This window comes from Amycolatopsis sp. lyj-346, from assembly GCF_046548975.1.
Taxonomy (GTDB): Bacteria; Actinomycetota; Actinomycetes; order Mycobacteriales; family Pseudonocardiaceae; genus Amycolatopsis.
This window is the reverse complement of record NZ_JAJPWT010000021.1, coordinates 55,235-111,567: the sequence shown is the minus strand read 5'-3', so window position 1 is coordinate 111,567 and position 56,333 is coordinate 55,235. Positions and strand designations below refer to the sequence as shown.

The following is a 56,333-nucleotide window of genomic DNA, read 5'->3' as shown; positions in this document are numbered from 1 at the left end:
GATCGCGCGCAAATCATCGTGGGCGGTGTCGAGCCACGACTTGAGCGCTCGCGCCAAGTCCCGCCGGATGTCGCCGGCCTCATCGAGCGCGTCCAATATCACCAGCGCGTGTCCAGCACGGATTCTTGCCAGGGCTTCGCTTCTGACCAGGTCTGCTGCTGCAGCGTCTAGTGTGGGCACATCCATTGCCTCGACCAGGACTTGGTCGCCGATCTCCACCTCCCGCTCATTCTTGAACCGATCCACCAATTTTCCCAACCGCACCATGACCGGCATCGGTGCGGCGGCTTGGTCCGCCGTGGCTGCGGCAAGATGAACCAACGCGGTCGTCTTGCCGATTCCCGGGCCGCCCAGCAGGACGATCCGTGGCACCCGCCGAACCAGGACGGTCAGCGGGACCACCTGGTAGGCGCCCGCCGACGGGTACCTGCTGTCGACGAATCCAGGACAACGAACACGGAGGTTCTCCAACAGCCGGGGTACCGGTAGTGGCCGAATGTCAAGCGGCAGTCCTGGAATTGCCAGCTCACGGGCCCGGTCACGCATCGCCGCGCGGTACTTGACGAGCGCTGACCGGGTCGAAATCGAGATCGACCTGGCCGGCACCAGACCCGCCTTGATGAGAAGGGTGCGGGCTTGGTCGACATCGAGTCCAGATCTCGCCTGCGCCAGTCTCGAGATCTCTTCCCGCAGCAGGGAGAACGCTGCGCTGCCCTTGTCGTAGCCTCCGAGTATTGAACTGAGCATCGTGCACGCGGCCGTGACGGCTGGTGAAGTGCTGCTCGCACAATCGGCATGCCAGATCACGGCACGCCGCAGAAGTTCGTCGGGTGTCCCTGTCTTGCCGGCTTCTGGTTTCAGGGCGAGGATGTCGGTTCTCAATCCGTCGACGGCTGCCTGCTCGTTCGAACTAAGAGACTGCGCATAGGGGTCACGCAATCGCGTCAAGGCATCACTCAGGCGGTCGACAACAGTCGATGAGTACGCGGTGCACAGGACGAGCGCGTCGTCTTGCGTGTCATCGTCGGCCACCGCGTTGACCCACTGCTTGAGGGTGTCGAGCAAGACCCGTCTTATGTTGCGGTCGGCCTTGGCTTGGACGTAGCTGTTGCGCCCCGTCTCGCTGACGATCAGGAGGTCATCGACCGAGTGATCGACCTCCATGTGGACACGAAAGGGGATTGCGTCACCATCGGCGGCGCCTGCGTGAGGGAACAGTTCCGGCAACGGAGTCCGGCACAGACCGTGGACGAGCGCGATCGCAGCCGCTCCTGCGCGGTGCCGGCCGCCTGTCTCGGCAGCCGCGCCACCGATCGGTCCTCGTTGGTTAGCCAATGGTCCCCCAGCGGCCAGTCGGCGTCGATGCAACACGTTCACTCTATGGGACCTGGCGACTGCCGTTGCATCGACCTAAGTAATCACGTTCTCACTCTGTGAGTACAAGCTGTGGTCTGATGCCGAGCTGGGGTCGCCGACCTCGATACAGGCCCTAACGCGGCGCGACTGTGCTGAGCCGGGCCTACTTCGATGGCAGCGTCGACCTGCCTGCCGACGCCGACCTTGTCATCGACAGCACCTAGTGGAGATGAGAGCACCCGCCGGGTCTACGAGGTCCGTGGCCGACCTCGCTACGCGTGTCGGCCGGAGAGCGCTGCATGCCCTGCGGCTATGTCGTTGGCGAGTTGGTGACTGTCGATCCGCGCGGGTAGGTCGGCAGCAACTCGCACGCAAGTCGGTGTGTGGGTCGGTCGGCTTGTCGCACGGTATCGGGTTCCGCCTCGTTCGTGCTGTCTCGGACCTCTCGGGTTCTCCGGTGCTGGATCGTGTCGCGCGGGTCGTCGTGTTGTCCAGGGCTGGAGAGTTCCTCGTGACGCGCGCATCGTTGATGCGTTGGTGTGCTCTGTGGACGGAGGAATCATGGCGAAGCGATCCGGTGGGCGGGTGTTCAAGCGGTGTGGTTGCGTCAATCCAGACGATGGTCGCCGGTGGGGGTTACATTGTCCGCGGCTGGTAGAGCGTGGTCACGGACGGTGGTATTTCGTGGTCGAGCTGGCGGCCGGCCGGGACGGTGGTCGTCGGCGGGTGCAGCGCGGCGGATTTGCGTCGCGTGCTGCGGCGGAACGGGCGCGGGGGTTCTGGCTGGGTGACGATGTGGATCCCGGGCGGGCCCTGGTGACGGTGGGTCAGTGGCTGGATGTGTGGTTGGCGACGAGGAACGCCCTCCGGCCGTCGACACGTCAGCTGTATGAGCAGCTGATCCGTGACTATCTGCAGCCGCGGTTGGGTGGGCTCGCGGTGTCGGAGCTGTCGATCGGGAAGGTGCAGGCGGCGTTCACGGCCCTGTTGCGAGCGAACGCGATGCGGTCGCGGCCGTTGTCGCCGACGACGGTGCAGCGGATTCGTGAGGTGCTGCGGGCCGCGCTCAATGGTGCGATCCGGCGTGGATTGATCACGCACAATCCGGCGCGGTGGGTGGAATTGCCCTCGGCGCGTCGGCCTCGGGCGGTGGTGTGGACCGAGGCCCGGGTCGAGCTGTGGCGCCGGACCGGGGAACGTCCTGCTGTCGCGGTGTGGACGGCCGAGCAGACCGCGACGTTCCTCGAGCAGGTCCGCGATCACCAGCTGTACCCGCTCTATCACGTGGCAGCGCTGCTTGGGTTGCGCCGCGGGGAGGCGGTCGGTCTGCGCTGGTGCGATGTCGACCTGGCGAACCGTACGCTGTCGGTGGTGCGGCAGCTGGTCGAACGTGATGGCCGCGGTGTGTGCCTACCGAAGACCGACGCCAGCTGCCGGACCGTCGCGTTGGATCGGGGGACGACTGCCCTGCTGCGCCGGCTCGCCCGCGAGGACCCGGCCGGTGATTGGGTGTTCTCCCATGACGGTGGCCGGTCGTGGAGCCCGAGCTACGTCTCCCGCACCTTCCGGGCCCTGGTGGACGAGGCCGGTTTGCCGTCGATCCGGTTCCACGACCTGCGACACGGCGCGGCGACCCTGTCGCTCGCGGCGGGCAACGAGCTGCGGGTAGTGCAGGCCCTGCTCGGGCATTCCAGCATCGTGCTGACTGCGGACACCTACACCAGTGTCCTGCCCTGCCTGGCGCAGCAGGCGGCGGACGCGACGGCGGCGCTGGTCCGGCGCGCGGGGTACCAGCGCGGAGCTAAGATCCACAAGGTGGCGGTGCCCCGGCAGCGGAGCGGGTCATCGCGGGCACGGCTGGTGACGCCAAGTCACTGAACCGGGGCGACACGTCGGCTGCACCCGGGCTGCACATACGAGCAAAGCCCACCAACGGCGACCCTGAAATTCAGGGAAATCTGTTGGTGGGCTTTGCTTTCCGACTGTGCGCCATCAGGGACTCGAACCCCGAACCCGCTGGTTAAGAGCCAGCTGCTCTGCCAATTGAGCTAATGGCGCTGGTGTCTGCCGGAGGCTTCCCTCGGCGACGTGGAAAAGATTAGCACCCCGCTCGGAGGGTCGTCTCAGGGGGGTCCCCCCAACCCGGTTCCGGCATTGTCGCCCCGGTGTCCCGGCTGGTCGGGCACACTGGAGCCGGACATCGACGGCGAAACAGGCGGGTGGGCATGCGGGGTATGAGGGTGCGGCTGTTGGTGGCCGCCGGGGTGATCGGGCTCTCCTTGGCCGGGTGCAGCAGTAGCCCTTCGGGTGAATCTCCGCGGGAGACCGCTTCCGCGAGCAGCAGTGCGCCGAAGCCTGCGCCGAAGGCCGCCGTGCTCAGCCTGACGCCCGGCAAGGATGCCAAGGACGTCGCGCCTGGGGAGCCGGTGAGTGTCGCCGTCGTGGACGGGAAGGTCGGGGAGGTCAAGCTCGCCGGTGCCGATGGGAAGGTCGTTGCCGGCAAGCCGCGGGCCGACGGCTCCGGGTGGGACTCCGCCGAGCCGCTCGGCTACAACAAGACCTACAAGCTGACCGCGACCGCCACCGGCACCGACGGCAAGCCGGTCACGGCGGAGTCGACCTTCAGCACCGTCAAGCCCGCCCGGCAGCTCGGCGTCTCCGTCAACCTCGGCGAGGGCGAGACCGTCGGGGTCGGGCTGCCGCTGATCTTCACCTTCACCGGCAACGTCACGGACAAGGCCGCGGCCGAGAAGGCGCTGAAGGTCACCGCGGAGCCGGCCACCGAGGGCGCCTTCCGCTGGTTCGGCGACAAGCAGGTCACCTGGCGGCCGAAGGACTACTGGAAGAGCGGCACCAAGATCAAGGTCGACGCCGCCGTCTACGGCAAGCCGCTCGGCAACGGCAGCTACGGCCGGGAGGACAAGAGCGCCAGTGCCACCGTCGGCGACAAGCTGGTCGCCGTCGCCGACGGCGGGACCCACCAGATGACGGTGACGATCAACGACAAGGAGGTCAAGACCATGCCGACCTCCATGGGCAAGCCCGGCCACAACACGCCGCAGGGCACCTACACCGTCATGAGCGAGCACACCGGCTACACGATGAACTCCGCCACCTACGGCGTGCCCGAAGACGCGCCTGGCGGCTACAGCACCTTCGTCCAGTACGCGGTCCGCCTGTCCTACAGCGGCATCTTCTACCACTCGGCGCCGTGGTCGGTGCGGCAGCAGGGCCACAGCAACGTCAGTCACGGCTGCTTGAACCTGTCCACCGAGAACACGAAGTGGCTGATGGACACGTCCAAGAAGGGTGACGTCGTCACGGTGCAGAACAGCGGCGGCCCGAAGCTCGAGCCGACCGACGGCTGGAGCGTCTGGCAGCTGTCCTGGGACGAGTGGCGGGCGGCGGCGAACTAGCCCGAGCCGCGAACCAGCTCCCGCGCCTCGGCCTCGGTCGACACCGCGGGCCCGGAGCCCCACAGCGGCTTGTTCGCCGTCTCGCGGCTGAAGTACACCGCGACGGCGCCGATCGCGCCCGCCGCCATCAGGTACCAGGCCGGCCAGAAGTCGTGGCCGGTGGACGAGACCAGGAACTGCATCACCAGCGGGGTCGTGCCGCCGAAGAGCGACACCGAGATGTTGAACGCGATGGACAGGGCGCCGTACCGGATCGCCGTCGGGAACAGCGCGGGCAGCGCCGCGGGCATCGACACCTCGAAGCAGAGCAGCAGCAGGCCGAGCCCCATCAGCCCGAGGAAGGTGAGGACGAGCCCGCCGTCGTGCACCAGCAGCATCAGCGGCCAGGACAGCACGAGGAACCCGATGCAGCCGGCCAGCATCACCGGCTTGCGGCCGACGTGGTCGGTGATCCGCCCGCCGACCATGATGATGAGCATCATCACGACCATGACGACGATGATCAGCAGCAGCCCGTGGGTGGCGTCGAGGTGCAGCTGCTCGGACAGGTACGTCGGCATGTACGACAGCAGCATGTAGTCGGTGACGTTGAAGACGAGCACCAGTCCGACGCACACGAGCAGCGCGGGCCAGTACTCGGTGAACATCTTCCAGAACGGCTCGCCGGTCCGCCCGCGCTTCTCGGCCTCCTCGGCGTGCTTCTGGAACGCCGGCGTTTCCTCCAGCTTCAGCCGCATGTAGAGCCCGATGATCCCCAGCGGTCCGGCGACCAGGAACGGAACGCGCCACCCCCAGTCGAGCAAGGTCTCGTGCGGCACCCAGGCCTTCATCCCGGTGACGACGGACGCGCCCAGCACGTACCCCGACAGTGTCCCGAATTCGAGCCAGGACCCCATGAACCCGCGCCGTTTGTCGGGGGAGTACTCGGCGATGAAGGTGGTGGCGCCGCCGTACTCGCCCCCGGTGGAGAACCCCTGTACCATCCGCGCGAGCACGAGCAGGATGGGCGACCAGACCCCGATGGTGGCGTAGGACGGGATCAGTCCGATGCAGAGCGTCCCGATGGCCATCATGATCATGGTGACGGCGAGCACCTTCTGCCGCCCGATCCGGTCCCCGAGCGGCCCGAACACCAGCCCGCCGAGCGGCCGCATCAGGAAGGCGGCGGTGAAGGCCCCGAAGGTCCCGATCAGCCGGACCCCGGGTGACACGCTGGCCGGGAAGAACACCTCGGCAATGGTGTCGGCGATGTAGGCATACACCCCGAAGTCGAACCACTCCATGGCATTGCCGAGCGCGGCGGCTCCCACTGCCCGCTTGAGCAGCGACTGGTCGACGACGGTGATGTCCTCGTACCGCAGCTTCTTCTTCCGACCCCTGACCTTCGCACTTGAACGTTCCACCCAACCACGGTGCAGCGAGGCCCACCACCATGCACGCTGAGCCATCCAGTCGTGACCCATCCAACGAACGGCCTAACCCCCAAGCCGCACCCACCCCCCCGCCCCGCCCGCACCCGGCAACGCAAAGCAAGCACACGGATGGGGGTCCGGGGGCTGGCCCCCGGCGGGGGCGTGGGGGTTCGACCCCCACAAAAAGGCGAAACCCCGACAAGGGGAAGGGCCGCAAGGCCCTGACCATGCCGGGGTGATGGGGTGAGCGACGGGTTTCGAACCCGCGACCTCCTGGACCACAACCAGGTGCTCTACCAGCTGAGCTACGCCCACCATCGCCGAGGGGATCCGCTGGGGATCACCTCGATGGCAGTAATCGTAGCGGGTGTCCTCGCGGGGTTTGCAGGGGGTTACCTCTGGTGCTGTTCCTGCACTTCAGCGGCGGCGGCCTTGGCTTCTTCGCTGGTGGGGCCGGGCTGGGGGACGAAGGCGACGCGCCGGTAGTAGTCGAGTTCGCCGATGGATTCGCGGATGTCGGCGAGCGCGCGGTGGGCGAGGCCTTTCTCGGGCTTGGCGTAGTAGATGCGCGGGTACCAGCGGCGGACGAGCTCTTTGACGGAGGAGACGTCGACCATGCGGTAGTGCAGGTGGGCGTCGAGCGCGGGCATGTCCCGGGCGATGAAGCCGCGGTCGGTGGCGATCGAGTTGCCGGCGAGGGGAGCGGTGCCGGACTCGGGGACGTGCTCGCGGATGTAGTCGAGGACGCGGCGTTCGGCTTCTTCGAGGGTCACCGTGGAGCGGCGGACTTCTTCGGTGAGGCCGGAGTGGGCGTGCATCTCGCGGACGACTTCGGGCATCCCGGCGAGTTTTTCCTCGTCGGCGTGGATGACGATGTCGATTCCTTCGCCGAGCACGTTCAGTTCTGCGTCGGTGACGAGGGCGGCGATTTCGATCAACGCTTCCTTGCCGAGGTCGAGCCCCGTCATTTCGCAGTCGATCCAGACTAGGCGGTCGGTCACCTGGTGACCCTAACCCGACACGGGGATGCGAAGGGCGTTACCAGCGCGTACGGCGCGTTACGCGCGCCGAGCCGGGGTGAGGTGTGGCGCAGGACACAGATCGGGGCGGGCAGTGGCCGGGCAGGGGTCGCCAGCACGCGCTAGGTGCCTTTACCTCGGACGACCAAAAACCTGACGCATGCTGTCAGGTATGGCTGGGAGGCTGGTGTCCACATCGAGGAAGGGAACACCATGACCAGCACCGCCACCGCGTCGTTCACCGTCGACAAGTGGGAGCCCCAGGCGACCGACGAGTTCGCCGGTAACGAGCTCGCCCGGGTGGCGATCGCCAAGACGTTCACCGGGGCGGTCGAGGGGACCAGCAAGGTCGAGCTCCTGACGGCGAACAACGCGACTTCGCGCGCGTACGTCGGTTTTGAGCGGCTCGAGGTCGCGGTCGACGGCCGGAAGGGCAGCTTCGTCCTGCACCACACCGCCGACGAGGAGTCCGGCATGACGGTGACGATCCTCCCCGGTTCCGGGGCGGGCGAGCTGACCGGTATCACCGGGAAAGCGGACATCGAGATCGACGGCGAAGACCACCGCTTGACCTTGACCTACAGTCTCTGACCAGCACGAAGGCCGTTTCGAGAGCCCCCGATTGACTCTCGAAACGGCCTTCGCGTGTTCTCCCGCTCCCCGCAGCGGGGGGATGGACCGCCCCGACCACGGCCCGTCCGCGTCCTAGTTGTTCACGATCTGGTCGACGATCTTCTTGGCGTCGTCGATCGGGATGGCGAAGCCGATCCCGACGCTGCCTGCGGAGCCGTTGGCCGAGGCCGAGGGGCTGTACAGCGCCGAGTTGATGCCGATCACGTTGCCTTGGGCGTCGACCAGCGCGCCGCCGGAGTTGCCCTGGTTGATCGCGGCGTCGGTCTGGATCGCGGTGTAGCTGGGCGAGTCGCTGCTCTCGTTCGACGTGCGGCTGAACGGCGAGCGCTGCTGCTGCTCGCCCTGCCCGATGTCGGACAGGTTCCGGTTCAGCGCGCTGACGATGCCGGTGGTGACGGTGTTCTGCAGGCCGCCCGGCGAGCCGATCGCGACCACTTCCTGGCCGACGACGAGCTTGCTCGAGTCACCCAAGGACGCCGCCGTCAAGCCACTGGCGTTCTGGGCCTGGACCACCGCGATGTCGGCCTTGGTGTCGGCGCCGACCACGTCGGCCTGGTACTTCTTGCCGTCGGACGTGGTGATGACGACGTTCTGGGCGCCGTCGACGACGTGCGCGTTGGTCAGGATCCGCCCGTCCGAGGTGAGGATGACGCCGGAGCCGATGGCCTCGCCCTGATCGGTCGTGACGTTGATCTGGACGACGCTCGGCGTCACCTTCGCCGCTACAGCGCTGACGTCGCCGGAGGTCGCGTTCGAGACCGTCTGCCCGTTCGCCGCCGGCGTGCTGACCGACGTCGTCGCGCCGTCCGCCGAGGTCGTCGTGAGCCCGACGATCGCGGCGCCGCCGACGCCGCCGACCAGCGCGGCGCCGAGTGCGGTCGCGCTGACGATCATCGCGACGCGGCTGCCCTTGCGCGGCTTGGCCTTCAGCGCCGTGGGGGCCTGGGCACCCGGCGGCGGGGTGAAGAGCGGATTCGGCGCGGCCTGCTGCTGGTAGGCGTACTGCTCGTACGGCCCGTACTGCGGGGTGGTGTGCTGGTGCGGCTGGTGCCCACCGGGTGAGGCGGGGCCGGGCCGACTCTCGTTCTCGGTCATGGCACCAGATTCGCGCCCGTGCTTGTGAGCAGCCTGTGGAAACACCTCAGGCTTTGCTGAGAAGAATCAGCTGAGAAGACTCAGCCGATCCTCAGCTGTCAGGCGAAGAACGACGGGACGTCGAGGGCACCTCCCGCCGCTTCGAACTCGTCGTGCACGGCCTTGCGCAGCTCGGCGTCGCCGAGGTAGTCGGCGGCGGTCAGGGCCAGGCCCAGCGCGCCGTCGCGGACACCCGCGTCACCCGTCTCCGAACCCGCCGCGGCCGCGAATTCCTTGGTGTGCAACGCAACCGTCTCCCCTGAAACGGCGAGCATGGGGTGCAGCGCGGGAAAGCGATACGACAGGTTGCCGAGGTCGGTGGAGCCCGTCAGCGACTCCGGCACGATGCCCGGCGGGAGCGGCTTGCGGCCGGTGATCACCTGATTGGCCGACCACCGCCCGGCGAGCGCGGTGTTGAACCGGATCGGCAGGTAGGCCGCCTGGGCGTCCCAGATCAGCTCGACGCCGCAGCCGGTCATCGCCGCGGCGCCCTCGGCGATCGACGTCATGCGGGTGGCGAGGTCGCGCAGGGTCTCCGGGGTCCGGGAACGGAGGTAGAACAGCAGCGCGGCGCGGGCCGGGATGACGTTGGGCCGGGCGCCGCCGTCGGTGAACACGCCGTGGACGCGGTCGCTCTGCGGGAGCTGCTGGCGTAGCGCCGAGACGCCTTGGTACGCGGCGACGGCGGCGTCGAGCGCGTTGCGGCCCATGAACGGCTGGGCGCTCGCGTGTGCGCCGACGCCGTGGAAGACCATCTCCAGCTGACGCCGCCCGAGGAAGGGGTGCAACGCGATGTCGTGGCTGAACGGGTGCAGCATGATCACCGCGTCGACGTCGTCGAACACACCGGCCCGGGCGAGGATTTCCTTGCCGCCCCCGCCTTCCTCGGCGGGCGTGCCGATCAGGCTGACGCGGCCGCCGAGCCGCTCGGCGACGGTGGCGGCGCCGAGGAAGCCGCCCGCGGCGGTGGTGCAGATGATGTTGTGGCCGCACGCGTGCCCGAGCCCGGGCAGTGCGTCGTACTCGGCGAGGACGGCGATGTGCGGGCCCGCTCGCTGCGGTGTGCTGACGCGCAGTGCGGTGTCGAGCCCGCCGACGCCGACGGTGGCTTCGTGACCGTGGCGTTGCAGGAGATCGGCCAGTGCGCGGACCGACCGGTGCTCGGCGAACCCCTCTTCGGGGTGGGCGTGCAGATCTTGGCTCAACGCCACCAGATCGGGTGAGCTGCGCTCGACCGCGGCGGTCACCTCGGCCCGCGTCGCCTCGTCCGCGCCGGTGTGCGGCGAGGGCAGCGGTTCGGCGGCCGCGACGGCGTCGGCGGTGGCCTCGACCAGGGAACGCAGGTAGCTGTCGTCGGGCGGGACGGGTTCGGTGTGCGTCATGGGGGCGATGCTAACTCCCACCCCCGACAATCCGCGGTGCTCAGCCGAGCCGGCCCGCGACGATCTGCGTGACGCCGGCGTACCGTTCGGTGATCTCCGTGAAGCCGCGGGCGCGCAGGCTTGCCGCGATTTCGCCGCGGTCGAACATCTTCTGCCCGCTCACGATCCCGCCCGCCGACTCGATCAGACGCGCGGGTTGCCGGCCACGACGGGCGCTCGTCAGCAGCACAACCCGGCCGCCGGGTTTCAGCACGCGCGCGAAGGAGTCCAGCGCGGTTTCGGGCTCGGCGAACATGTGAAGCGCGGCGAAGCAGCAGACCGCGTCCACTGTGGACGACTTCAGCGGGAGGTGCACGGCGTCGGCGCGCAGGTAGGCGACGGAGTCCGGGCCACCCTCGGCGACGGCTTTGGCCAGCATGGTGCGGGCGCCGTCGAGCCCGATCGCCAGCCCGTCCGGGCCGACGGCCGCGCCGAACGCGCGGGTGAACCGGCCGGTTCCGCAGGCGACGTCGAGCACCGTGTGACCCGGTTCGGGCCGGAGGAGCTTCGTGGCGAGCCGGACTTCGCCCGCCATGCTCGGCCCGAGCGGGCCTTTGAGCGCGCGGCCGAGGGCGGGGCGCCAGTACCGCTCGTAGACCTGCGGGAGCAGAGCCGTGCGCATCAGGCGCTGCGTGAGCCCGGTCGGCGGGCCGGCCTGGTCCGCGGCACCCAGCAGGTCGAGGTAGCCGTTTTCGGTCTCGCCCGGCGTTCCGAGCAGGGACTGGAGACGGTCGGATGCGCTGGTCGGCACGGGTCCTCCTCGTTTCGGATACCGGCAGTATGCCAACTCCGCGGCCACTCGATCGAGTGAACAAAGCCGGGTCCAGGCGTTCGACGCCCGGAATTGTCGGTGCCCCTTCCTAACGTCGCAGGCAAGGTCCCGATCCGAGGAGGAGAGATGACGACGATTACCCGCCCGTGTGGCGAAATCGCGGTGCACGGAGAGTTCGAACTGGCCGCGGCGGCCCGGTTCCTGACCGGTTTCGCCCCCGCCGGGCAGCCGGACTCCGAGCCCCGCGCGCTCCGAGTCGCCTTCGCGCTCGACGGCGAATGGACACCGGTGGGAGCGGTGCTGCGGCAGAGATCGCCCGGCGCGCTCACGGTCGAGGTCCACGGCCCGCCCGAGCACACCGAAGCCGTGGTGGCGCAGGTGCGGAGGATGTGCTCGCTGGACGTCGACGGCACGGCGTTCCCCGAGGCCGGCGACCGTGATCCGGTGGTGTCCCTGTTGCAAGGGCTGCATCCGGGCCTGCGCCCGGTGTTGTTCGCTTCGCCGTACGAAGCGGCGTGCTGGGCGGTGCTGAGCCACCGGATCTGGATGACACAGGCGGTCCGGCTGCGCCGGCGCTTGACCGAGCGCTACGGCACCGAAGTCGACGTGGGCGGGAGCAGGCTGAGGTCGTTCCCGGCGCCGGCCGCGCTGGCGAAGCTGGGGTATCAGCCGGGCCTGCCGGGCCCGAAGCTGCCACGCCTGCGAGCCATCGCCGAGGCAGCGGCCGAGGGAATGCTGGACGCGGCGGCATTGCGGGCCATGCCGGCGGAGGAGGCGCTGAAGCAGCTGCAGCTCCTGCCGGGGGTCGGCCGGTTCAGCGCGGAGCTGATCCTCATCCGCGGCGCCGGCCACCCGGACGTCTTCCCCCGCGGCGAAACCCGCCTCCACGAGATCATGCGCGACGCGTACCACCTCCCGGACGCGGGAGTCGCGGAGCTGGCGGAGATCGCGGAGGCCTGGGCACCGTTCCGGAGCTGGGTGTCGTTCCTGTTCCGCGTCGAGGGCGAGGCCAGGATGCGGGAGTCGCGATGACCTGACCTGGCGTGGCGCGCGCGGCGACCACCCGCCCGCCGAGGGGGGCGAGCTGTCCACGAGCCTGGATCCGGCTGGGGATGGCGGTGGTACCGGAGGCCGCTCGGACCGGGCGCGGGGTGGCGGCGGTGCCGCGGCCGTCGGTCCGGCGATCGTGGCGGCGCGGTGGTGGCCGGTCCGTGCCGCGTCTGGTGAAGTCCCGCGCCCGGCCGGTCGGCGCCGAAACGCGGCTGTCACGCCGGTCGCCCTGGCCCTGACAGAAAGGAGATCGTCACGACCCGAATACCGGAAGCCGCGACGCGGCGATCGGTGGGGACTCACCGTAGCCAGATATCGCCTGTGGTGAGGTGTCCGGGTGAGCTCGCCCGTTCATTTCGCGCTCGGCGGTCCCGCCGGTGACGCCCTGTCGGCTTTCCGCGCGGCTGCTGCCGCTGACCCTTCGCCTGCCGGTTCGCTGCTGGAACAGGCCCAGGCCCCGGCGGTGATCACCCTGGTCGCCGGCGGTGTGGCAATGCTGGTGGTGCTGGTCGGCGGGACGCCGTGGCGGCGGGCGCGGAACGTCGTGACGATGGTGCACGAGGCCGGGCACGCGCTGGCCGCGGTCCTGGTCGGACGGCGCCTGCAGGGCATCAAGCTGCACTCGGACACCTCGGGCGTCACCGTCTCGCGCGGCAAGCCCGAGGGGCCGGGCATGGCCTTCACGGCGATGGCCGGGTACCTGGCGCCGTCGGTCCTCGGGCTGCTGTTCGCCAGCCTCCTGGGCGCCGACCTGGTCGGCACGGTGCTGGTCCTGATCGCGCTGCTGCTGCTCGGCGTGCTGGTGATGGTGCGCAACGCCTACGGGGTGTTCACGGTCGTCGCCAGCGCGGCGGTGCTCGCGCTGATCGCGTTCGTCGCGCCGGTCGAGCTGCAGGCCCCGTTCAGCTACCTGGTGACGTGGTTCCTGCTGTTCGGAGGCGTGCGGCCGGTGGCCGAGCTGCAGATCAAGCGCCGCCGGGGCCAGGCTCGCGACTCCGACGCGGACCAGCTGGGCCGCCTCACGGCGGTCCCGCCCGTGCTGTGGGTCCTGGTCTTCGCGGTGGCGACGATCAGCTGCCTGCTCGCCGGCGCGCTGTGGCTCCTGGAGCCCGTCGCCAAGTAGCCGGCCAAGTCGCCGGACGGCCGGGGTGCCCGGGTCCCGGCCCGGGTGCTCCGGGCCCAGCTCGCCGCCCGGTGGGTCGCAAGGTGCTGTGGCGGCGCCCGAGCGCGCCGCCGGGTGACCGCAAGGTGCGGTTGCAGTGCTGGAGTACGTCGCCGTGGGGTGGGCGCAAGGGTGCTGTTGCGGCGCTCGAGTATGCCGCTGCCGGGCGGTCCCAAGGTGCGGTTGCGGTGCTCGAGTGTGCCGCTACTGGTGGGCGCAAGGTGCGGTTGTGGCGCTCGAGTGTGCCCCCGTCCGTCGGTGGCCCGGTGCGGGCCGCTGCGCGCGGTCGCCGGCTGGTGGGCTGCCGTCTTGGGCACGCTCGTCGGTTGGCGGGCGCCGTCCCCGGGCGCGGTGGCCAGGTAGTCGGCGGGCAGCTGGTCGGCGGCGGACGGGTGCTGGTTGGCGGGCGAGCGGGCGGGTCGTGGGCGGCCGGTGCGGCGGCCAGGTAGTCGGCGGGGCAGGTGGTCGGCGGCCGGGCGGATGTTCGGCGGCGGGGTGCGGCGGTCGGGTGCGGCGGCCGGGTGGCGGTCGGCGCGAGGCGCGCCCGTGCCTTGGTGACCCGCGGTGGAGCCCGTCGCCGGTTACGGGGGTGGATGCGGCAAACTGGTGGTCCGCGCGGAGAGGGAGACGAACGATGGACGAGGTCGCCAAGGCCGTCGAAGAGTGCGCACGGGCGGCGAAGCTGGCCGCGCCGTCGCTGGCTGCCGCGAGTGCCGAGGCCGTCGATGCCGCGCTCCGCGGGATGGCCGAGCGGCTGCTCGCGCACCGCGACGAGATCCTCGAGGCGAACCAGGCCGACGTCGAGCGCGCCACGGCCGGCGGGATGAGTGCCGGCCTGCTCGACCGGCTCACCATCACCCCCGAGCGGCTCACCGGCATGGCCGAACAACTCCAGCTGCTCGCCGGCGCGCCGCACCAGGAGCGCTCGGTCGAGGTGTCCACCCTGGACGGCGGGCTGCGGCTGGTCGAACGGCGGCGGCCGGTCGGCGTCATCGGCGCGAACTACGAGGCGCGGCCGAACGTCACCGTCGATGTGGCCTCGCAGCTGGTCAAGTCGCGCAACGCCGGAGTGCTGCGCACCGGCTCGGCCGCGCTCGGCTCGGCCCAGCGGCTGCGTGAGGTCGTCATCGCGCCGGCGCTCGCCGAAGCGGGCATCGACGCCGACTGCGTCCAGCTGGTGCCGCGGGTGGAGCGGGAGGCGGCGTCGGCGCTCGTGCGGCTGCCCGGCCTCGTGCCGCTGGTGATCCTGCGGGGCAGCGGGGACAGCACCCGGGCCCTCGCCACCGAGGCGGCCGTCCACGGCGTGCGCACCCTCGCCCACGCCGATGGCGGTGGCGTCCTCTACGTCGACCGCGGGGCCGACGTCACCAAGGCGCGCGACCTCGTCCACGCCAGCCTCGACCGGCTGGGCGTCTGCAACCGGCTGAACCTGCTGCTCATCCACGAAGACATCCACGACGACGCCTGGCCCGCCATCTCGGAGGCGCTCGCCGAGCGCGGGGTCACTCCTTCGCTGGCCCCGCACGAGCACCCCATCGGCTACGAGTGGGCGCTGGACTCCGACCGCGAAGCAACCGTCACCGTCGCCAAGGTGGGCTCGCTCGGCGACGCCGTCGAGATCGCCAACGAGCGCACCTCCGGCCTGGCGGCGGGCATCACCACCGAGGACGAGTCGGCCGCCGACGCCTTCTTCGACGGCTACACCGGCACGGGCGTCTTCTGGAACGCCCCGACCCGGCTCCTCGACGGCTTCAAGCTGCTCGCCGTCCCGGAAACCGGCATCAACCTCGACAAGGTGCCCGGCCCCCGCGGCCCGGTGACCTACACCGACCTCTACGTCCGCCAGTACGCGGTCCTGCCGGCCTGAACCGGGATGCTCCTCCCGGTGGCCGCGGCGGACGTCCGCCGGCTCGAGCTCGTCCGCATCCCGGGTTCGCGTGACTGGGACGAATGGGCCGTCGTTCCGGGGGAGACGCTCGGGACGGCGGAAGGGGCGGACGCGGTGGCGCTCGCCGGGCTCGTCGCCGGCCTCCCGGACGGCGAACCGATGCGGTGCTTCAGCCCGGTGTACGCGCTCAGGGCGCACGGCGCCGCCGAAACCCTCTTCGAGATCGCCTTCTGCTTCCGCTGCCACAACGCGCTCGTCGTCGTCCCGAATGGAGGCCGCCCCGGCCTCGTCGCGTTCGGGGCGGATTCGCCGTCCGGGCAGGCGCTGCTCGCCCGGTTCAAGGCCGCGGACCGGACCGCGCCCGGCGGGGCGTGACGTAGGGCACGGTCAGCGCGTGGGCGGAACGCCGAGCCTGCGAAGCTCCTTGACGGTGTCCGCGGTGTTGGTGACCAGCTCGGTGCGCTCTTCGGCGTCGCCGGAGTAGCGGTAGATCGCGGTCGGGCCGTCGCTGATCGCGATCGCCGCGACCAGGCGGCCTTCGGGGTCGCGGGTGAGCCCGGTCGTCACCGACACCTCCCGGCCGACGGTGTCGACCGTGGTGAGCGTCCGCTCCTTGTACCAGCCTCGCGTGGTCATGTTCCGCAGCTCCGGGGGATGGGCACGACAGGGGGATACGTCGTAGGACGCGGGGACCGGCCCGGGCGTTACGGCATACTGGGCCGGGTGATGTCCCGGCCGCACGTCCTGCTGTCCGCCGCGCAGTCGCTCGACGGCTACCTGGACGACACCTCGCCCGAGCGGCTCGTGCTGTCCACAGAGGACGACTTCGCGGTCGTCGACCGGTTGCGGGCCGAGGCCGATGCCATCCTCGTCGGCGCCGGGACCGTGCGGGCCGACAACCCGCGGCTGCTCGTCCGCGCTCCCGCACTGCGGCAGAGCCGGCTGGACCGGGGGAAGCCCGAACAACCCGTCAAGGTCACCGTGACCACCCGCGGTCTCGACCCGGACGCGCAGTTCTTCACCGTCGGAGACACCGAAAAGCTCGTCTACGCGCCGCCCGGCGCCGCGGACGCGCTCAAGCACGTCGCCACCGTCGTCGACGAGGGAGACCCGCCGGACTTCGGGCGCATCCTCGACGACCTCGGCGCGCGCGGCATCGAAAACCTGCTGGTCGAGGGCGGCGGCGGGATCCACACGCAGTTCCTCACCGAAGGACTCGCCGACGCACTGCGGCTGGCGATCGCGCCGTTCTTCGTCGGGCAGCCGGGCGCGCCGCGGTTCGTCGGGCCCGGCCGCTACCCACGGCCGCTCGTCCTGACCGCCGCGAACGAACTGCAGGGCATGGCGATCCTCGAGTACCGCGCCGCCGCCGAACCGACCGGCCGGGATCTCCAGCGTCTCAAGGAAGCCATCGCGCTCGCCGCCGAATGCCCGCCCAGCCACACCTTCCGGGTGGGTGCCGTGATCACCGACGCCGACGGCGAAGTCGTCGCCACCGGGCATTCCGGCGAAGGCGACCCGGCCAACCACGCCGAAGAAGCCGCGCTGGCCAAGTGCGCCGGCGACCCGCGACTGGCCGGGGCGACCCTCTACAGCTCGCTGGAACCGTGCAGCCACCGCAGTTCCCATCCGCGCAGCTGCACCCGGCTCGTCCTCGACGCCGGGATCCCGCGGGTCGTGTTCGCCTGGCGCGAGCCGCCGGTCTTCGTCGACGCCCGCGGCACCGAGCTGCTGCGGCAGGCCGGACGGCACGTCGTCGAGGTGCCCGCGCTGACCCCGGAGGTCCAGCGCGAGAACACCCACCTCACCTTCTGAACGCGGACAAGCGAATGAACGGGGTGGTCAGGCCGCGGGGAGCGACACGACCACCACCAAGCCGCCCTCCGGACGAGCCGTGGCGGTGACTTCCCCGCCGTGCGCGTGCGCCACCGAGCGGACGATCGACAACCCCAGCCCGGCGCCGTCCGCGGCCACCCGTGCCCGGCGGTGGAACGGGTCGAACAACGCGGGCACCTCCGACGGCGGGATCACCGGGCCGCTGTTGGTCACTTCGAGCTCGACCGAAGGCAGCCGCGTGCGGGTCGCCACCCGCACCCAGCCGTCCTCGACGTTGTGGCGGAGGCCGTTCTCCACCAGGTTGTGCACCAGCCGCTCCAGCATGAGCGCGTCGCCCAGCGCGGTCGCTTCGGCCAGGTCTTCCTGCACGCCCGGCGGAACCACGTGCGACGCGATCGCCGCCAGGTCCACCGGGCGCCGTTCGGTCAGCGCGCTCTCCGACCGGGCCAGCAGCAGCAGCCCGCTGATCAGCTTCTCGTGCCGCGAATTGATCTGCAGCAGCTTGGCGCCGAGCTGCCGGACGTCGTCGGAGGCCGTGCGGCGGTGCATCGCCACCTCGACCAGGGACCGGTTGAGCGTCAGCGGGGTGCGCAGCTCGTGCGACGCGTTCGCGACGAACCGGCGCTGGGCGTCGAAGGACCGGTCGAGCCGCTCGACCATCACGTCGAACGCGTCGGCGAGGTTCTTCACCTCGTCGTCCGGTCCGCGCAGCGCGATGCGCTCGTGCCCGCCCGGGTCGGCCGCCGCGGCGATCCGGCGCGCGGTCTCGGTGACCTGCCGCAGCGGTGCCAGCGCGCGACCCGCCACGAGCCAGCCGACCGCCGCCGCGAGCACGGCGACCGCGGCGAGCGCGATGCCGCCCTGTGTCAGCAGCGACGTCGCCGCCGCCGCCCGCACCTGCCGGGCCTGGGCGTCGAGCGACTCCGGGGAGGGCAGCGGCGGCAGGCCGGGCGGCGCCGTGCCGACGAGCACCGTCACCCGCCGCCCGACCTGCTGCGTGAACAGCAGGTACGTGACGCCCAGCAGCACCACGCCCGCCAGCAGGAACAGGCCGCCGTAGAGCGCGGTCAGCCGCAGCCGGAGGCTCACCGGAGCCGGTAGCCGACCCCGGTGACCGTCTCCACCAGTGGTGGGTCACCGAGCTTGCGGCGCAGCTTGAGGATGGTGAGCCGGACCGCGCCGGTGAACGGGTCCGCGTGCTCGTCCCACACCTTCTCCAGCAGGTGTTCCGCGGAGACGGCGGCGCCGTCGGCCCGCAGCAGCTCGGCGAGCACGGCGAATTCCTTTTTGGACAGCGGGAGGTAGCGCCCGTCGCGGAACACCTCGTGCCGTGCCGGGTCGAGCGTGATCCCGGACCGGCGCAGCACCGGCGGCGCGGCCGGGCGGCAGCGCCGCCCCAGTGACTGGATGCGCGCGGCCAGTTCCGGGAAGGCGAACGGCTTCGTCAGGTAGTCGTCGGCGCCGAGCGACAACCCGGCGACGCGGTCGGTGACCTCGGCGGCCGCCGTGAGCATCAGCACCCGCGTGGCCGCCCCGGACGCCACCAGCTCCCGGCAGACGTCGTCGCCGTGCACGACCGGCAGGTCGCGGTCGAGCACGACGACGTCGTAGCCGTGCACGGCGATGCGCTCCAGCGCCGCGGCGCCGTCGTGGGCGAGGTCGACGGCGTGGGACTCGTCGCGCAGCCATTCCGCGATCGCGTCCGCGAGCATCGGCTCGTCCTCCACCACCAGTACCCGCATGCCGCCATGATCGCCGCGCCGGTGTTTCTTCGGCGTTAGCACCGGTAGAGGGTGTCCGCGCCGCCGAGGCGCACCGGACCGTCCCCGGGCCGGGCCCCCGGGGCGGCCCGGCCGCCGTACGCGCTCGGGTCGACGACCGTGCAGTGCTGTTCGATCCAGCGACGGCGTTCCTCCTGGACCGGGCTGCGCGGGGGCCCGGCCGCAGCGGCCCTTCCGCTCAGCACGAACCGCAGCTTGCCCTCGGCGAGCCAGCGGTCGAGCTGCGCGACCGAGGGCGTGTCGTCGCGGCCGCCGAAGCCGCCCATGCCGATCACGGTCGCGTCCGAGCCGATGATGAACGACGCGACCGTACCGGCTTCGCTGTTCACGGCGAGCGCGATCTCGGTCCCGTTCTCGCGGGCGTAGCCGAGGATGCGCTGCTGCTCGTCGGACAGCTTCGCGCCGCCGTCACCTCCGCCGCCGAGCACCATCCGGGGCTGCGGGCCACCCGGTGCCGCCGCCGGTCCCGGCATCGGCCCCGGGGTGGGCCCGGTAGCGGGACCCGCGGCGGGCAGCGTGCCCGAGGACGTGCTCTGCGCGGCGGCGTACGACCACACGGCGGGCGTCAGCAGCAGCGGCACGAGCCCGGCCGCCAGCGCCCACCGGCTGCGGCCGGCCAGCAGGACGGCGATGGCGGCGGCGGCCGTGCCGAGCACCGCCCACCGGGTCCAGCCGTGGAACGAGGTGTCCCGTGAAGCCAGCACGAAGGCCCAGGCCGCGCTCAGCGCGATCGCCGCGGGGAGCGCGGTGCGCCGGTGGTGCCGCCAGAGCAACGCCAGGCCCGCGGCGGAGACCGCGGCGACGGCCGGCGCCATCGCCGTCGTGTAGTACGGGTGCCAGATGCCGCCGGCGAAGCTGAAGACCGCGGCGGTCACCAGCAGCCAGCCACCCCAGAGCACCCAGCCGGCGCGGCTGCGCGCGTCACCCCACGACCTCGTCACCACGACCACGGCCAGGACCAGCAGCGACAGCGGCAACAGCCACGAGATCTGCCCGCCGACGAGGTCGTTGAACATCCGGCCCGGTCCGGGGTCGCCGCCGAACGACGACATGGTCTGCTGCCCGCTGCGCATGATCATCATGCCGCCGCCCTCGCCGTTGCCGGACAGGCGGCCGAAGCCGTTGTAGCCGAAGACGAGGTCCCACGCGGAACCGTCGCCGCTGCCGCCCATGTACGGCTTGGCGCCGGGCCACCAGTCGTACAGCGCGATCCACCAGAACGACGAGCCGACGAGTACCAGCCCGGCGCCGAGCACGTCGAGCAGGCGACGCCGGAGCGGTCCGCTCGTCCCGGCCAGGTACGCGGCCACGAGCGCCGGGACGATGATCCACGCCTGCAGCATCTTGGTCAGGAAGCCGCAGCCGACGAAGAAGGCGCACCACCACAGCCACTTCCGGTGCCCTTCGACGGCGCGGGTGAGCGCGTACGCGGCGGCGACCAGGAACAGCACGAGCAGCGGGTCCGGGTTGTTGCCGCGGTCGATGATCACCGTCACCGGCGTGAGCGCCAGGATGACCGCGGCCAGCAGGGCGACGTTCTCCCCGGCCCACAACCGGACCGTGCGGTGGAGCAGGAAGACCGCCGCGACGCCCTCGAGGACCTGGGGCAGCAGCAGCGCCCAGCCGTGGTAGCCGAAGATCAGCACCGAGAACGCCTGTGGCCACAGGGCCATCGGCGGTTTGTCGACCGTGACGACGCCGTACGGGTCGAAGGAGCCGAAGAGGAAGTTCGTGAAGCCGCCGGTCATCGACTTGACGGCGGCCGAGTAGTAGGTGTTGCCGAACTGGCCGTCGCCGATCTTCCAGGCGTAGAGGACGGCGGCGCCGAGGCAGATGAGGGGGAGCGCCCAGGAGCGGGTCTTCCGGTGAACGGCGGTGATCATGCCGCCACCCAACTCCGGCCCGCGTTTCCCGGGCGTTTCCGCTCAGCATTGCGGTGCGGATGTGGACAACTGCCGAACGGTCGCGCATTCCCGCGTGGTGACGGAAAGCCGGCGCGGTTGCGACCCGCAGGCTCACTCCGACTCGAGGTCGCCTTCCAGCGACAGGTACACCTCGCGCATCTTCTCCAGCAGTGCCGGATCCGGCTCCGCCCACAGCCCGCGGTCGGCCGCCTCGTTCAGGCGCTCCACGATCCCGCGCAACGCCCACGGGTTCGCCTGGCGCAGGAACTCCTGGTTCACCTCGTCCAGCACGTACGACTCGGTCAGCTTCTCGTACATCCAGTCGCCGACGACGCCCGCCGTGGCGTCGAAGCCGAACAGGTAGTCCACTGTGGCCGCCAGCTCGAACGCGCCCTTGTAGCCGTGACGGCGCATCGCCGCCAGCCACCTCGGGTTGACCACCCGCGCCCGGAACACCCGGGCCGTCTCTTCACCCAGCGTGCGCGTGCGGACCGCGTCCGGCGAGGTGCTGTCGCCCACATAGGACGCCGGCGCCGCGCCCGTCAGCGCGCGGACCGTCGCGATCATCCCGCCGTGGTACTGGAAGTAGTCGTCCGAGTCCGCGATGTCGTGCTCGCGCGTGTCGGTGTTCTTCGCCGCCACCACGATGCGCTTGTACGAGCTTTCCATGTCCTCGCGTGCCGGACGGCCGTCCAGATCGCGGCCGTACGCGAAGCCGCCCCACACCGCGTACACCTCGGCGAGGTCCTTGTCGTCACGCCAGTTCCCGCTGTCCATCAGGGGCAGCAACCCGGCGCCGTACGCACCCGGCTTCGACCCGAAGATCCGGGTCGTCGCGCGCCGGGCGTCACCGTGCGAAGCCAGGTCCGCCGAGACGTGCGCGCGGACGAAGTTCTCCGACGGGGGTTCGTCCAACCCGGCCACCAGCCGCACCGCGTCGTCCATGAGCGCGATCACGTGCGGGAAGGCGTCGCGGAAGAAGCCGCTGATCCGGACCGTGACGTCGATCCGGGGCCGGCCCAGTTCCTCGAGCGGGATCGCCTCGATACCCGTGACGCGCCGCGAAGCCTCGTCCCACACCGGCTGGACGCCCAGCAGCGCCAGCACTTCCGCCGCGTCGTCGCCGGACGTCCGCATCGCCGACGTGCCCCACACCGACAGCCCGACCGACTTCGGCCAGTCGCCGGTGTCCTCGCGGTAGCGGCGCAGCAGCGAGTCCGCCAGTGCCTGCCCGGTCTCCCAGGCGAGCCGGCTCGGGATCGCCTTCGGGTCGACGGTGTAGAAGTTCCGTCCGGTCGGCAGCACGTTGATCAGCCCGCGCAGCGGCGAACCGCTCGGGCCGGCCGGGATGTACCCGCCGTCGAGCGCGTGCAGCACGGCGTCGAGTTCGCCGGAGGTGCCCGCCAGCCGCGGGACGATCTCCTCCGCCGCGAACGAAAGCACCTTCGCCACCTGCTCGTCCGGGGCGACCGACGCGACCGCGGTCGCGTCCCAGCCCCGCATTTCCATCGTCCGGACGAGTTCGTGGGCCGTCTTCTCCACCGCGTCCACTTCGGACATCGGCGCGTTTTCCTTGAGCCCCAGTGCGGAGCGCAGACCCGGGATCGCGCCCTGTTTGCCGCCCCACATCTGGGACGCGCGCAGCATCGCCAGCACGAGGTTGACGCGGGCCTCGCCGACCGGCGCCGCGCCCAGGATGTGCAGGCCGTCGCGGATCTGGGCGTCCTTGACCTCGCACAGCCAGCCGTCGATGTGCAGCAGGAAGTCGTCGAACTCCGCGTCGTGCGGCCGTTCCTCGACGCCGAGGTCGTGGTCCAGCTTCGCGGCCTGGATCAGCGTCCAGATCTGCTGGCGCACGGCCGGCAGCTTGGCCGGGTCCATCGCGGCGATGTTCGCGTGCTCGTCGAGCAGCTGCTCCAGCCGCGCCATGTCGCCGTAGGACTCCGCGCGCGCCATCGGCGGGATCAGGTGGTCGACGATCGTCGCGTGCGCCCGCCGCTTCGCCTGCGCGCCTTCGCCGGGGTCGTTGATGAGGAACGGGTAGACCAGCGGCAGGTTCCCGAGTACGGCGTCCGGCGCGCACGACGCCGAGAGCCCGGCCGTCTTGCCCGGCAGCCACTCCAGCGAGCCGTGCTTGCCGAGGTGGACGACGGCGTGCGCGCCGAACTCCTCCTCCAGCCACCGGTACGCGGCCAGGTAGTGGTGGCTCGGCGGCAGGTCCGGGTTGTGGTAGATCGCGACCGGGTTCTCGCCGAACCCGCGGGGCGGCTGGATCATGATGATCACGTTGCCGCTCTGCAGGGACGCCAGCACGATGTCGCCGTTGTCCACGTACAGCTCGCCGGGTGCCGGGCCCCAGTGCTCCTCGACCCCCGCACGCAGCTCCGCGGGGAGCGCGTCGAACCACTGCCGGTAGCGCGCCGCCGGGACGCGGATCGGGTTCCCGGCCAGCTGTTCCTCGGTCAGCCACTCCGGGTCCTGGCCGCCGGCGGCGATCAGCGCGTGGATGAGCGCGTCGCCGTCGGGCTGGTCGGTGCCGGTCGGGTCGACGCCCGGGAACGCGTCCGGCCCCAGGTCGTAGCCCTGCGCGCGCATCCGCCGCAGCAGTTCGACCGCCGACGCCGGCGTGTCCAGCCCGACCGCGTTGCCGACGCGAGAGTGCTTCGTCGGGTACGCGGACAGCATCAGCGCGATGCGACGTTCCGACGCGGGTGTGTACCGCAGCCGGGCGTGTGCCAGCGCAATGCGCGCCACGCGGGACGCGCGCTCGGCGTCGGGCACGTACCTGGGGAGGCCGTCTTCGTCGAGCTCCTTGAACGAGAACGGCACCGTGATCAGCCGTCCGTCGAACTCCGGCACGGCCATCTGGTTGCCGGCGTCGAGCGGCGAGAGGCCGTCGTCGTTGGCCGCCCACGTCTCGCGGTCGCTGGTCAGGCACAGCGCCTGCAGGATCGGGACGTCGAGCGCGGCCATCTCGGCGACGTCCCAGGCCTCGTCGTCGCCCCCGGCGCCCGCTTCGGACGGCCGGGTGCCGCCGGCCGCCAGCACCGTGACCAGCAGCGCGTCGACCTTGCCCAGCTCGGCCATCATCTCCGGGTCGCGCGTACGCAGCGAAGCACAGTAAACCGGCAACGCGCGCCCGCCCGCGGCCTCGATCTCGTCGGCGAGCGCGTGCACGAAGGCCGTGTTCCCGGACAGGTGGTGCGCGCGGTAATAGAGGATCCCGATGACGGGACCGTCGGCTCGCGAAGGCCGTTCGAGGATGCCCCAGGTGGGCTGCTCCGCGGGCGGCTCGAAGCCGTCGCCGGTGAGCAGCAGCGTGTCGGAGAGGAACCGGTGCAGCTGGGTGAGGTTGTCCGGGCCGCCCTGCGCGAGGTAGGCGTGGGCCTCGGCGGCGATGCCGGCGGGGACGGTCGAAAGCTTCATCAGCTCGGCGTCCGGCGTCTGCTCCCCGCCCAGGACGACGACGTGCGCGCCCGAGGCCCGCAGCGTGTCGAGGCCGTCCTGCCAGCTCCGCGGCGTGCCCAGGATGCGGGCGACCACGATGCGCACGCCTTCGAGCAGCTCCGGCAGCTCGGCGACATCGAGGCGGGCGGGGTTGCCGAGCCGGTACTCGGGGCCGGCCGAACGGGCGCTGAGCAGGTCGGTGTCCGAAGTGGACAGAAGCAGGATCACGAGGTTCCTCCTCGGGGTCCGCGCCCCGGGTAGACGGGCGCGCCGGCCGGAGTTCCTGGCTCCCGGAGATGCCTCTCCGGTCACAGTGGCGGGACCGCCCCGGGCTTCCACCGGGTTCCTCCACCTGCCGACGCGTGGGTAACGCACCCACTCTCCGGTGCCGGTCGTGGCGCGTCAAGGTGACGTTGACCGGCGCTCGGTAACCTGGTGGCTTGGAATCCCTTCTCCGGAGCTTCACCGCCGCGCAGTCGACCCGGCAGCCGTACCGCCATCCCACGGCGGCCGAACTCGGAACCGCCGAAACCGGCTTCGCCGCGTTCCTCGACCGTGCCCCCCACCACCTCGCCGACCTGGGCTTTTCCGTGGCCGATGACTCCCTGGTCGTCCAGGAGCCCGGCACCGAACGCGCCTGGGGGCTCTACGCGATCGACCGGTCCGCGCCGCCGTCACTGGTCGTCGAGGTGCCGCACGCCTCGTCCGACCTGCGGACCGACCTGATCGGCCTGGCGCTCTTCCGGCAGGTGCCCGGCGCGGTGCTGGCCGTCGCGGGCGCGCACCGCCGCCGGGAGGACCCGGCGCACGACACCCGGACCGTCTTCCACGTCGTCACCACGCTGCTGGCCCGCCGCGGCCTGCCCCAGGTCCAGCTGCACGGCTTCAAGGACCGGACGCTGCCCGCGGCCGACGTCGTCCTCTCGGGCGGGGCGACGGAAGCGGGCGACGCGGCCCGCCGGGCAGCGGACCGCCTGGAAGCCGCCGGGTTCCGCGTCCGCCGGGCCTGGGCCGAACCCTGCCGCGGCCTGGCCGGGACGACGAACGTCCAGGGCCGGGCCGCCGACGGGACGCCGTTCCTGCACGTGGAGCTCAACCGGACGATTCGCGAGACCCGTCGCGACGACGTCGTCCACGCGCTGGCCGGGGCCGATCTCATGATTGCGCGGGCTCACTGACCGTCGTCCCGGCCCTCGAGCGCACCAGGGAAGTCCGCGAACCGGCGAAGCCGACCAGGAACCGCAGCGCGGCGCCGGCCAGGATCACCAGGTACATGTCGTGCAGCGCGTCTTCGGCCGCACCGGCCACGAGGGCCGCGAGCGGGATGCTGGAAAAGGCGAGCATGCGCGTCGCGGCGACCACCCGTCCCAGCATCGCCTTGGGCACGATCCGCTGGCGCAGGGTGAACCACGAGACGACGTTCATCGAGCCGAGGGCGAAGACCACGGCCGACACGACGCTCACGCCCACGACGTCCCGGAAGACGACGAGCAGCCCGGTGAGCAGCCCGGCGGCCATCGTCGAACAGACGATCGTGCGCCCGTTGCCGAGCCGCCGGATGACCGCGGGCGCGACCAGCGCGCCGCCGAGCGCGCCGACCCCCTGCGCGGCGAACACCACGCCGACCAGCGCCGAGGACAGGCTCAGGTAGGTGGACAGGTAGTACACCAGGTTGGCTTGGATCAGCCAGATGCCGAAGTTGGTGCCGGTGAACAGCAGGCTCCCGATCAGCAGGAGCCGGTTCTCCCGGACGATGTAGCGGAGCGCTTCGGCGAGGTCGCCGGCGAACCCGGCCCGCTCGGCCGGTGCGGTTTCGGCGATCTCCCTGCCCTGCTTCAGGAACAGCAGGACGAGTGCGCTGCCCGCGAACGAGGCGGCGTCGATGTAGATCGCCGTGCTGTAGCCGAACACCGCGACGAGGCCGCCCGCGAGCACCGGGCCCGCCAGGCTGATGATCTGGTCGCTCGACTGCATCAGCGAGTTCGCCCGGTCCAGTTCCGAGTCGGCCACGATCGAGGGCAGCAGGCCCTGGAAGGCCGGGTGGTAGACCGGCTCGACGCACGCCAGCAGGAACGCCAGCACGTAGATGGCCGGCAGGGCCGATGAGCCGGCCGAGACCAGGATCGCCAGCGCCAGCGCGATCACCCCGGCGGCGACGTCCCCGCCGATCAGCAGCCGCTTCCGGTCGAACCGGTCCGCCCAGACCCCGCCGGGCAGCGACAGGAGAAGGAAGGGGCCGTACTCCAGCGCGTAGAGGGCCGCGGTCTGCAGTGCCGAACCGGTGAGGTGCAGGACCAGCAGGGGCAGGGTCAGCCGGTAGATCCAGGTACCCGCGTTCGAGACGACATAGGCGGTGAGGAGCAGCCAGTATCGCTTGCCCAGCGGCGAGCGGGGAGAAGAAGTCACAGGCGGATACCTCGTGAGGTGGAGGTGGTCGGTCCGGTGGATCAGGGTAGAGCGCCGAGACCGCGTCCACGCCGAACCGGGCGGCGGCACGCGTGCCGCCGCCCGGCGTGCTTGCTACCTTGGGTTCCGCAGCCGTACTCCGCCGGATCTGTGGTAGGACGCGACGGAAGACGGCCCGGTCCGCTGGTGGGCGGCCGTCCGGCCGTCCATCAGCGGTTCCATCGGCGGACTCAGCCTTCGACGGCGCCCGAGGCGATGCTGGTCTTGCGGATGCGGACGGTCACGGTCATGGCTGTTCACCTCCTCACATTGGTCGGAGACAGGGGAAAACTCAGCCGCCCGAAGCGGCGGTGGAGTGGTCCGGGGCGGGCACGGCCGGTGCGCTGCAGACCGGGCAGTCGGGCAGCCGCTCCCAGGTTTCGTGCACGCTGGTTTCGTAGTCGTCGAAGCGGACCTGCACCAGCTTGCCCGCGGCCACCGGCGGCGCGATCCCGGTCAGCAGCCGCACGGCTTCGCCCAGCAGCAGCCCGGTCGTCATGGTCACCAGCGGGACGAACGCGGCGTTGTCCCCGCCGATCTGCCGTTCCCGCTTCTCCGCGAGCAACGCCGCGGACACGTCGTCGGTGCGGAACACCCCCAGCCGCCAGCACTCGATGCAGCCGGTCACACCGGGGATCATGGTGAAGTAGACCAGCCGCTGGGTGTCCAGGCCGCCGGTCACCAGCGGGACGTTCGCGCGTACGCAGGCCTCGTTGACCCAGTGGTTGATCTCCATCTTCGGCCGGTCCGCGACCGAGATCACCAGGTCGCTGCCGTCGACGGCGGCCAGCACGTCCTCGGTCGAGCCGAGCCGCCGCGGGATCTTCTCGATCTCCATCCGCGGGTTGAACGCCTGGATCCGCTCGACCGCGAGGTCGATCTTCGGCTGCCCGATGTCGCCGTCGCGGTAGAGCACCTGGCGGTTGAGGTTCGACAGCTCGACCCGGTCGAACTCGACCACGCGCACGTGTCCGATGCCGAGGGCGGCCAGGTCCTGCAGCAGGTGGCAGCCCAGCCCGCCCAGCCCGAGCAGCGTGACGCGCGCGTCCAGCAGCCGCCGTTGCTTGCGGAACTTGTTGTCGGCCAGCCTGCTGTAGGAACCGAAGAAGTTGATGTTGCGGGCCCACCGGCCCAGCTCGTACTCGTCGAGCAGGCCTTCGGCCGAGGCGCCTTCGTCGAGCAGGAAGCCGGCCTCGTCGAACTGTTCGATCGCGGCGGCGACCTCTTCGGCGGTGACGTGCGGGAAGCCGGCCGCGAGGTCGCGGTGGACCTGCTCGATCGTGCGGGTGCCGTCGAGCAGCTCGAACAGCCGCCTGATGGCACCGTCCGCGTCGGGGATCTCGGCCACCTGCCCGTACCCGCCGACGTACAACGTGCCGTCGACCGGGAAGACCGGCGTCATGTGCTTGAGCTTCGGCAGGATCTGCTCGTCCATCTTCAACCCCTGTCCCTGGTCCTTGCGGCTGTCCCGGCGTTCACGAAACGGTGGCGGCGAACTCCTCCACCTGGGCCTCGAGCGTGGCCAGCCCGCTCTGCCAGCTGTCCGGCTCGGCCGGCCGGAAGCCGAGCGGAGCGAGCAGGTCGGCGGGCGAGCCGCCGCCTCCGGCGCGCAGCAGTTTTTCGAAGCGCGCACCGAAACCGGGTTCGTCCGACCGCGCCAGCAGCGAGGTCGCCACGAGCTGCCCGAACGCGTAGGCGTAGCGGGTGCCCGGCGCGAAGTACAGGTTGTCGAGATAGCTCCACCAGAGGCGGTACCCGGGCGTGAGCGACACGGCCGGGCCGTACAGCGCGCCCTGTGCGGAAAGCCAGCGGTCGCCGAGTGCGTCGGCGTCCGGTGGCTCGCCCGCCGCCACCGCCCGGTGGACCGCGGCCTCGAACTCGTGCACCGAAAGCTGGCGGAACGCCGTGACCAGCTGGTCCTCCAGCCACCGGGCGAGCAGGCCCGGCCGCGCGGCCGGGCCGGCCTGGCGCAGCCAGTGGCGCATGGTGATCGCCTCGGCGAACAGCGCGACCGTCTCGGCGAGCACGGTGGGCGGTGAGAAGCTCAGCACCCCGAGACGCCCCGACAACGCGGTGTGCACGGCGTGGCCGAGCTCGTGCGCCAGCGTGAGCACGTCCCGCCGGGTGCCGGTGAAGGTGAGCAGCACGCAGGAGTGCCCGCCGGGGGCGCTGAAGGTCAGCGCACCGCGGCGTTTCCCCTTGGCCGGGGCCGCGTCCACCGCGCCGCGCTTGATCAGGTCCGTCGCGGCGGCGGACACCGCCGGGCCGAGCGCGGCGAACGCGCCGAGCACGACGTCCACCGCTTCCGGCCAGGTCAGCTCGTCGGGGGAAGCGCCGACCGGGGCGTACCGGTCGGCATCGGTCAGCGGGTGTCCGAGCAGCGCGGCCTTGGCCGTGTAGTACCGGTGCACGAGCTCGCGCCGGGCGTCCACCGCGTCGAGCAGCGCGGACACCTCGTCGCCGGTGAGCTGGTTGCCGGCGTTCTCCTCGCTCAGCCAGTCGGCCTGCCCGCACGATCGCTGCCTGGCCAGCCGTGCCCGCGTCAGCTCGGTCAGCGCCGAGGCTCGCAGGTCCACCTCCGGGGCCAGCGCGGCGGAGATGGCCGCACAGCGCCGGTTCCGCCGTCCACGATCGGCCTGGTAGAGCACGGGCAGTGCGGCACCGAGCCCCAGCCGCGTCCCGTCCTCGACGACCGTGATGCGGTCCAGCAGCAGCCGGGCGTGGCGTTCCCAGCTCGCGACCGGGTCCAGCCGCGCGAGCACGGCCGCCACCTCGCCGGACGGGCTGTTCGCGGCGGCCGCGCGGACCTGCCGCAGATGGTTGCGGTAGGGGGCGAGAACCGGACTGGCGAGCAGTTCGACGGCTGCCTTGTCAGGAATTTCCCCGAATTCACGTTCGAGGAACTCCGCCTTCGTGGCCGCCATTTCCCAAACTTCTTCGCATCGATCGAGAAGCTTCCTGGCTCCTTCGTCGTCGGAGTCGGCCGCGAGCCTTGCCTCCGCGTAAACCGTGCCCTGCTGCAAGGGCGTGAAGAATTCTTCGTAGGCTCGCAACGCCTGTGCCAGATCGGTTTCCGTCAGTGCGGACACCCGGCCCCGAAACCTTTCGGCGAACGCGACGAGCCGTTCCGGAAGGGGATCGAGGTGCCGTTCCAGTTCCTGCTCGGCTACCCCGAAGAAGGCGGACGACCAGCGTGGCGGCGCCACGAAACGATCGTTGTTCCCAGCCACGGCCTGATATCCCCTCAGTGCGTGTCGAACCCCGGAGAACCCGACAACCCACCTTGTTACTTCTTGGCGGTGTAAGTCAAGAGATCGTTTCAGGTCAACCCGTTCGGAGGTCCGCCGTTGCTGCGTTCGTCGCATCTGGGGGTGGTGAACCGTGGTTCCGTGCAATGCGAAAGCCGTCGTTACCCCGGTGGCCGTTCGTTTTCCGGGCATGATCGGATTCGCGCACGGCGATCCGGCGCTTGCTAGGCGGAGCGCTCTCCGAGGCGGGGGAAGGGTTTCGTGGAGAACAGCACTTCCACCGACACCTCGAAGAACTCCGCGATCCGCAGGGCCAGGTACAGCGAAGGGCTGTACTCGCCGCGTTCCAGGTAGCCGATCGTCTGGTAGTGCACCCCGAGGGCGTCCGCCAGCTGCCGCCGCGAGATCGACCGTTCCGCGCGCAGCATCGCGATCCGGTTGTAGACGGTCTCACTCATGGCTACCCCACACGCTGCATTGCCTTCTCCCGTCGTTCGGCCACCGACGAGCCCGCTTCGCGTCGCGCCATGCGGCGGAGCAGGACCGGCGCCAGGAGCAATCCGATCACGGACCACGCGACGAGCACCGCCAGGGTCGGCAGCGGCCGCCAGGACTGGCCGATTTCGACGACGACCGCGCTGTCCGGCAGCAGCGCCGAGCGCATCCCGAGCCCGAGCCAGTACATCGGGAACACCTGCGCGACGTCCTGCAGCCACCCCGGCAGGGCCGTGATCGGGTAGAAGATCCCCGAGATCGCGCCCAGGCCCATCACCGGCAGCACGATCAGGCCCGTGGAGCGCGCGCTGCCGGCCAGCGAACCCAGGGCCGCGCCGATCGGCATGGTCGCGAGCAGCCCGATCGCCAGCACCCAGGTGAGGTGCAGGTACGACCGGACGCCGTCGGGCGCCAGCCCGGAGAACACGAACAGGCAGGGGACCAGCACCGTCACCAGGGACGTGATCTGGACGAGCGCCAGCATCGTCGTCTTCCCGACCAGGTAGCCGAGCATCCCGTGCGGGGTCGCCTTCGCGCGCAGCAGGGTGCCGTCCTCGCGGTCGACGGCCAGGTAGCCGGCCGCGCCGGTCAGGCCGTTGAACACGATGCCGGCGCCGAGCACGCTCGGCACGGTCGCGGCGCCCAGCGAGAACGATGTGCCGGGCAGAGTTGCGTTCCGCATGAAGAAGAACGTGCCGAGCAAGAGCGCCACGAAGATGAGCTGGGTGACCGCGTCCTCGAGATTGGTCCACGTCTGCTTGAACTCGATCCAGCCGCGGGCCAGCCCGGAGCGCAGTGCCGCGGTCTTGGCGTTCATCGCGCACCCGCTTCCTGGAGACCGAGCTCCGTCTCGCCGCCGGCTTCCGCGCGGTGGACCAGCGTCATGTAGGTGTCCTCCAGCGACGCCCGCCGGACCTCGAGGTCCGCGACGGCTTCGCCGTGCTGCTTGAACAGGTCGTACACGTACTTCGTCGCTTCGGTCGTCGAGTGCACGAAGCGCTGCCCGCCGACGCTCCAGCGGACCTCGGCCTCGCCGGAGATCTGCCTGCTGAGCTGGTCGGCCGAGCCGTCGGCGATGATCCGGCCGCCGTTGAGGATGAGGATCCGGTCGGCCAGCTTCTCGGCCTCGTCGAGGTCGTGCGTGGTCAGCAGGATCGTCGTGTCGAGCTCGTCGGACAGGCGGTGCACCAGGTCGTGGAACTCGCGCCGGGCCTCGGGGTCGAAGCCTGCGGTCGGTTCGTCGAGGAACAGCAGCTCGGGCCGCCCGACGATGCCGATGGCGACGTCGAGCCGCCGCCGCTGACCGCCGGAGAGCTGCTTGAGCTTCTTGTGCGCGTGTTCGGTGAGCCCGACGGTCGCGATCAGCTCGTCGGCGTCCCACGGCCGCGGGTGCGACGCCGTCGAGTACGGCGCGTAGTAGCGGCCGAGGTGCGCGAGCAGCTCGCGGACGCGCCACTTCCCGTGGTCCCGCCAGGACTGGAGCACGACCCCCAGCCGCGCCCGCCAGTCCTCGCCGCCGTGCGCCGGGTCGGTGCCCAGCACGCTCACCTCGCCGGCCGACCGCATGCGGAAGCCCTCGAGGATCTCGATCGTCGTCGTCTTGCCCGCGCCGTTCGGCCCCAGCAGGCCGACGACTTCGCCGCGGTACGCCTCGAAGTCGACGCCGTGGAGCACGTCGTTGGTGCCGTACCGCATCCGCAGCCCACGCACGTGGACGACGGGATCGGCGGGATCTCTCATCGTGGTCACCCCCAGCTGACTGATGCGATCGAATGTAGCACACCTACTACATTCGATGAGAGTTCTGCTGCCCCGGGAACTTGACCCGCGGTCATCCGGTTCGCCGGGCATGGGAACTTGGCTGGGACTGGCCCTTCCGGGTGGCGTGGTGATCCTGCTGGTCATGGCCGCGATCGAACTGCGGCCGCGCAAGAACGGCTCGCGCTTCAAGGCACGGTTGTCCGCCACCTACATCGAGGAGACCACCGCGTTCCTCTACGGGACCAAGCGGCGTGAGCTGGAACACCGGGAAACGATGTCGATGCTCGTCGAGCAGGACGCCGAAGGCGCGCCACCCTGGCGTGACGTGGACCTGGACGCCGGAACCGCCCGGATCCGGCCGCGTTCGGGCCCGCCGGAGAGCCGGAACCGCCAGCTACAGTGACCCCATGCCGACCTCAGCACGTGTGCGAGCTGACGCGTGCCCCGGTGTTTTCGCACCCCACGACGCCGCCGACGGACCGTTGGCCCGCGTACGGCTGCCCGGCGGCACGATTTCCGCAGTACAGCTGCGCGCGCTGGCCGACGCGGCCGAAGGGTGCGGCGACGGCGACCTCCACCTCACTTCGCGCGGCAACATCCAGCTTCGCGGCGTCAGCCGGCCCGGCCTGGCGGCCCGGCTGACCGACGCGGGCCTGCTGCCGTCGCCGTCGCACGAGCGGGTCCGCAACGTCCTCGCGTCGCCGCTGAGCGGGCTGCGCGGCGGCGTCGCCGACGTCCGCGGCCTGGCGGCTTCGCTGGATTCCGTGCTGTGTTCGACGCCGGAGCTGGCGGCGCTGCCCGGACGGTTCCTCTTCGCCTTCGACGACGGACGCGGGGACGTCGCCGGCGAAGGCGCCGACGTCTGCTGGCGAGCTCTCGATGCCGGCACCGGGACGCTGCTGCTCGCCGGCGGCGACACCGGACGGCGGGTCGCGCGCGCCGACGCCGTCACGGCGCTCGCCGAAGTCGCGCTGGAGTTCGGCCGGGTGCGCGGGACCGCCTGGCGCGTCGCCGAACTCGACGACCCGGCTTGGCGCGGCACGCCGGTGCCACGGATCGCGTTCTCCGTGCCGGCGGGGCTGATTCCCCGGGACGGTGGCTTCGCGGCCGGCGTCGTGCCGCGCTTCGGGCAGCTGTCGGCCGCGCGGGCGCGGGCGCTGGCGGAGTTCGGCCCGGCGCTGGTCACGCCGTGGAAGTCCGTGGTACTGCCGGACGTGCCCGCCGACGTCTTCGAACGGCTGGGGTTCGGCGGCGCCGCCTTGGGGACCACCGCGTGCATCGGCCGTCCGGGCTGCGCGAAGTCGCGCGCCGACGTCCGGGCCGACGCGGTGTTCCGGCCGGGCCTGCGTGCGCACTTCTCGGGCTGCGAACGGCGGTGCGGGAAGCCGTCGCAGTCCCATGTGGACGTTGTCGCCGAAGCGGGGGGCTACCGCATCGACGGCCGGTGGGTGCCGCTCGACGAGATGGAAGGGAACCTGTGATCGACTACCTGCGGGACGGTGCCGAGATCTACCGGCACTCGTTCGCCACGATCCGCGAGGAGGCGGACCTGGCGATCCTGCCCGACGACGTGGCCGGGCTGGCGGTCCGGATGATCCACGCCTGCGGCATGGTCGATCTGGTCGACGACCTGCGCTACACGCTCGACGTCGTCGAGTCCGGCCGGGCCGCGCTGGAAGCCGGCGCGCCGATCCTGTGCGACGCGCAGATGATCGCCAGCGGGGTCACCCGCCGCCGCCTGCCCGCGGCCAACGAAGTGCTCTGCACGCTGTCGGACCCTTCTGTGCCCGGTCTGGCCGAGCGGATGGGCACCACGCGCTCGGCGGCGGCGCTGGAACTGTGGCGCGACAAGCTGCCCGGCTCGGTCGTGGCGATCGGCAACGCGCCGACGGCGTTGTTCCGCCTGCTGGAGATCCTCGACGAAGGCGTCGGCGCGCCCGCGGCGATCATCGGCGTCCCGGTCGGTTTCGTCGGCGCGGTGGAGTCCAAAGTGGAGCTGGCCAAGCGTGCACCGGCACCGTACCTGGTGGTGCACGGGCGGCGCGGCGGCAGCGCGATGGCCGTCGCGGTGATCAACGCACTCGCGAGCGCCGAAGAATGACCGGCACGCTGTACGGCGTCGGGCTCGGCCCCGGCGACCCGGAACTGATGACGGTCAAGGCGGCGCGCCTGATTTCGGAAGCTTCGGTGATCGCGTACCACTGCGCGCGGCACGGCCGGAGCATCGCGCGGTCGGTCGCCGAACCGTACCTGCGCGAGGGGCAGATCGAAGAGAAGCTCGTCTACCCGGTCACGACCGAGACGACCGACCACCCGGGCGGCTACGAAGGCGCCATCGCCGACTTCTACGAGCTGAGCGCGAAGCGGCTGGCCGAGCACCTCGACGCGGGCCGCGACGTCGTCCTGCTCTGCGAGGGCGACCCGTTCTTCTACGGCTCGTACATGTACATGCACGAACGGCTTTCCGGCCGCTTCGAGGCGGTGGTCGTCCCGGGCGTGACGTCGGTGAGCGCGGCGTCGTCGGTCTTCGGCCGTCCGCTGGTGCAGCGCGACGAGGTGCTGACGGTGCTTCCGGGGACGCTCCCGGCCCCGGAACTGGCCCGCCGCCTGGCGGACACCGACGCCGCGGCGGTGTTGAAGCTGGGCCGGACGTTCTCGTCCGTGCGTGAGGCGTTCGCGGAGGCGGGCAAGCTGGACGACGCCGTCTACGTCGAGCGCGCGACGTGGGGGCAGCAGCGGATCGAGCCCCTGGCTTCGGTGGATCCTTCGACGGTGCCGTACTTTTCGCTGGCGTTGCTGCCTTCGCCGGCGTACGCGTCCCGGACTTCGCCTGCTCCCGCGGCTCCTGCTGTCCCGGCTCCAGGTGGCGAGGTCGTCGTCGTGGGTCTCGGCCCGGCGGGCCCGGAGTGGCTGACCCCCGAAGCGGCGGCGGAGCTTTCGGCCGCGGAGCACGTCGTCGGGTACGGGCCGTACGTCGCGCGGGTGCCGCAGAAGGCGGGCCAGCAGCGGCACGCATCGGGCAACCGCGTCGAGGCGGACCGGGCGCGCGAGGCGTTGACCCTGGCTGCGGGCGGTGCCCGCGTGGCGGTGGTGTCCTCGGGCGACCCGGGGGTGTTCGCGATGGCGTCGGCGGTGCTGGAGCAGGTCGCCGCGGGCCACGGCACCGGCGTGCGCGTCCGGATCGTCCCGGGCGTGACGGCGGCACAGGCGGCCGCGTCCCGGGTGGGCGCCCCGCTGGGCCACGACTACTGCGTGCTGTCGCTGTCCGACCGGCTGAAGCCGTGGGAGATCATCGAGAAGCGCCTCGACGCGGCGGGCGCGGCTGACCTGGTGCTGGCGCTGTACAACCCGGCTTCGCGTACGCGGACGACCCAGCTGGCCGACGCCCGCTCGGTCCTGCTTCGCCACCGCGCGCCCGCCACGCCGGTCGTGGTCGCCCGCGACGTGGGCGGCCCGGAGGAGGACATCCGGATCACGACACTGGGCGAACTGGACCCGTCCACAGTGGACATGCGCTGCCTGCTGATCGTGGGTTCGTCCAAGACCCGCGTCGACGACGGCCTCGTCTGGACACCCCGCAGTTACTAGCGCCCCAAGGTGGCCTTGGTTGCATTCAACGCACCCAATGTGGCCTTCGGTGCGTTCAACGCACCGAAGGCCACATTGGGGCGCTTGGGGTCAGCGGGTCGGGTCCTTGCCGTTCGGCTGGCGCGGTCCCGGTCCCGGCGACCACCAGCCCGGCACCGTCTTCTCGCCGTGGATCACCGTCGGCGCGATGCCCTCGGTGAACGGCTCGATCTGCAGCAGCTGGCCCCACGACTGGCTCGGCTGGCCGATCAGGTAGCTCGGCACCTCCGGCTCCTCGGCCAGCTCCTCCAGCCAGCCGATCGGGCCGCCGGTGGTCGAGGACGCCCACTGGGCCTCGTCCGCCAGGCCGCCCGCCGTGATGCGGTAGTCCGGCACCTGCGAGATCCCGTCGTGCGAGGTCACCGGCTGGACGCACGGGTACACGAACGACGCCGGCCAGTCCACGTACACCGGCTTCGAGCCGATCCGGTCCGTCAACGTCGTGAACGTCGGCACGCGCGGGGCCGAGGCCGCGATCCAGCCGTCCTCCGTCAGGTCGTTGTCGACGATGTTGATGCGGACCGCGTTCGTCTCCGGCGGGAGGTCGCGCAGGTTGATGCGGGTGTCGTTCCAGCCGTTGGTGCCCGCGCCCGGCGGCAGCATGAACTGGCTGCGCAGCACCTTCACGCCGTCCGGGGTGTTGACGCCGTAGTCGAGGCTGACCGACGTCGGCCGCCGGGCCGCGCCCGCCGTCGCCACCACGATCTGGCCGTCCGCCGGCTTCTCCGTCAGGGCGTACCAGTCGCTGCGCAGCCGCCCGGCGCGCGTCTCCGGGTCGAGGAAGCTCGACCACATCGGCACCTTGTCCGGGGTGAACCCGTGCGGCGGCTCGGCCAGGGGGTCCTTGTCGTCGACCGGGCGGGTGTGGAAGCCGGTCTGGACGCGCCCGTTGTCCTGGTCGGGGTTCGGCAGCGGCGACTCGGGTTCCTTGGGCTTTTCCGCGACGGTGCGCTGCTCGGGCTGCGCGTGCAGGATGCTCGTCGCCGCGTCGCGCTCGACCATCACGTGGTCGGAGAGGTTGCAGCTCTTGCCGAACACGTGCCCGATGTTCGCCGCGCCCAGGCTGTAGCTGCCGGCCTGGTTGTGGATCGCCCACGCCATCGTGACGAACTCGCCCGCCGCGACCAGGCCGCAGACCACCACCAGCGACAGCGACCCGAGCCGCAGCGCGCGCAGCCGGCCTTCCTGTGGTTGCGCGGGCAGGCCCGGCCGGTGCGCGCGGACGTTCTCGACGAACGCGTAGATCCCCGCGATCGCCGCCGCGACCAGCAGGATCGTGGACAGGCCGATGCCGCCGATCGACGGCGCCACGTTCGTCCACTGGACGCCGAGGCGCGAGACGAACCAGTAGGTGTTCGGCCCGGTCGCGGCCAGCGCGGCGACCACCAGCAGCCCGGACAGGAAGGCCGCGCGGTTGCGTTTGGACCGCAGGACCGTCGAGCTGGTCGCGAGTGCGGTCAGCGCCGCCATCGACGCGCCGACCGCGGCGAACGCGCCGAAGTGGTGCGTCCACTTCGTCGGCGTCAGGGCCAGCAGCAGGAAGAACAACGCCGTCGTGCCGATCAGCCGGCGCGCGGGGCCGAGCGAGGCGCCGGGGATGCGGCCGCGGCGCAGCAGCATCACCAGGCAGGTGCCGGTGCACAGCAGCACCAGCAGCACCGGGAACCGGCGCGGCGCCGAGCCGTCCGGCAGGCTCTCGAACAGCAGCTGGTAGCGCGCGAGTTCCTGGAACCACGACAGGTTCGGGCCGACCTGGGTGCGGATCCGGGTCGCCTCCTGGACGGTCGCGAACGTCTGGTCGGCGAACACCACGACCAGCACCAGCAGCCCGGCCGCGGCGATCGGCGCGAGCACCGGGATCCAGCCGTTCTCGTTCGCGCGCTGGCGGATCAGCTTGCACAGCGGACGCGCGGCGACCAGGAACGGCGCCACCGCGATCAGCCCGGTCGGCGTCGCGGCCAGGGTGAACCCGGCCGCCGTCAGGCCGAGGCACAGCGGCAGCAGCCGCCGCGTCACCAGCGCGCGCTCCACCGCGCAGATCGCGAGCAGCGAGCCGAGCGCGGCCACCGGTTCCGGGCGGACGCCGTTGTTGTAGGGCATCCACCAGATCAGGAACACCGTCGCGGCGGCCCAGCTGGCCGGGCGGCTGGTGCGGATCTGGGTGCCCAGCCGCGGCATCACCTCGCGGCTGATCAGCAGCCAGCTGAGCACGCCGAGCAGGAACGACGGCAGCCGGATCCACGGCGGCACCGTGCTGACGTGCGTCATCAGCTCGAAGACGTGGTAGAACCAGCCGAACGGCGCCTCGGCCACGCCGAACCAGCGGTGGTAGTTCGTCAGGTAGCCGGTCGCCTCGGTGACCCGGGCCATGGTGAGGATGTAGCCGTCGTCCGAGGTCACCGGCCCGATGAAGACCCACGCGCCGAGCGCGGCGATCACCGTGGCGTCCCGCAGCGTCAGCCGCCACCAGCCGACCGGCGCCCAGCGCGGGGCGCGGCGCGCGAAGCCGGAGTCGCGGCGCCAGACCGCGATCAGGCAGCCGATCAGCGACAGCACGGCGACCGCGCCGACGACGATCTTCAGCGCGGTCGGCGACGTCTGGTACCGCGTGTCCGGCACCACCGAGACGTGCAGGCCGGCAATCGGGTCCTTGCTCGAGTTGATCGAGGAGTAGATGCCGATGACGCGGGGGCGGACGTCGCCGTTCGCGTGGAAGATCGGCGTCCCGGCGACGGCGAGGGTCATCTGCGTCGCGTCGACGTCCAGCTCGACGTCGCACTTTTCGGCGGGCAGCGGCTGCTGGGCGATCTGCTGGCCCTGGCTCGAGGCGAGCAGCACGCCGTTGTCGATGCGCAGCTGCAGGCCGACGCCGTTGCCGGCCTTCGGGTCGGTGCGGCCGTCCGGCACGGTGGCGAGCAGCAGGCCGGGGCCGTTCGTGCGGGCGTCGACCGAGCGGATGGCCGCGCACGGCAGCTCGGCCCGCAGGTCCTGGGCCCAGTACCCGGTCAAGGGCGCGTTGACGGAGCGGGTGTCGCTGCCGGTCGGCCAGACGACCTCCGCCGTGTCCTGCACCACCGGCAGGAAGGGGAAAGCCAGCGCGCACAAGGCCGAGAGCAACCCCAGCGCTACGGCAATCAGACGCATCGGCGCAACGCTAACGGGTCAGACGTGGGCGGCTGACGCAGCCCCCGGGTCACGCGGGGTGAACCGCCCGTGGTGGAGCGCCGCGGACAGGGGACGGCGGCTGCGCCAACCGTGGCGCTCCAGGTCGGGCACGGTTTCGAGCCTGCTCACCGGGCCGGTGCACAGCCACGCGACCGGCCGGACGCCGTCCGGGATGCCGAGCAGCTCGCCGAGGAACGGCTCGCGGTAGAAGCTGACCCAGCCGACGCCCAGCCCTTCCGCGGTCGCGGCCAGCCAGAGGTTCTGGATCGCGAGGCACACCGAGTAGAGGCCGGCGTCGGCGATGGCGTGCCGGCCGAGCACGTCGGGCGCGCCGCGCGCCGGGTCGTAGGTGACGACGATGCCGACGCTCGCCTCGAGGATGCCTTCGATCTTGATGTTCGCGAAGGTGCCCGCGCGGTCTTCGCCGAGCTGCCCGGCGAAGACCTCACGCTCCTCGTGGACGTGCTTCGCGAACTTCTCGCGCGTCACGTGGTCGTCGACCAGCACGAAGTCCCACGGCTGGGTGAGCCCGACGCTCGGCGCGGCGTGGGCGGCCTCGAGGATCCGCATCAGCGTGGCTTCGGGGATCGGTTCGCCGGTGAACTCGCCGCGGACGTCCCGCCGCTTGTGCAGGACTTCGTAGAACTCTTCGATCATCGGTGCAGGACCCATTCGACGGCTTCGGGGACGGTTTCGGCGGTCTCCGTGTGCGGCCTGGCCGGCCGCTGGACCACGACGACGGGCTTCCCGAGTTCGCGGGCCGCGGTCAGCTTCGCGCTGGTCTGCGCGCCGCCGGAGTCCTTGGTGACCAGGACGTCGACCCGGCCGAGCAGCTCGCGCTCGGCGGCCACCTCGTACGGCCCGCGGGCGAGGAGGAGTTCGTGGTGCCGCGGCAGCGGCGGCTCGGGCGGGTCGACGCAGCGGATCAGGAACCACAGGTCGTCGAGGTGCGCGAAGGACGGCAGGCCCTGCCGGCCGCTCGTCAGGAACACCCGTTTCCCCAGTTCAGGGAGTTTCCGGGCGGCGTCGGCGAGGTCGTCGGCCCAGTGCCAGACGTCTTGGGGACCCGCCCGCCAGCCGGGCCGTGCGAGCCGGAGAAGGGGCGTCTTCGTCAGCTCGGCCGCCTTCGCGGCGTTCGCGCCGATGCGCTCGGCGAAGGGATGGGTGGCGTCCACGACGGCGGCGATCCGGTTCTCGCGCAGGTACCGCGCAAGGCCGTCCGGGCCGCCGAAGCCGCCTACGCGTACTTCGCCGACGGGAAGCCTCGGCCGCGCGACGCGTCCCGCCAGCGAAGAGACAACGCCGACATCGCGCGTGCTGAGCGCTTCGGCGAGCTGACGGGCTTCGCCGGTCCCGCCGAGGATGAGGATCACGAGGAGCGCCCGTAGCCGACGGCTTCGCGCCAGCGGTCCAGCGTACGCAGGTTGGCGAGGGTTTCCGCCCAGGTCAGCTCGGGCGCCTGCCGGTCCTGGACGTGCGCGGCGACGTGGTCCGCTTCGCGCGCGAAGACGCCTTGGGTGGCTTCGACCTCGATGATCTTCGGCTCGCCACCGGCCGGGGTGAGGATGATCTGCGAGACGCCGGGGTTGCGCAGCGGGTGGATCCACGCGGGCTGCGGGATGTGGATCTGCCCGCGCGAGCCGAAGACGCGGATGCCGTCCTCGCGGGCGAGCCGGATCCCGCACGAGATCGTCGCGAGGATGTCCCCGGGCAGGCGCAGCAGACCGGTCGCCCACTCGTCGACGCCGGTGGCGGACAGGTGCGCCATCCCGCTGACCTCGGACGGCTCGACCACGTCCTGCCCGGTCGCGGCCTGCGCGACCAGCCGGGCCAGCGACGTGCAGTAGCAGCCGACGTCGAGGATCCCGCCGCCGCCGAGCGCCGGGTCGCTCAGCCGGGCGGTCTCCTCCGGGTTGCTGTCGAAGGAGAAGGTGGTGTCCACGGCACGGACCTCGCCGATGGCGCCGGCCGCGATCAGCTCGGCCAGCCGCCGCGTCTGCGGGTGCAGCCGGTACATGAACGCCTCCATCAGGAAGACGTCGTGCGCGCGGGCGGCGGCGATCACCTCTTCGGCGTCGGCCGCGGTGATGGTCAACGGCTTCTCGCACAGCACGTGCTTCCCGGCTTCGGCCGCGGCGATGGCCCATTCCTTGTGCATCGCGTGCGGCGTCGAGACGTACACGGCGTCGACGTCGGGATCGGCGAGGAGCTCCTCATAGCTGCCGTAGGCCTTCGGGATGTCGAAGCGCGTGGCGAAGTCCCGCGCCCGGCCGGCGTCCCGCGCCGCGACGGCGCCGAGCACACCGTGTTCGCTCTCGTCGACGCCCGCGGCGAAGTGGGCGGCGATCGTCCCGGCGGCCAGCAGGCCCCAGCGCAGTTCGGTCACAACGACTCCGGTTGGTTCGCCCGGTCCCGGGCACTCGAGTAGAGGAAGCTGTCGGGGAAGTTCGTGGCGGCGAGCACCCGCCCGACGAAAATGGTGGCGGCACGCGTCATCCCGGCCGCGCGGACCAGCGCGGGCAGTTCGCCGAGCACCCCGCGCACGACGGTTTCCCCGGCCTGGCTCGCCAGCGCGACGACGGCGACGGGACAGTCTTCGCCGTAGTGCGGCCGGAGTTCCTCGGCCACCCGCTCGACGTGGTTGACGGCGAGGTGCAGCGCAAGGGTGGCCCCGGTCGCGGCGAAGGCGGCGAGGGTCTCACCGGGCGGCATCTTGGTGGAGCGCGCTTGGACGCGCGTGATCACCAGGCTTTGCCCGATTTCGGGCACGGTGAGTTCCCGCTTCAGCACGGCGGCCGAAGCGGCGAAGGCGGGCACCCCGGGCACGACCTCGTAGGGAACACCGGCCGCATCGAGCCGCCGCACCTGCTCGGCAACGGCGCTGTAGAGCGACGGATCCCCCGAGCACAGCCGCGCAACCTCGTGCCCGGCGCCGTGCGCATCGACGAGCTTCGCGACGATCTGCTCGAGGCTGAGGTTCGCCGTGTCGACGAGCTCGGCCCCGGGCGGGCAGTAGGCGAGCAGGTCGGGTGGGGTCATGCTGCCGGGGTAGAGGCAGACACGGCAGCGCGCCAGCAGATCCCGGCCCCGCACGGTGATGAGGTCGGCAGCCCCGGGCCCGGCGCCGATGAAGTGCACGGTCACCGGCTGCTCCACCGAACCGAGCCGACGGGGTTGCCGCCGCGCCGCGGAGCCGGGTCGGCGGGGCTGTCGCCGCGTCGCACAGCCGCGCCGGTGGGCTTGCCGCCGAGCTGCCGAGTCAGGTCGGCGAGGTTGCCGCCGCGTCGCACAGCCGCGCTGGCGAGCTCGCCGCCGAGCTGCCGAGCCAGGCCGCCGGGCTCGGCGCCGCGCGCGGTCGCCCGCCACCAGGTGTGGCAGCCGCCCGGCCCCCGGCTGCCCGTCGCAGAGCCCGTCATCGGCTGCTCCGCGGGTGCACCCGCGGAGCCCACGGGCACGGCCGTCGCCCAAACACCGCTCATCGGTTGCTCCACTGCGTCACCACCCGAGCCGGCGTCCAGCCCGTGAAGCCGCCCAGCGGAGCCGCCCGCTCCACGCCGATCCGCAGCAGCTCCCCTCCGTGTTCCTCGTACGCCCTCGCCAAGGCCTGCTCGGCCTCCAGTGTCACCCCGTGCGCCACCACTCGTGCGCCCGTGGCCACGCACGCGTCCAGTACGCCCGGCGCCGTCACGCCGCCTCCGATGAAGACCGCGTCCGGTGCGGGCAGCGCGCTCAGCGCTTCCGGTGCTTCCCCCGCCACCACCTCCAGTTCCGGTACTCCCAGGTCCACTGCGTTCCGGCCGATCCGTTCGGCCCGCTCCGCCGAGCGCTCGATCGCGACCGCGCGGTTCAGCACGTGCAGCCGGGACCACTCGATGCCGACGCTGCCCGCGCCCGCGCCGACGTCCCACAACAGCTCGCCGGGACTCGGCGCGAGGCGGGCCAGCGCCGACACTCGAAGGTCGCGCTTGGTCAACTGCCCGTCGTGGGCGTACACGTCGTCCGGGATGCCGATCAGCGGCAACGCCGGACCCGCGCACTCCAGCGCGAACACCGTCAGCGGTCCGGGATCGCCGGCCCAGCCGTCGGAGACGCGCTCGTCGGGCCCGCCCAGGTTCTCCAACGCGATCAGCTCGCTCTCGCCGTAACCCCGCACGGTGAGCAGGGAGCGCAAAGCGGGCGCGTCGGCACCCAGGACGAGCACTCGCCGGCGCGGCGCCAGTACCCGGGCGACGCGGGCCGACGACCGGCCGACGATGGTGACCACCTCGGTCTCTTCGGCGGACCAGCCCAGCCGTGCCCGGGCCAGTGTCACCGAGGAGACCGCGGGCAGCGCCTCGACCTCGTATCCATGGGCCACCAGCGTAGAACCCACCCCCGACAAAAACGGATCTCCGCTGGCCAGGACGCAGATCCGGGCGCCTTCGTGCTCGGCGATGACCGCGTCGAGCCCCGGCAGCAACGGCGTCGGCCACGCCTCCGCCGGGACCTCCTCGGGCAGGTAGCCCAGCTGCCGGGGCGCGCCCAGCACGACGTCGGCGGCGAGCACCGCGGCCCTTGCCTGCTCCGACAGGCCGGGCCAGCCGTCGGCCCCGATCCCGACCACGGTCAAGCGGCTCGCGGAGCCCGCGGATCGACGTGATTCTTCGCGCACGATTTCCCACCCTAAGCGAGCCCGGCGCTGTGCGATGATCGGCCGGTCGCCGACCTCAGGAGCGCTGTTGAAGCCGTACCCGTTCACCGCCGTCGTCGGACTGCCGGACCTGCGCCTGGCGCTGGTCCTGTCCTCGATCTCGCCCGCCGTCGGCGGCGTGCTGGTGCGCGGCGAAAAGGGCACCGCGAAGTCGACCATGGTGCGTGCGCTCGCCGGCCTGCTGCCGGGCGTCGACGTCGTCGACGGCTGCCGCTTCTCCTGCGATCCCGCCGCTCCCGACCCGCTCTGCCCGGACGGTCCGCACGACGGCGCGAAGAGCCACCGGCGCCCCGCGAAGCTGGTCGAACTTCCCGTGGGCGCGGCCGAAGACCGCGTCATCGGGAGCCTGCACCTGGAACGCGCGCTCGCCGAAGGCGTCACGGACTTCCAGCCGGGCCTCCTGGCCGCCGCGCACCGCGGGCTGCTCTACGTCGACGAGGTCAACCTGTTGCACGACCACCTCGTCGACACGCTTCTGGACGCCGCCGCGATGGGTCGCGCGACCGTGGAACGCGAAGGCGTTTCGGTCTCACACGCGGCGCGGTTCGTCCTGATCGGCACCATGAACCCCGAAGAGGGCGAGCTGCGGCCGCAGCTGCTGGACCGGTTCGGGCTGACCGTCGAGGTCGCCTCCAGCCGCGATCCGGAGCAGCGCGTCGAGGTCGTCCGCCGTCGGCTGGCCTACGAAGCCGATCCCGACGCCTTCGCCGCGCAGTACGCCGGCGAAGACGCTCAGCTCGCCGTGGACATCGAAGCGGCGCAACGGCTTCTGCCCGCCGTCAAGCTCCCGGACGAGGCTCTGCGCCAGATCGCCGAGATCTGCGCGTCCTTCGAGGTCGACGGCATGCGTGCGGACATCGTCACCGCGCGGACGGCCATCGCGCACGCCGCCTGGGCCGGCCGGGACGAGGTGACCACCGAGGACGTCCGCGTCGCCGCCCGGCTCGCGCTGCCGCACCGGCGCCGCCGCAACCCGTTCGACGCGCCGGGTATCTCGGAAGAGCAATTGGAGCAGGCACTCCAGGACGCCCAGCCGGACCCGGGCCCCGAAGACGACGGCCCCGGCCCGGGTTCGGCGCCGCCGGAAACACCCGAGCCGCAGGGGAGCGAGAACGCGCCGCAAGGCGAGGCTCAGCCGAGCCGGAGTGGCGGTCAGCAGAAGACCGTCGGGGCCGGCGAGACGTTCAAGGCCCGCGTCTTCCGCGTCAAGGGCATGGGCGAAGGTGAGCGTGGACGCCGTTCGCGCGCGATCACCGACAGCGGACGCACCATCGGCGTCCAGCCCGCGAGCGTCCGCGAAGGACGGCCACACCTCGTCGCGACCGTGAAAGCCGCGGCACCGCACCAGAAAGCCCGCGGCCGAGCCGGCGCCGGGCTCGAACTGCGCCCGGAGGACCTGCGCTTCGCGCTGCGCGAAGGCCGCGAAGGCAACCTCGTGCTCTTCTGCGTGGACGCGTCCGGCTCGATGGGCGCGAAGACGCGGATGCGCGAGGTCAAGTCCGCCGTCCTGTCGCTGCTGCTCGACGCCTACCAGCGCCGCGACAAGGTCGGGCTCGTCACGTTCCGCGGCGACGCGGCCGAACTCGCGCTGCCGCCGACGATCAGCGTCGACGCGGCCGCGTCCCGCCTCGAAAGCCTGCCGACCGGCGGCCGGACGCCGCTCGCCGAAGGGCTGCTGGAGGCGGCGCGCGTCCTGCGGGTCGAGGAGATCCGCGACCCCCGGCGCCGCCCGCTCCTGGTCGTCGTCACGGACGGCCGCGCCACCAGCGGTCCGGACGCCGTCGCGCGCGCCCGGGCCGCGGCCGGGCTCCTGGCCGGCGTCACGACGATCGTCATGGACTGCGAGAGCGGCAAGATGCGCCTCGGCCTGGCCGCCGACCTCGCCACCCACCTCGGCGCGGAACACGTTCCCCTCGCCGACGTCGCCGCCGAATCGCTGGCGGCCGCCGTCCGCGCCCGGACCGGAAGGGCCGCCTGATGCCGCAGGGCAAACCGGAAGCCGTCCCGAACGACGGCCTGACCACCCGCCAGCGCCGCAACCGCCCGTTGCTCGCCGTGCACACCGGCGAGATGAAGGGCAAGTCGACGGCCGCGTTCGGGATGGCGCTGCGTGCCTGGAACCAGGGCTGGTCGATCGGCGTGTTCCAGTTCGTCAAGTCGGCGAAGTGGCGCGTCGGCGAGGAAGCCGCGTTCCGCGCGCTGGGGAAGCTGCACGACGACACCGGCGAGGGCGGGCCGGTCGAGTGGCACAAGATGGGCGAAGGCTGGAGCTGGGCGCGCAAGTCCGGCACCGAAGACGACCACGCGGAAAACGCGCGCGAAGGCTGGGCGGAGATCAAGCGCCGCCTCGCCGCCGAGCAGCACGGCTTCTACGTCCTCGACGAGTTCTCCTACCTGCTCAAGTGGGGCTGGCTCGAGGTGGACGACGTCGTGTCCACTTTGGTCTCGCGGCCCGGCCACCAGCACGTCGTCATCACCGGCCGGTACGCGCCGCCGGAGCTCGTCGAGGCCGCCGACCTGGTCGCCGAGATGACCAAGGTCAAGCACCCGATGGACGCCGGGCAGAAGGGTCAGCGGGGGATCGAGTGGTAGCGCGCGTGGTCGTCGCCGCGCCCGGTTCCGGGCACGGCAAGACCACGATCGCCGCCGGGCTGATGGCGGCGCTGCGCGCGGCCGGGCACCGGGTGTCCGGGCACAAGGTCGGGCCGGACTTCATCGATCCGGGCTACCACGCGCTCGCCACCGGACGGCCCGCGCGCAACCTCGACCCGCTCCTGCAGGGCGAAGACCGGCTGGTTCCGTTGCTGCGGCACGGTTCTCGCGGCGCCGACATCGCCGTGATCGAGGGCGTGATGGGGTTGTTCGACGGCGCGCTGGGCACCGAGGGTTATGCGTCGACCGCCCATGTCGCCCGGCTGCTCGACGCGCCCGTGGTGCTGGTCGTCGACGCCTCGGCCGCCTCCCGCAGCGTCGCCGCGACCGTGCTCGGGTTCGCCCACTACGACAACCGCGTGCGGCTCGCCGGGGTCATCCTCAACAAGCTCGGCTCGCAGCGGCACCGCGACGAGATCGCATCGGCGCTGGACGCCACCGGCGTGCCGTTGCTGGGATCGTTGTACCGCAACGAAGAAATCCACGCGCCGAGCCGGCACCTCGGGCTCGTCCCGGCGGCGGAACGGGCCGCGGAGGCGCAGCACGTGCTGCCCGCGCTCGCCGCGTGGGTCCGTGACGGCGTCGATCTCGACGCGATCGTCCGGATCGCTTCCGGGGCGCCGCGGCTTTCGACGCCACCGTGGGAACCGTCCGGGATGGACGGTCCACAGGTGACGGTCGCGGCCGCCGGCGGTCCGGCGTTCACCTTCCGCTACACCGAGAACGTCGAGCTGCTGGCCGCCTGCGGGGTGGCGGTCGTGGACGTCGACCCGCTGCGGGACCAGGCGCTGCCCGACGGGTGTGCCGGCCTGTACTTCGGTGGCGGGTTTCCCGAGGTGCACGCGGCGGAGCTGTCGGCGAACACGGCGTTGCGCACTGAGGTGGCTTCGGCCATCCAGGGCGGGATGCCGGTGAGTGCCGAGTGCGCGGGGCTGCTGTACCTGTGCCAGTCGCTGGACGGCGTGCCCATGGTCGGCGCGCTGCCCGCGGACGCCAAGATGACCGCCCGTGGCAAGCTCGGCTACCGGCGCGCGGTCGCCGTCGAGGACAACCTGCTGGCGACGGCCGGCCAGCGCGTCACCGGGCACGAATTCCACCGCACCGAGGTGACGCCGTCGCACGGCGCCTCGGCGGCCTGGGGCTGGGACCGGCAGCTGGACGGCTTCGCGTCGCCGACGCTGCACGCGTCCTACCTGCACGTCCACTGGGCAGGACATCCCGAGCTGGCCCGGCGGTTCGCGGCGCGGGTCCGTGCCCATGGCTGACTACGACCTGCACCACCACGGCGACCGTGAGGTCGGGCCGGGCCTGGTGGATCTCGCGGTGAACGTCCGGTTGCCCCGGCCACCGGCATGGCTGCGACGGGAATTGGCGTCCGCTTTGGACTCGCTCGCCGCTTATCCGTCCACTGTGGATGCTGTGCGCGCGGTCGCCGCGCGCCACGGTCGTGCTTCCTCGGAAGTGCTGGTCACGGCGGGTGCGGCGGAGGCGTTCACGCTGCTGGCCTCGGCTTTCCGGCCGCGCCGCGCGGTGGTCGTGCACCCGCAGTTCACCGAGCCGGAAGCGGCGCTGCGGGCGGCGGGGCACGCGGTCTCGCGGGTGATTCTGTCCGAAGAGGACGGATTCGTGCTCGACCCGGCATCGGTGCCGTCCGACGCCGACCTGGTGTTCGTGGGCAACCCGACCAATCCGACGTCGGTGCTGCACCCGGCGGCGTCGCTGCTTTCCTTGGCGCGCCCCGGACGGCTGCTCGTGGTGGACGAGGCGTTCCTGGACGCGGTGCCCGGCGAGGTCGAAAGCCTGGCCGCCGGTCACCCGGGTGTCGTCGTGCTGCGCAGCTTGACGAAGACCTGGGGGCTGGCCGGGCTGCGTGCGGGGTACGTGCTCGCTCCCGCGGACGTCGTCGAGCGGCTGCGGGCGGTCCAGGTGCCGTGGTCGGTGTCCACGTTGGCCGCCGTGGCGACGGTGGCGTGCTGCCGCCCGTCCGCGTTGGAGGAAGCGGAAAAGCTCGCGGTGGCCGCGGAGGCCGACCGCGAGTACCTGGTGTCGGGCCTGGCCGGGCAGGGCGTCGACGTGCTGGGCGATCCCCGCGGCCCCTTCGTGCTGATCCGGATTCCGGGCGGGGCGGCGCTTCGCGAGCGGTTGCGGGAGGCCGGTTACGCGGTGCGGCGCGGAGACACGTTCCCCGGGCTCGGCCCGGACCACCTGCGGCTGGCGGTCCGCGACCGCGCGACCACCGACGCGTTCCTGACGGCGTTGCGCAAAGTCTCGTAAAACACCGACAGGGGGTTGTCGCCGCCGACGTCGAGACTGGGCACAGATCGGGAAACACCCGGCGTGGCAGTGGAAGGAACGACGACATGCCCGGATTCAACGACGTCGCCTGGTTCGAGATCGGTGCCGCGGACCCGGCGGCCGCCGAACGGTTCTACGGTGAAGTGTTCGGCTGGAAGATCGCCCAGGACTCGTCGGCCAGCACCGACCCGGCCTACCGGGTGATCGACACCGGCGGCTCGCGCGGCGGGCTCTCCGCGGGAACGGAGGACTACGCGATCTTCACCGTGCTCGTCGAGGACGTCGACGCCGCGTGCAAACGGGCGGAAGCGGCCGGTGGCCGGGTGCGGCGGCCACCGGCGGTCAATCCCGTCGGGGTGACGTTCGCGCACGTGCTTGACCCGGCGGGCAACCACTTCTCGGTGTTCACCCCGCCAAGTTGAGCTGCTCGACGTCGCCGTACGGGATGTCGAGGTCCGTGCGACGGCGGAACTTCGGCACCTCGGCCGTGACGGTCACCGACGTGATCCGATCGGTGCGGAAGACCCGGACCTGGTCGCGGAGCCGGCACCAGGCCACGAGGTACCAGTGAGCCGGTTTGCCGACGTAGGACAGCGGTTCGATCTCGCGCTGCGTCACGGCGCCTTCGCGGTCGGCGTACCCGATGCGCAGGACGCGGCCGGCGTCGAGCGCGTCGGCGATCTTGCGCGGCATCGGCGGCGGCGAAGGCTTGTCGAGCAGGTGCACACGCGAGGCCAGCTCGCGGGCCTCGGCGGCGTCGTCCTCGTGCATCGCCGCGACGAGCTTGCGCAGGGCCGAGCCCGCTTCCGCGCGGAACGGGGTGCCGTCCAGGTGCTTCAGTGCGAGCGCCATGGCGACGGCCTCGCCGGGTGTCAGGTTGACCGGCGGCATGGTGTGCGCCTTGTCGAGGCAGTAGCCGCCGGTGCGGCCGGGCTCGGCGTAGATCGGCGTGCCGGCCTGCTGCAGGGCGCTGATGTCCCGTTCGACGGTGCGGACGCTCACCTCGAACCGGCGCGCGAGCCAGCGCGCACTGCGTGGCCGCGGCGCGACGGCGCGCAGTTCTTCGACGAGGGCGTAGAGACGATCGGTCCGATTCACGGTGATCACGCTAAGGAGGGGGTACGACAGTTTCGGTTACTCGCAGATGTGCTTGAACTCCGTCGCGCCGGGTCGCTGGCGGAACCGGACCTCGTGGCCGAAGTGGTCGCGGAACACCGCGGAGTCCGGTGAGGTGAGCGTCATCGTGCCTTCCTGGTACGGGTTGTCCCAGCCGGGAGGCGAGCTGCGGGCGGGGTCAATCAGCGGCGTCTCGGCCTCGTAGAACCGGTCACCGATCTTCGCCTCGTCGACACCGCAGTGCGTCAGGAGGGCGAAGTTCGGCAGCGTCACCGGAGTGGGCGCCGGGGTAAGTGCGGACGTCGGCGCGGCGGGCGGTGCGGGCTTCGGTTCGAGTGGGGTGGCCGCAACGACGACGATCACGCCGGCCACGAGCACTGTCGCGGCTGCGGCCAGCAGCGGGGCGGCCGGTCGTCGCCGGGGCGAGGGGCGTGGCGCCGGCCGGACGTCCACCGTGTCGGCGAGGGCGTGGAAGGCGTTGCGCAGGCGATCCTCGACGTCGGTCATCGGAGTGCTCCCTCCAGCTTGGCCAGCGCGCGGGACGCGCAGGTCTTGACGGTGCCGCGCGAGACGCCGAGCGTGTCGGCGATTTCGGCTTCGGAGAGACCGGTCCAGTAGCGGAGCACGAGCACCTCCCGCTGCCGCCGCGGCAGCCGGCGCACGGCGGCCAGCACCTCCCGGTGCTCCTCGCCGAGCAGGACGCCGGCGTCGGCGGGCGGCACGTCGTCGCGGTCGCCGGGCCGGTGCCGCAGCCGCCGTGCCGCGCGCCGGTGCGCGGAGCGGGCACCGTTGACGACCGAGACGCGGAGGTAGCCGCCCGCCCCGGCCGGGTCGTCGAGCGGCCAGCGGCGGACGAGCGCGACGAAGGCGTCCTGCACGACGTCCTCGGCGAGCCCGCGGTCGCCGAGCAGCAGCACGGCCAGCCGGACCAGGCCGGGGCGGTGTGTGCGGAAGAGTTCCGCCGGGTCGACGGCGGTTTCGGTGCCCAGGGTGAACCTCCTTTACCAGGTACACGCCGGGCAACGGGCCTAGGTTGACAACGCGAGCAGAGCGGCCGCCACGGCGGTTTCGACACCGGCGCCGAGGACGTCGCCGGTGATGCCGCCGAGCCGTTTGGTGCACCGCCACAGAAGCGCGCCGGCGACGGCGTAGGCGAGGCCGACCGCAAGCGGCCCCCGCCACCACGGCAGCCCGGGCAGCAGCACGGCCAGGCCGGCCGCGGCCACACCGACGGCGACCGCGGCACCACGCGGCACCGAGCCGGCGACGGCGGCGCCGAGCCCGTCCGTCCGCGCAGTCGGAACCCCTCGCGCACAAGCCATCGACAACGTGCACCGGCCGATAAGCACGCCCGCGGCCGCCGTGACGGGATTGGCGGCGGTCAAGGCACCGGCTTGGACAAGGAGAACCAGGACGAGCGTGGCCACCCCGGTGGGCCCGGAGTCCCCGCGCCGCATGACGTCGAGAGCCTTGGCCCGGTCGTAGGAGGCACCCAGGCCGTCAGCGGTGTCGGCAAGCCCGTCGAGGTGCAGCCCCCGGCTGCCGAGCGCGACGGAACCGAGGGCGAGCGCGGCGGTGGCAAGAGCGGGCAACCCCACAGCGGAACCGGCCCAGACGACACCGCCGGCAACAGCGGCCAGCGGAACAGCGGCCAGCGGAGCAAGCACCATGGCCCGCCCGGCAACCCCCCGATCGATCACCCGAGGAGCGGGAACCGGCACAGTGGTCAGCGTCCCGACGGCCAGCCGAACGGCATCAACCCACCGGCTCACGTCGGGCTGTCCCCAGCCCGGCCGGCGATGACGGAGTTGTCCACAGATCGTCGAGCGGCCGTTTTGCCAGGTAGAGGCCCGATAGACTGGACCCGGGGGGCGCCCCCGGCGGGTGGGCGCGGTTTCCGGTGACGTCGGCCGGGCAGCCATGCCGCCGGGATCGGCCGGGTGCGGCAGCGGGTTTCGAACGTCGCGAATGACTCATCCGGGACCTCAGCCGGCCCGGACGAGTCGACACCGGCGACAGCCCCGACGCCCCGCGGTCGCCGCAACCGGCCACCTGGCGATCGGCTCTGCCGGAACCCGGTCCGGGGAGGGCGGGGGGCTGCGCTTTTCATGCCAGGTCGGCCAGCAAGCCCATGTCGGCCAAGATGGCCCGGGCCGCTCGCAGGGCGGGGACCGCCTGGACCGCTCCGCTTCCCTCGCCGAGCCGCAGGCCGAAGTCCAAGATCGGCTCCAGCCCCAGTGCCTTCAACGCGAAGGCCTGCGAGGGTTCCGTCGAACGGTGCCCGGCCAGCCACCACTGCTCCGCGCCCGGCGCGATGTCCCGCGCCACCAACGCCGCCGCGCCGGAAAACACGCCGTCGAGGACCACCGGGATTCCGAGCACCGCCGCCTGGACGAGGAAGCCCGCCGTCGCTGCCATGCAGGCGCTGCCCAGCGCCGTCAGCCTGTCGAACGGGTCCTCGACGCGGCCCGAAGTCCGTGACAACGCCGCGGCCACCGCTTCCGTCTTCCGGGACAGCCCTGCCGCGTCGACGCCCGTTCCCGTGCCGACCACCTCCGTCGCCGGCAGGCCGAGGGAGGCCGCCACCAGCGCCGCGCACACCGTCGTGTTGCCGATTCCCATGTCGCCCGGGATCAGCACGTCCGCGTCGCGCTCCTCCAAGGCGATCGCCTGGCCCGCTTCGAACGCCGCTTGGGCTTCGCCCGGCAGCAATGCGTCCTCGACGTCGATCGAACCCGAACCGCGGCGGATCTTGTGCGCCGTCACCGACGGCGGCACGTCCGCGCCGTCCCAGTCGACGGCGATGTCCGCAACCCGCACGCGCACCCCGACCTGCGCGGCCAGCACGTTCACCCCGCTCTTGCCGGCCAGGAACACCCGCACCATCGCGGCGGTCACCTCGCGCGGGTACGCCGAAAGCGCCGAGACGCCGTGGTCGCCCGCGAAGACGACCACGCGGACGTCGTCCAGCGGGCGCGGCGGCACGCTGCCGTGCGCCGCGGACAACCAGGCCGCGATCTCCTCCAGCCTGCCCAGCGCACCGACCGGCTTGACCAGGCCGTCGAGCCGCTCCAGCGCGGCGGTGCGGGCGGCGGGGTCGGGCACGGGTACGTCGAACACGGGCGCCTCCTGGCTACAGGTCGAGCGCCCGGCCCGCGACGACCAGCACGACCCGGTCGGCGTCGGCGGACACCCGGTTGTTGAGTGCGCCCAGCACATCACGGAACAGCCGCCCGGACGACGTTGCGGGCACCACACCGCTGCCGACCTCGTTGCTCACCGCGACCACCGGCACCCGTGCCGCGGCCCACGCGGCCAGGAAGTCCTCGAGCCGGTCGTCCAGGCGGTGCTCCCAGCCCGGCTTCTGCCGCCACGCGCCGACGTCGTCCAGCACGCGGGACAGCCAGGTGCCGAGGCAGTCGATCAGCAGCGGCTCGGTCGCCGTGCGCAGGATCCCGGCGAGGTCGGTCGTCTCGACGGTCTTCCAGTTCGCCGGCCGCCGCGCCTGGTGCGCGGCCACCCGTGCGGCCCATTCGGGGTCGTCTCCGCCCGCGGGCAGGCCGGGCGCGACGTAGACGAGGTGGGGGTGGTAGGCGACGAGCCGCTCGGCGTGCCGTGACTTCCCCGAGCGGACGCCGCCGAGGACCAGCACCTTGCCTTCGTCGCGCCCGTACCGGCGGAGGGCGCGAGCCAGGGATTCGAGATACCCGGCGAGCCGGTGCGTCAGCCCCGCCGACGTACGTTTCTTCGCGGAGGCGGCATTGGGCACAGTCATACCCGGCATTCTGGTGCACGCGCTACCGTGCGCCACGTGCCACTCCGTCTAGGGACAACCGCGGCCGGACTCGTGACCGGATACGTAACCGACGCTCTGTTCGGTGACCCCCGAACGGGCCATCCGGTAGCTCTGTTCGGCACCGCCGCGGCTCGTCTGGAACACCGTCTGTGGTCTGATTCGAAGCCACGCGGAGCCGCGTACGCGGCTCTGTGCACCTTCGGCGCCGTAGGCCTCGGCGCCGCGCTTCAGACGGCGACACGACGACGCCCCTTCGCGCACTTCGTCCTCACCGCCGCGTCCACGTGGGTGGTGCTCGGCGGACGCGGCCTCGCCGCCGAAGGCGCCGAAATGGCCCGCCTGCTCGAAGCGGGCGAAGTGCCTGAAGCGCGTCAGAGGCTCTCGCACCTCTGCGCACGCGATGCGACCACGCTCGACTCCGCCGAGCTGACCCGCGCGGCCACCGAGTCGATCGCCGAGAACACCTCGGACGCCGTGGTCGCGCCGCTGTTCTGGGGCGCCGTCGCCGGAATGCCCGGCCTCCTCGGCTACCGCGCACTGAACACGCTCGACGCGATGGTCGGCTACCGCTCGCCGCGCTACCGCCGCTTCGGCTGGGCCGCGGCACGCGCCGACGACGTCGTCAACCTGGTGCCGTCGCGGATCGGGGCGGCGCTCACGGCGTTGTGCGCGGGCGGCCGGGCGCGGGAATCCTGGCGGGTGTGGCGCCGCGACGGCGGCCGCCACCCGAGCCCCAACGCGGGCCAGGTGGAAGCGGCGTTCGCGGGCGCACTGGACATCCGCCTCGGCGGAACGAACAGCTACGGCGGCGAGGTGGAGAGCCGCGCCCGCCTCGGCGAAGGCCGAGACCCCGAGCCGGCAGACCTGCGGCGCGCAGTGCGCTTGTCCCGGCTGGTGGGCCTGGCCGCGGTGGCCATCGCCGCCATCGCAGCCCCCACCACTCCCTGGGGGGCGGCCCCTGTCCAGTCTATCGGTCCCCGGCCGGGGAGAACCGCCGCTCGGCGATCTGTGGACAACTGCGCCGATGCCGGCCTGGCTGTGGACAACCGGCGATGAGGGGCCTGCTCGTCGCCGGGACGACGTCCGATGCCGGGAAGAGCCTGGTCACCGCCGGGATTTGCCGGTGGCTTGCGCGGCGGGGGGTGCGGGTTGCGCCGTTCAAGGCGCAGAACATGTCCAACAACTCGATGGTCTGCGCCGACGGGGCCGAGATCGGCCGCGCCCAGTGGGTGCAGGCGCGGGCCGCCGGGGTGGAACCCGAGGCGGCGATGAATCCGGTGCTGCTCAAGCCGGGCAGTGACCGGCGCAGCCACGTCGTCGCGCTCGGGAAGCCGTTCGGCACGCTCGAAGCGGGGGAGTACGCCACCGGCCGGGCCGGCCTGGCCGAGATCGCCTTCGGGGCCTTTCGGGACCTCAGTGCGCGTTACGACGTCGTCGTCTGCGAAGGGGCCGGGAGCCCGGCGGAGATCAACCTGCGCGGCGGCGACTACGTCAACATGGGCCTCGCGCGGCGGTTCGGGCTGCCGGTGCTGGTCGTCGGCGACATCGACCGCGGCGGCGTGCTCGCGGCGATGTTCGGCACCCTCGCGCTGCTCTCGGCCGAGGACCAGGCGCTCGTCGCGGGCTGGGTGGTCAACAAGTTCCGCGGCGACGTCGGGCTGCTGCGGCCCGGCCTCGACAGCCTCGAGAAGGTCACCGGACGGCCGGTGCTGGGCGTGCTGCCGTGGCTGGACCGGGTGTGGATCGACTCGGAGGACGCCCTCGCCGCGGCGGGCTGGCGCCGCGAAGCGCCCGGCGGTGGCCTCGGGGTGGCGGTCGTCCGGTTCCCGCGCGCGTCCAACGCCACCGACGTCGACGCGCTGGCCGCCGAACCCGGGGTCACGGTGACGCTCACCGCCGACCCCGACGTCGTGGCGGCGGCGGACGTCGTGGTGCTGCCCGGATCGCGCGCGACCGTGGCCGACCTGGCCTGGCTGCGGGACCGCGGTCTCGACACGGCGGTGACGGCCCGGGCCGCCGCGGGCCGTCCCGTCCTCGGCATCTGCGGCGGCTACCAGATGCTCACGGAATCCATTGTGGACGACATTGAGTCCGGGGCGGGCGAGGTGGCGGGCCTCGGCCTGTTGCCGGGACGGGTGACGTTCGCCGCGGAGAAGGTGCTCGCGCGGCCGGCGGGGGCCTGGCGCGGCCATCCGGTGGACGCCTACGAGATCCACCACGGCTCGGTGACCACCACGGCCCCGGCGGAGTCCTTTCTGGACGGACAATGCGCCGGACCGGTCTGGGGCACGATGTGGCACGGCGCCTTCGAAAACGACGCTTTTCGCCGCGCGTGGCTCACCGAAGCGGCGGCGCAGGCGGGAGCCCGGTGGACGCCGGCGCCGGACGCGCCCGGGTTCGGCGAGCTGCGCGAAGAAATGCTGGACAAGCTCGCGGACGCGGTCGACGAGCACCTCGACACGGCGATGCTGCGGACGCTGCTGGAGCGCGGGGCGCCGCCGGACCTGGCGTTCGTCCCGCCGGGCGCGCCTTAGCCCGGCAGGGAACGGACTGCCACCGGCCGGGATCTCGGCGGCGGGGCTTGGGGGCGGCCGGAGGATGCCCCGTCGCCGGGCGGGGTGCTTGGCCGGCGGGGTTTGCCGCCTTGTCGGCCGGGCGCTTCGCCGGCCGGGTGTTGTCGGCCGGGTTCGCTGCCTTGACGGCGATGCGATGGCCGGTTCGCGGGTGTGGGTGCGCCGGTCCGGTGTTGGCCGGACCGGCGCGGCGGTGCCGAAGCCCACCCCAGCACCGCCGTGATGACCGGAGCCCCCAG

50 protein-coding genes, 2 tRNA genes and 1 riboswitch (1 of these 53 cut by a window edge) are annotated in these 56,333 nt (G+C 71.9%); of the genes, 20 read left to right on the top strand and 32 right to left on the bottom strand.

What is annotated here, in order from left to right:
- Positions 1–1,164, bottom strand: the 5' end (the start) of a protein-coding gene (locus tag ACLJQE_RS40365) for a hypothetical protein (RefSeq protein WP_410644949.1). Its footprint begins 2,418 nt before the window's first position; only the first 1,164 of its 3,582 coding nucleotides appear in the window; the start codon lies at positions 1,162–1,164; the stop codon falls past the left edge of the window.
- A gap of 876 nt (positions 1,165–2,040) precedes the next feature.
- Between ACLJQE_RS40365 and ACLJQE_RS40360 the strand changes: the two genes are divergently transcribed.
- A complete protein-coding gene (locus ACLJQE_RS40360) occupies positions 2,041–3,234 on the top strand; it encodes a tyrosine-type recombinase/integrase (protein ID WP_410644947.1) in 1,194 nt (397 codons plus the stop codon).
- 107 nt (positions 3,235–3,341) lie between these two features.
- Here the strand turns inward: ACLJQE_RS40360 and ACLJQE_RS40355 are convergent.
- A tRNA-Lys gene (locus ACLJQE_RS40355) sits at positions 3,342–3,414 on the bottom strand.
- Between the two features lie 176 nt (positions 3,415–3,590).
- On the opposite strand from ACLJQE_RS40355, the gene ACLJQE_RS40350 reads away from it, so the two are divergent.
- Positions 3,591–4,772 carry an Ig-like domain-containing protein gene (locus ACLJQE_RS40350; RefSeq protein ID WP_410644945.1) on the top strand — a complete coding sequence of 394 codons (1,182 nt, stop codon included), beginning with the start codon at positions 3,591–3,593 and terminating at the stop codon, positions 4,770–4,772.
- On the opposite strand, the gene proP is transcribed toward ACLJQE_RS40350, so the two are convergent.
- The 3 genes from proP to orn form a co-directional block, all read right to left on the bottom strand.
- Complete coding sequence (gene proP, locus ACLJQE_RS40345; protein ID WP_410644943.1) at positions 4,769–6,220, bottom strand: glycine betaine/L-proline transporter ProP; 1,452 nt, start codon at positions 6,218–6,220, stop codon at positions 4,769–4,771. The genes ACLJQE_RS40350 and proP overlap by 4 nt on opposite strands.
- Before the next feature lie 203 nt (positions 6,221–6,423).
- Positions 6,424–6,499: transfer RNA gene (locus ACLJQE_RS40340), tRNA-His, on the bottom strand.
- A gap of 77 nt (positions 6,500–6,576) precedes the next feature.
- Entirely contained in the window at positions 6,577–7,185 is a 609-nt protein-coding gene (gene orn, locus ACLJQE_RS40335; RefSeq protein ID WP_410644941.1) for an oligoribonuclease, read from the bottom strand.
- Positions 7,186–7,416: 231 nt separating this feature from the next.
- On the opposite strand from orn, the gene ACLJQE_RS40330 reads away from it, so the two are divergent.
- Positions 7,417–7,794: a DUF3224 domain-containing protein gene (locus tag ACLJQE_RS40330; RefSeq protein WP_410644939.1), complete on the top strand. Its 378-nt coding sequence runs from the start codon at positions 7,417–7,419 to the stop codon at positions 7,792–7,794.
- A 114-nt stretch (positions 7,795–7,908) separates the two neighbouring features.
- On the opposite strand, the gene ACLJQE_RS40325 is transcribed toward ACLJQE_RS40330, so the two are convergent.
- From ACLJQE_RS40325 to ACLJQE_RS40315, 3 genes are all read right to left on the bottom strand, one after another.
- Entirely contained in the window at positions 7,909–8,931 is a 1,023-nt protein-coding gene (locus ACLJQE_RS40325) for a trypsin-like peptidase domain-containing protein (protein WP_410644938.1), read from the bottom strand.
- A gap of 98 nt (positions 8,932–9,029) precedes the next feature.
- Positions 9,030–10,352, bottom strand: coding sequence for a M20 family metallopeptidase (locus tag ACLJQE_RS40320; protein WP_410644936.1), 1,323 nt, complete (start codon positions 10,350–10,352; stop codon positions 9,030–9,032).
- A 40-nt stretch (positions 10,353–10,392) separates the two neighbouring features.
- Entirely contained in the window at positions 10,393–11,142 is a 750-nt protein-coding gene (locus ACLJQE_RS40315) for a class I SAM-dependent methyltransferase (protein WP_410644934.1), read from the bottom strand.
- A 147-nt stretch (positions 11,143–11,289) separates the two neighbouring features.
- Here ACLJQE_RS40315 and ACLJQE_RS40310 point away from each other — a divergent pair, with 147 nt between their 5' ends.
- The 4 genes from ACLJQE_RS40310 (at position 11,290) to ACLJQE_RS40295 (ending at position 15,638) form a co-directional block, all read left to right on the top strand.
- Positions 11,290–12,195 (top strand): DNA-3-methyladenine glycosylase family protein, encoded by a 906-nt coding sequence (locus ACLJQE_RS40310; protein ID WP_410644932.1) that lies wholly within the window; start codon positions 11,290–11,292, stop codon positions 12,193–12,195.
- 355 nt (positions 12,196–12,550) lie between these two features.
- The gene (locus ACLJQE_RS40305) at positions 12,551–13,336 is read left to right on the top strand and encodes a M50 family metallopeptidase (RefSeq protein ID WP_410644931.1); all 786 of its coding nucleotides are present in this window, start codon (positions 12,551–12,553) and stop codon (positions 13,334–13,336) included.
- Positions 13,337–14,009: 673 nt separating this feature from the next.
- Positions 14,010–15,242 (top strand): aldehyde dehydrogenase family protein, encoded by a 1,233-nt coding sequence (locus ACLJQE_RS40300; RefSeq protein WP_410644929.1) that lies wholly within the window; start codon positions 14,010–14,012, stop codon positions 15,240–15,242.
- A gap of 18 nt (positions 15,243–15,260) precedes the next feature.
- A complete protein-coding gene (locus ACLJQE_RS40295) occupies positions 15,261–15,638 on the top strand; it encodes a hypothetical protein (RefSeq protein WP_410644927.1) in 378 nt (125 codons plus the stop codon).
- A gap of 12 nt (positions 15,639–15,650) precedes the next feature.
- On the opposite strand, the gene ACLJQE_RS40290 is transcribed toward ACLJQE_RS40295, so the two are convergent.
- Complete coding sequence (locus ACLJQE_RS40290; RefSeq protein WP_410644925.1) at positions 15,651–15,899, bottom strand: hypothetical protein; 249 nt, start codon at positions 15,897–15,899, stop codon at positions 15,651–15,653.
- A gap of 87 nt (positions 15,900–15,986) precedes the next feature.
- On the opposite strand from ACLJQE_RS40290, the gene ACLJQE_RS40285 reads away from it, so the two are divergent.
- Positions 15,987–17,078: a dihydrofolate reductase family protein gene (locus ACLJQE_RS40285; protein WP_410644923.1), complete on the top strand. Its 1,092-nt coding sequence runs from the start codon at positions 15,987–15,989 to the stop codon at positions 17,076–17,078.
- 27 nt (positions 17,079–17,105) lie between these two features.
- Here the strand turns inward: ACLJQE_RS40285 and ACLJQE_RS40280 are convergent, their stop codons facing one another.
- The 4 genes from ACLJQE_RS40280 to cobN form a co-directional block, all read right to left on the bottom strand.
- Entirely contained in the window at positions 17,106–18,188 is a 1,083-nt protein-coding gene (locus ACLJQE_RS40280; RefSeq protein WP_410644921.1) for a sensor histidine kinase, read from the bottom strand.
- Positions 18,185–18,841 carry a response regulator transcription factor gene (locus ACLJQE_RS40275; RefSeq protein ID WP_410644919.1) on the bottom strand — a complete coding sequence of 219 codons (657 nt, stop codon included), beginning with the start codon at positions 18,839–18,841 and terminating at the stop codon, positions 18,185–18,187. Before ACLJQE_RS40275 ends, ACLJQE_RS40280 begins: the two co-directional genes overlap by 4 nt.
- Before the next feature lie 35 nt (positions 18,842–18,876).
- Positions 18,877–20,763, bottom strand: coding sequence for an ArnT family glycosyltransferase (locus ACLJQE_RS40270; RefSeq protein ID WP_410644918.1), 1,887 nt, complete (start codon positions 20,761–20,763; stop codon positions 18,877–18,879).
- A gap of 132 nt (positions 20,764–20,895) precedes the next feature.
- On the bottom strand, positions 20,896–24,459 hold the full coding sequence (gene cobN, locus ACLJQE_RS40265) for a cobaltochelatase subunit CobN (protein WP_410644916.1): 3,564 nt from the start codon (positions 24,457–24,459) through the stop codon (positions 20,896–20,898).
- Positions 24,460–24,508: 49 nt separating this feature from the next.
- Positions 24,509–24,580, bottom strand: a riboswitch (cobalamin riboswitch).
- Between the two features lie 91 nt (positions 24,581–24,671).
- Here cobN and ACLJQE_RS40260 point away from each other — a divergent pair.
- The gene (locus ACLJQE_RS40260; protein ID WP_410644914.1) at positions 24,672–25,409 is read left to right on the top strand and encodes a hypothetical protein; all 738 of its coding nucleotides are present in this window, start codon (positions 24,672–24,674) and stop codon (positions 25,407–25,409) included.
- On the opposite strand, the gene ACLJQE_RS40255 is transcribed toward ACLJQE_RS40260, so the two are convergent.
- From ACLJQE_RS40255 to ACLJQE_RS40230, 6 genes are all read right to left on the bottom strand, one after another.
- Positions 25,387–26,637 (bottom strand): MFS transporter, encoded by a 1,251-nt coding sequence (locus ACLJQE_RS40255; RefSeq protein WP_410644912.1) that lies wholly within the window; start codon positions 26,635–26,637, stop codon positions 25,387–25,389. The two genes, ACLJQE_RS40260 and ACLJQE_RS40255, sit on opposite strands and share 23 nt — an antisense overlap.
- Before the next feature lie 331 nt (positions 26,638–26,968).
- Positions 26,969–28,111 (bottom strand): HesA/MoeB/ThiF family protein, encoded by a 1,143-nt coding sequence (locus ACLJQE_RS40250; protein ID WP_410644910.1) that lies wholly within the window; start codon positions 28,109–28,111, stop codon positions 26,969–26,971.
- 40 nt (positions 28,112–28,151) lie between these two features.
- On the bottom strand, positions 28,152–29,600 hold the full coding sequence (locus ACLJQE_RS40245; RefSeq protein WP_410644908.1) for a M3 family metallopeptidase: 1,449 nt from the start codon (positions 29,598–29,600) through the stop codon (positions 28,152–28,154).
- A gap of 548 nt (positions 29,601–30,148) precedes the next feature.
- Positions 30,149–30,382, bottom strand: coding sequence for a helix-turn-helix transcriptional regulator (locus ACLJQE_RS40240; RefSeq protein ID WP_410614298.1), 234 nt, complete (start codon positions 30,380–30,382; stop codon positions 30,149–30,151).
- A gap of 2 nt (positions 30,383–30,384) precedes the next feature.
- Positions 30,385–31,236, bottom strand: a complete 852-nt coding sequence (locus ACLJQE_RS40235) for an ABC transporter permease (protein WP_410644906.1) — start codon at positions 31,234–31,236, stop codon at positions 30,385–30,387.
- Positions 31,233–32,159 carry an ABC transporter ATP-binding protein gene (locus tag ACLJQE_RS40230; RefSeq protein ID WP_410644904.1) on the bottom strand — a complete coding sequence of 309 codons (927 nt, stop codon included), beginning with the start codon at positions 32,157–32,159 and terminating at the stop codon, positions 31,233–31,235. The genes ACLJQE_RS40235 and ACLJQE_RS40230 overlap by 4 nt, the downstream gene beginning before the upstream one ends.
- Before the next feature lie 109 nt (positions 32,160–32,268).
- Here ACLJQE_RS40230 and ACLJQE_RS40225 point away from each other — a divergent pair, with 109 nt between their 5' ends.
- The 4 genes from ACLJQE_RS40225 to ACLJQE_RS40210 are packed head-to-tail and all read left to right on the top strand — an operon-like array spanning position 32,269 to position 35,768.
- Complete coding sequence (locus tag ACLJQE_RS40225; RefSeq protein WP_410644902.1) at positions 32,269–32,583, top strand: DUF6191 domain-containing protein; 315 nt, start codon at positions 32,269–32,271, stop codon at positions 32,581–32,583.
- A gap of 4 nt (positions 32,584–32,587) precedes the next feature.
- Positions 32,588–33,661 carry a precorrin-3B synthase gene (locus ACLJQE_RS40220; RefSeq protein WP_410644900.1) on the top strand — a complete coding sequence of 358 codons (1,074 nt, stop codon included), beginning with the start codon at positions 32,588–32,590 and terminating at the stop codon, positions 33,659–33,661.
- A complete protein-coding gene (locus ACLJQE_RS40215) occupies positions 33,658–34,281 on the top strand; it encodes a precorrin-8X methylmutase (protein ID WP_410644898.1) in 624 nt (207 codons plus the stop codon). The genes ACLJQE_RS40220 and ACLJQE_RS40215 overlap by 4 nt, the downstream gene beginning before the upstream one ends.
- The gene (locus ACLJQE_RS40210; protein ID WP_410644896.1) at positions 34,278–35,768 is read left to right on the top strand and encodes a precorrin-2 C(20)-methyltransferase; all 1,491 of its coding nucleotides are present in this window, start codon (positions 34,278–34,280) and stop codon (positions 35,766–35,768) included. The genes ACLJQE_RS40215 and ACLJQE_RS40210 overlap by 4 nt, the downstream gene beginning before the upstream one ends.
- A gap of 90 nt (positions 35,769–35,858) precedes the next feature.
- Here ACLJQE_RS40210 and ACLJQE_RS40205 read toward each other — a convergent pair whose 3' ends face one another.
- From ACLJQE_RS40205 to cbiE, 7 genes are read right to left on the bottom strand one after another with little or no spacing between them, the layout of a single operon-like run.
- Positions 35,859–38,951 (bottom strand): arabinosyltransferase domain-containing protein, encoded by a 3,093-nt coding sequence (locus ACLJQE_RS40205; RefSeq protein WP_410644894.1) that lies wholly within the window; start codon positions 38,949–38,951, stop codon positions 35,859–35,861.
- Between the two features lie 18 nt (positions 38,952–38,969).
- Positions 38,970–39,629 carry a 5,6-dimethylbenzimidazole synthase gene (gene bluB, locus ACLJQE_RS40200; protein WP_410644892.1) on the bottom strand — a complete coding sequence of 220 codons (660 nt, stop codon included), beginning with the start codon at positions 39,627–39,629 and terminating at the stop codon, positions 38,970–38,972.
- Positions 39,626–40,345, bottom strand: coding sequence for a cobalt-precorrin-6A reductase (locus ACLJQE_RS40195; RefSeq protein WP_410644890.1), 720 nt, complete (start codon positions 40,343–40,345; stop codon positions 39,626–39,628). Before ACLJQE_RS40195 ends, bluB begins: the two co-directional genes overlap by 4 nt.
- Positions 40,342–41,358 (bottom strand): Gfo/Idh/MocA family protein, encoded by a 1,017-nt coding sequence (locus ACLJQE_RS40190; protein WP_410644888.1) that lies wholly within the window; start codon positions 41,356–41,358, stop codon positions 40,342–40,344. Before ACLJQE_RS40190 ends, ACLJQE_RS40195 begins: the two co-directional genes overlap by 4 nt.
- Positions 41,355–42,116: a precorrin-4 C(11)-methyltransferase gene (cobM, locus tag ACLJQE_RS40185; protein WP_410644886.1), complete on the bottom strand. Its 762-nt coding sequence runs from the start codon at positions 42,114–42,116 to the stop codon at positions 41,355–41,357. The genes ACLJQE_RS40190 and cobM overlap by 4 nt, the downstream gene beginning before the upstream one ends.
- The gene (locus ACLJQE_RS40180; protein ID WP_410644885.1) at positions 42,113–42,388 is read right to left on the bottom strand and encodes a hypothetical protein; all 276 of its coding nucleotides are present in this window, start codon (positions 42,386–42,388) and stop codon (positions 42,113–42,115) included. The genes cobM and ACLJQE_RS40180 overlap by 4 nt, the downstream gene beginning before the upstream one ends.
- 59 nt (positions 42,389–42,447) lie before the next feature.
- A complete protein-coding gene (gene cbiE, locus ACLJQE_RS40175; RefSeq protein ID WP_410644883.1) occupies positions 42,448–43,623 on the bottom strand; it encodes a precorrin-6y C5,15-methyltransferase (decarboxylating) subunit CbiE in 1,176 nt (391 codons plus the stop codon).
- A gap of 67 nt (positions 43,624–43,690) precedes the next feature.
- On the opposite strand from cbiE, the gene ACLJQE_RS40170 reads away from it, so the two are divergent.
- The 5 genes from ACLJQE_RS40170 (at position 43,691) to ACLJQE_RS40150 (ending at position 49,031) form a co-directional block, all read left to right on the top strand.
- Complete coding sequence (locus tag ACLJQE_RS40170) at positions 43,691–45,640, top strand: putative cobaltochelatase (protein ID WP_410644882.1); 1,950 nt, start codon at positions 43,691–43,693, stop codon at positions 45,638–45,640.
- A complete protein-coding gene (cobO, locus tag ACLJQE_RS40165) occupies positions 45,640–46,254 on the top strand; it encodes a cob(I)yrinic acid a,c-diamide adenosyltransferase (protein ID WP_410644881.1) in 615 nt (204 codons plus the stop codon). Before ACLJQE_RS40170 ends, cobO begins: the two co-directional genes overlap by 1 nt.
- Positions 46,248–47,579, top strand: coding sequence for a cobyrinate a,c-diamide synthase (locus ACLJQE_RS40160; protein ID WP_410644880.1), 1,332 nt, complete (start codon positions 46,248–46,250; stop codon positions 47,577–47,579). Before cobO ends, ACLJQE_RS40160 begins: the two co-directional genes overlap by 7 nt.
- Positions 47,572–48,588 (top strand): Rv2231c family pyridoxal phosphate-dependent protein CobC, encoded by a 1,017-nt coding sequence (gene cobC, locus ACLJQE_RS40155; RefSeq protein WP_410644879.1) that lies wholly within the window; start codon positions 47,572–47,574, stop codon positions 48,586–48,588. Before ACLJQE_RS40160 ends, cobC begins: the two co-directional genes overlap by 8 nt.
- An 86-nt stretch (positions 48,589–48,674) precedes the next feature.
- On the top strand, positions 48,675–49,031 hold the full coding sequence (locus ACLJQE_RS40150) for a VOC family protein (protein ID WP_410644878.1): 357 nt from the start codon (positions 48,675–48,677) through the stop codon (positions 49,029–49,031).
- Here the strand turns inward: ACLJQE_RS40150 and ACLJQE_RS40145 are convergent.
- From ACLJQE_RS40145 to ACLJQE_RS40120, 6 genes are all read right to left on the bottom strand, one after another.
- Positions 49,015–49,707 (bottom strand): helix-turn-helix transcriptional regulator, encoded by a 693-nt coding sequence (locus ACLJQE_RS40145; RefSeq protein WP_410644877.1) that lies wholly within the window; start codon positions 49,705–49,707, stop codon positions 49,015–49,017. The two genes, ACLJQE_RS40150 and ACLJQE_RS40145, sit on opposite strands and share 17 nt — an antisense overlap.
- A gap of 36 nt (positions 49,708–49,743) precedes the next feature.
- Positions 49,744–50,232: a hypothetical protein gene (locus tag ACLJQE_RS40140; RefSeq protein WP_410644876.1), complete on the bottom strand. Its 489-nt coding sequence runs from the start codon at positions 50,230–50,232 to the stop codon at positions 49,744–49,746.
- Positions 50,229–50,714, bottom strand: coding sequence for an RNA polymerase sigma factor (locus ACLJQE_RS40135; RefSeq protein ID WP_410644997.1), 486 nt, complete (start codon positions 50,712–50,714; stop codon positions 50,229–50,231). Before ACLJQE_RS40135 ends, ACLJQE_RS40140 begins: the two co-directional genes overlap by 4 nt.
- 39 nt (positions 50,715–50,753) lie before the next feature.
- On the bottom strand, positions 50,754–51,470 hold the full coding sequence (locus tag ACLJQE_RS40130) for an adenosylcobinamide-GDP ribazoletransferase (protein WP_410644996.1): 717 nt from the start codon (positions 51,468–51,470) through the stop codon (positions 50,754–50,756).
- 361 nt (positions 51,471–51,831) lie between these two features.
- Positions 51,832–52,845: a nicotinate-nucleotide--dimethylbenzimidazole phosphoribosyltransferase gene (cobT, locus tag ACLJQE_RS40125; RefSeq protein WP_410644875.1), complete on the bottom strand. Its 1,014-nt coding sequence runs from the start codon at positions 52,843–52,845 to the stop codon at positions 51,832–51,834.
- Positions 52,846–52,858: 13 nt separating this feature from the next.
- Positions 52,859–53,500, bottom strand: coding sequence for a bifunctional adenosylcobinamide kinase/adenosylcobinamide-phosphate guanylyltransferase (locus ACLJQE_RS40120; RefSeq protein ID WP_410644874.1), 642 nt, complete (start codon positions 53,498–53,500; stop codon positions 52,859–52,861).
- 36 nt (positions 53,501–53,536) lie between these two features.
- Here ACLJQE_RS40120 and ACLJQE_RS40115 point away from each other — a divergent pair, with 36 nt between their 5' ends.
- Together ACLJQE_RS40115 and ACLJQE_RS40110 are read left to right on the top strand one after the other, a co-directional pair.
- Complete coding sequence (locus ACLJQE_RS40115; protein WP_410644995.1) at positions 53,537–54,577, top strand: cobalamin biosynthesis protein; 1,041 nt, start codon at positions 53,537–53,539, stop codon at positions 54,575–54,577.
- Complete coding sequence (locus ACLJQE_RS40110; protein ID WP_410644873.1) at positions 54,574–56,055, top strand: cobyric acid synthase; 1,482 nt, start codon at positions 54,574–54,576, stop codon at positions 56,053–56,055. The genes ACLJQE_RS40115 and ACLJQE_RS40110 overlap by 4 nt, the downstream gene beginning before the upstream one ends.
- Positions 56,056–56,333: the final 278 nt, after the last annotated feature.

What these genes read in the sequence shown, in the direction of transcription:
- ACLJQE_RS40140 (WP_410644876.1), bottom strand. Translation starts at nt 50,232, where the DNA reads ATGACCGACGTCGAGGATCGCCTGCGCAACGCCTTCCACGCCCTCGCC.
- ACLJQE_RS40210 (WP_410644896.1), top strand. Translation starts at nt 34,278, where the DNA reads ATGACCGGCACGCTGTACGGCGTCGGGCTCGGCCCCGGCGACCCGGAA.
- ACLJQE_RS40250 (WP_410644910.1), bottom strand. Translation starts at nt 28,111, where the DNA reads ATGGACGAGCAGATCCTGCCGAAGCTCAAGCACATGACGCCGGTCTTC.
- bluB (WP_410644892.1), bottom strand. Translation starts at nt 39,629, where the DNA reads ATGATCGAAGAGTTCTACGAAGTCCTGCACAAGCGGCGGGACGTCCGC.
- ACLJQE_RS40230 (WP_410644904.1), bottom strand. Translation starts at nt 32,159, where the DNA reads ATGAGAGATCCCGCCGATCCCGTCGTCCACGTGCGTGGGCTGCGGATG.
- ACLJQE_RS40275 (WP_410644919.1), bottom strand. Translation starts at nt 18,841, where the DNA reads ATGCGGGTACTGGTGGTGGAGGACGAGCCGATGCTCGCGGACGCGATC.
- ACLJQE_RS40235 (WP_410644906.1), bottom strand. Translation starts at nt 31,236, where the DNA reads ATGAACGCCAAGACCGCGGCACTGCGCTCCGGGCTGGCCCGCGGCTGG.
- ACLJQE_RS40205 (WP_410644894.1), bottom strand. Translation starts at nt 38,951, where the DNA reads ATGCGTCTGATTGCCGTAGCGCTGGGGTTGCTCTCGGCCTTGTGCGCG.
- ACLJQE_RS40330 (WP_410644939.1), top strand. Translation starts at nt 7,417, where the DNA reads ATGACCAGCACCGCCACCGCGTCGTTCACCGTCGACAAGTGGGAGCCC.
- ACLJQE_RS40325 (WP_410644938.1), bottom strand. Translation starts at nt 8,931, where the DNA reads ATGACCGAGAACGAGAGTCGGCCCGGCCCCGCCTCACCCGGTGGGCAC.
- ACLJQE_RS40310 (WP_410644932.1), top strand. Translation starts at nt 11,290, where the DNA reads ATGACGACGATTACCCGCCCGTGTGGCGAAATCGCGGTGCACGGAGAG.
- ACLJQE_RS40240 (WP_410614298.1), bottom strand. Translation starts at nt 30,382, where the DNA reads ATGAGTGAGACCGTCTACAACCGGATCGCGATGCTGCGCGCGGAACGG.
- ACLJQE_RS40290 (WP_410644925.1), bottom strand. Translation starts at nt 15,899, where the DNA reads ATGACCACGCGAGGCTGGTACAAGGAGCGGACGCTCACCACGGTCGAC.
- ACLJQE_RS40300 (WP_410644929.1), top strand. Translation starts at nt 14,010, where the DNA reads ATGGACGAGGTCGCCAAGGCCGTCGAAGAGTGCGCACGGGCGGCGAAG.
- cobO (WP_410644881.1), top strand. Translation starts at nt 45,640, where the DNA reads ATGCCGCAGGGCAAACCGGAAGCCGTCCCGAACGACGGCCTGACCACC.
- ACLJQE_RS40180 (WP_410644885.1), bottom strand. Translation starts at nt 42,388, where the DNA reads ATGACGGGCTCTGCGACGGGCAGCCGGGGGCCGGGCGGCTGCCACACC.
- ACLJQE_RS40220 (WP_410644900.1), top strand. Translation starts at nt 32,588, where the DNA reads ATGCCGACCTCAGCACGTGTGCGAGCTGACGCGTGCCCCGGTGTTTTC.
- ACLJQE_RS40350 (WP_410644945.1), top strand. Translation starts at nt 3,591, where the DNA reads ATGAGGGTGCGGCTGTTGGTGGCCGCCGGGGTGATCGGGCTCTCCTTG.
- proP (WP_410644943.1), bottom strand. Translation starts at nt 6,220, where the DNA reads ATGGCTCAGCGTGCATGGTGGTGGGCCTCGCTGCACCGTGGTTGGGTG.
- ACLJQE_RS40320 (WP_410644936.1), bottom strand. Translation starts at nt 10,352, where the DNA reads ATGACGCACACCGAACCCGTCCCGCCCGACGACAGCTACCTGCGTTCC.
- ACLJQE_RS40245 (WP_410644908.1), bottom strand. Translation starts at nt 29,600, where the DNA reads ATGGCGGCCACGAAGGCGGAGTTCCTCGAACGTGAATTCGGGGAAATT.
- ACLJQE_RS40225 (WP_410644902.1), top strand. Translation starts at nt 32,269, where the DNA reads ATGGGAACTTGGCTGGGACTGGCCCTTCCGGGTGGCGTGGTGATCCTG.
- cobC (WP_410644879.1), top strand. Translation starts at nt 47,572, where the DNA reads ATGGCTGACTACGACCTGCACCACCACGGCGACCGTGAGGTCGGGCCG.
- ACLJQE_RS40110 (WP_410644873.1), top strand. Translation starts at nt 54,574, where the DNA reads ATGAGGGGCCTGCTCGTCGCCGGGACGACGTCCGATGCCGGGAAGAGC.
- ACLJQE_RS40150 (WP_410644878.1), top strand. Translation starts at nt 48,675, where the DNA reads ATGCCCGGATTCAACGACGTCGCCTGGTTCGAGATCGGTGCCGCGGAC.
- ACLJQE_RS40120 (WP_410644874.1), bottom strand. Translation starts at nt 53,500, where the DNA reads ATGACTGTGCCCAATGCCGCCTCCGCGAAGAAACGTACGTCGGCGGGG.
- ACLJQE_RS40270 (WP_410644918.1), bottom strand. Translation starts at nt 20,763, where the DNA reads ATGATCACCGCCGTTCACCGGAAGACCCGCTCCTGGGCGCTCCCCCTC.